Below are 56,537 nucleotides of genomic sequence, written 5' to 3'. Positions count from 1 at the left end.
CATCTGGTACGGGTGCAACACGTACGAGCGCATCTGGTTGCCCCACGAACTTCCGCCGTCACCCTTGAGCGCATCCATCTCGGCGCGTTCTTCTAAACGTTTGCGTTCCAACAACTTTGCCTGCAGAACGCGCATCGCCGAAACCTTGTTCTGCAACTGCGACTTTTCGTTCTGACAGGTCACGACGATACCGGTGGGAATGTGGGTCAATCGAACCGCCGAGTCGGTGGTGTTGACCGACTGACCACCTGGCCCACTGGAGCGGTAGACGTCGACGCGGAGGTCGCCTTCCGGGATTTCGATGTGGTCGGTGGTCTCGACCACCGGCAGCACCTCGACTTCGGCGAACGAGGTCTGGCGGCGACCCTGGTTGTCGAACGGACTGATCCGCACCAAGCGGTGGGTGCCCTGCTCGACGGACAGGTTGCCGTACGCATAGGGCGCGTGGACCGCGAACGTCGCGCTCTTGATGCCCGCCTCTTCGGCGTAGGACGTGTCGAAGACCTCAACGCCGTAGTCGTGCTTCTCCGCCCACCGGATGTACATCCGCATCAGCATCTCGGCCCAGTCGGCGGCGTCCACCCCGCCGGCGCCCGAACGGATGGTGACGACGGCCTCCCGCTCGTCGTACTCCCCCGACAGCAGCGTGCGAACTTCCATCTGTTCGATGTCGGCGTGCAGCTTGGACCGCTCGGCATCGGCTTCGGCGAGCGCATCCGCGGCGCCCGCCCCCTCCTCCTCGGAGGCCATCTCGTAGAGCACCGGTAGGTCGTCGATCCGGCCGCGCAACTCCTCGACGCGACGGAGTTCGGACTGGGTGTGCGACAGGTCGCTGGTCACCTTCTGAGCGCGCGTCTGGTCGTCCCACAGCTTGGGATCGGACGCCTCCTGCTCCAGATTGACGATCTTGGCCCGCAGCCCGTCGACATCGAGCACCCGCTCCACCGTCGTCAGCGTGGCGGAGAGTGCGGCGATATCAGCTTGAAGGTCGGGATCCACGGGAGTTCAGGGTACCGATCGCATGGCGGGACGCTTAGCGCGTTGGCCGCGGGATCCCAATCACGGGGGTTTAGCATCGGCGGAGTAACCCGCTCGGCGACGTCCGCGACAGCCCCTTGCGCGCCAGTCGGGCAGCACCAGTAGCCCTCGAAAGGCTTCTCATATGCGCCCATATCACGTGGCGATCGTCGGCTCCGGCCCCTCGGGGTACTTTGCCGCCGCCTCGCTGTTGAAGTTCGCCGACGCGACCGAGCATCACGACGTGCGCGTCGACATGCTGGAGATGCTGCCGACGCCGTGGGGTCTGGTGCGCTCGGGCGTCGCTCCCGATCATCCGAAGATCAAGACCATCAGCGCCCAGTTCGAGAAGACGGCGCTCGATCCACGTTTCCGCTTCTTCGGCAACATCAAGATCGGCGAGCACGTGGCGGCGGCCGAACTCGCCGAGCGCTACGACGCCGTGGTCTACGCGGTTGGGGCGCAGTCGGATCGACCGCTCGGAATCTCCGGCGAGGACCTGCCGGGGAGTATCGCCGCCGTCGACTTCGTGGGCTGGTACAACGCCCACCCCCATTTTGGGGAGATGACGCCCGATCTATCCACCGGTCGGGCCATCGTCGTGGGCAACGGCAACGTCGCGTTGGACGTGGCACGCATCCTGGTGAGCGACCCCGACGAGCTCGCGAAGTCCGACATCGCCGACCACGCACTGGAGTCGTTGCACGGACGCGGAGTCGAGGAGGTCGTTGTCATCGGCCGCCGCGGGCCCCTTCAGGCCACCTTCACCACGCTGGAGTTGCGCGAACTCGGTGATCTCGAGGCCATGGCCGACGTAGACGTGATCGTCGACCCGGCGGACTTCGAGTCAATCACCGACGAGGCCCTCGAGGCCGCGGGCAAGACCGTCAAGCAAAACGTGAAGGTGATGCGTGGCTATGCAGCTACTGCGCCGCAGGGAGCCAAGCGCCGCATCGTGTTTCGATTCCAGACCTCACCCATCGAACTCAAGGGCGACGAGCGCGTCGAGTCGATCGTGCTCGGTCACAACGAACTGGTCGACGAGGACGGACGACTGATCGCCAAGGACACCGGCGAGCGCGAAGAGCTGCCCGCACAACTGGTGGTGCGCGCGGTCGGCTACCGGGGCGTGCCAACACCCGGCCTGCCATTCGACGACCGGTCCGGCACCATCCCCCACACCGACGGCCGGATCGAGGGCAGCCCGAACGAGTACGTCGTCGGCTGGATCAAGCGCGGTCCGTCCGGCGTGATCGGTAGCAACAAGAAGGACTCGGCCGCGACGGTCGACACCCTGCTCACCGATCTCGAGGGGCGGACGTTGACCGAATTCGCCGACGATCATTCCGAGGCGCTCGTCGAGTGGCTGCTGTCGCGGCAGCCCAAGCTGGTGACCGACGACCACTGGAAGCTGATCGACGAACACGAGCGATCGTCGGGTGCGCCTCATGGCAGGCCGCGGGTGAAGCTGACGAGCGTGGCAGAACTACTCCGGATCGGCCACGGCTGAGCTGGTCAGCCGCGGGCCGGCGGCGTGACCTTGTCGGCCTCGATCGTGATGAGCACACGGGTCTCGTTCGGGTTGCCGCTGAAGTTCGGGTACGGGATCCCGAGGTACTTGTGCGAGATCTCGTCGATGCTCTGCCGCCCGCCTTCGGTGGTGGTGGCGACGACACGGCCGCGCACGGCGTAGTAGCGGAACACGTCGTCGGGGTCGACGACGTTCAGCGCGATGCGGGTATCGCGGGCGAGGTTCTTCGCCTTCTGCATGCCGTCGACGATGTTGAGTACGACGTGGTCACCGTCGGTGGTCACCCAGGTCTGGGTGAGTTGTGGCGAGCCGTCGGGCATCAGGGTGGCGACGAAGCACGGGCTTGGCTTACGAAGTAGGTCAAGCAATCCGTCGGGCAATGGCATCTGGACTCCTGTGAATAGATTCTCGACGTGGTCATACCCGCTTGCTAGTATCGAACGTATGTTCGAACTGGGCATGCTCGATCCGGATGCCGACGAGGCGGCGCTGATAGCGCGCATCGCGGAACTGGAACGGGCGAAGTCTGCCGCAGCCGCCGAACAAGCGAAAGCGACCGCGGCCTTCGACGCCTCCCGGCGGGCGCGCGAGGCGTATGCCGGGGTGCCTGCGGCAAAGCGGGGCAAGGGCTTGGCCAGTGAGATCGCGTTGGCGCGCCGCGACTCCCCCAACCAGGGCGGGCGGCACCTCGGGTTCGCCCGCGCGCTGGTTCACGAGATGCCTCACACCCTGGCCGCGTTGGAGGCCGGGGTGCTCTCGGAGTGGCGGGCCACGCTGATCGTGCGGGAGTCGGCATGCCTGAGCGTCGAGGATCGGCGGCGGTTGGATGCCGAACTGTGTGCCAACCAGAAGGCGTTGGAAGGGCGTGGCGACGCAAGGATCGCGGCGGGCGCCAAGGCCATCGCCTACCGACTCGATCCCCAGGCCGTAGTGGACCGTGCGGTGCGCGCGGAGGCCGAACGCACCGTGACCATCCGACCCGCGCCCGACACCATGTCGTACGTGACCGCGTTGCTGCCGATGCCCCAGGGCGTCTCGGTCTACGCCGCGCTCAAGCGTTCCGCCGACAGTTGCGGTGACGGACGTGGACGCGGTCAGGTCATGGCCGACACGTTGGTGGAGCGCGTCACCGGACGTCCGGCTGACTCACCAATGCCCATCGCGGTGAACCTGGTGATCTCCGATGAGAGCCTGCTGGCCGGCGACGCCACCCCGGCCAAGGTCTCCGGCTACGGGCCGTTGCCCGCGGCCATCGCGCGCCGGTTGGTGTCAGACGCAGTCACCGACGAGCGGTCGCGCGCCAGCTTGCGTCGGCTGTACTGCCATCCGGATTCAGGAGCACTGGTCGCCATGGAGTCTCGCGCCCGGCTGTTTCCCAAGGGCCTGGCGCACTACATCGCGCTGCGCGACGACACGTGCCGCACGCCGTACTGCGACGCGCCGATACGCCACACCGACCACGCCACCCCGGATGCCCGCGGCGGCAAGACCAACGTGGTGAACGGCCTCGGCACGTGCGAAGCGTGCAACTATGCCAAGGAAGCGCCCGGCTGGAAGGTCACCACCGCCAGCGACGAAGATGGTTGTCACACAGCCGAATACACCACACCGACCGGTGCACGCCATTGGTCGCAGGCACCGCCGCTGCTCCCTGGCATCCAGATCGTGCGGGCCAGTCTGCTCGAGGGTCGACTCCGCACCGAAATCGACAAGCTGTTCGCCGCCTAGTTGGTCGGCCCATACGACGGCGGCGGTTCTGGTGGTGCCGCAGGCGCGAAAGTCCAATTGTCGGGGTTCTTCTGCGAGTACACGACCGGTATCAACGCGCCCATCGAAGGCCAGCTGTTCACGTCGACGGCCAACCGTTGATAGACGTGATGCTCGTTGACGGTAGGTCCGGTGATGAGGCCGCTGATGGTGACGAACTGCTGGCCTTCGGCATCGGGTCGTGGACTGACACCGGTGACCAGCAACGTGCCGTGGGCCTGTTCGCCGGTGCGGGGTCTACGACGCATGAACCGCGGACCTAGGAGCAGTACTAGCGCCCCGACCAACAGCAACACCATCGCGATTTCCCACACCCGGCCATGGTAGGACTGCAGCCATGAGCTCAGTGGCAAATGACGTCAAGCTCGCCTTGCAGCTGGCCGACGAGGCCGATGCCTTGACGATGGAGCGGTTCGGCGCGTTGGACCTGCGAATCGAGACCAAGCCAGACCTGACACCGGTGACCGACGCCGACCGGGGCGCCGAGGAGGCGTTGCGCGCGACGCTTTCCGCGCAGCGGCCCGAGGACGCGCTTCTGGGTGAAGAGTTCGGCGGCACAGCGGTGTTCGCGGGTCGCCAATGGGTACTCGACCCGATCGACGGCACCAAGAACTTCGTTCGCGGCGTCCCGGTATGGGCGACGCTCATCTCGCTGCTCGTCGACGGAGTGCCCCAAGTCGGGGTGGTCAGTGCGCCCGCGTTAGGCAGACGGTGGTGGGCCGGAGCCGGGACTGGGGCCTTCACGTCGTTCGGAGGGAAGTCGCGGCGAATATCGGTGTCCGGTGTCGACGAGCTCGGCTCGGCGAGTCTGTCGTTCTCCGATCTGACGACGGGTTGGGACGACGGCCGCGCGAAGTTCCTCGACCTCAACGACGCCGTCTGGCGTGTGCGCGGCTACGGCGACTTCTGGTCCTACTGCCTGGTGGCCGAAGGCGCCGTCGACATCGCCGCCGAGCCCGAGGTGAAACTGTGGGACCTCGCTGCGCTGGACATCCTGGTGCGCGAAGCCGGAGGGCGCTTCACCAGCGTCGATGGCTCCCCTGGCCCGCACGGCGGCAGTGCGGTCGCCACCAACGGGCTGCTGCACGATCGTGTGCTGGCCCGGCTCTAACTGCGCAGACGTGGTGTGACCTTAGCAACACAATCCAGGTACCTTACTCCGGAGTAAGATACGGTCAGGTGCACTGCCCCAACGAAGCGAGGCTGCGAACATGACCAACACCCTGCCGTCGAAGAACGGCAACCTTCAGCGTCCACGGCGTTCCGGAAAAGAGAGCGCCGTCGGCCTTCAACGTCATAAGCGGACACCGACCGACGTCGGGATGGCGCTGATCACGCCCTTGCTCGGCCAGGAATTCCTCGACCGCTACGGCCTGCGCGATCCGCTCAACCGCGGCCTGCGCTACGGCGTCAAGACCGCGTTCTCCGCCGTCGGTGCGTCCACGCGTCAGTTCAAGCGCGTGCAGGCGCTCGGCAAGCCGGCGACCCGGTTGGAGAGCCATCGGCCCAAGGGCAGCGACTACTTCGACCTGACGCCCGACGACGATCAGAAGATGATCGTCGAGACGGTCAGTGAGTTCGCTGAAGAAATTCTGCGGCCCGCCGCCTACGACGCCGATGCCGCAGCGACCTACTCGCCCGACCTGATCGGCAAGGCCGCCGAGTTGGGCATCACCGCCATCAACGTCCCAGAGGACTTCGACGGCATCGCCGAGCACCGCAGCACCGTGACCAACGCACTCGTCGCCGAGACACTCGCCTACGGAGACATGGGGTTGGCGCTGCCGATCCTTGCGCCCGGTGGCGTGGCGTCCGCGCTCACCCACTGGGGAAGCGCTGGTCAGCAAGCCACCTACCTGTCCGCGTTCGCTGGCGAGCACGTCCCACAGGCCTGTGTCGCGATCGCCGAGCCGCACCCGCTGTTCGATCCAACCGCGCTGAAGACCACCGCCGTGCGCACTCCGGGCGGCTACCGCATCACCGGCGAGAAGTCGTTGGTGCCCGCGGCCGCCGACGCCGAGGTGTTCATCGTCGCCGCTCAACTCAACGGCAAGCCTGCGCTGTTCATCGTCGAATCGAATTCCGAGGGCTTGTCGGTCACCGCCGACCCCAGCATGGGCGTCCGGGCGTCCGCGCTGGGCCGCGTCGAGCTCGACAACGTCGCAGTGCCGCTGCACAACCGGCTCGGCGAGGACGAGGCCACCGACGCGGACTTTTCCGAGGCCATCGCCTTGGCGCGATTGGGTTGGGCCGCACTGGCCGTCGGCACGTCGCACGCGGTACTCGACTACGTCATCCCCTACGTCAAGGAGCGCGAGGCGTTCGGTGAACCGATCGCACGCAGGCAGTCCGTCGCATTCATGTGCGCCAACATCGCCACCGAGCTCGACGGGCTCCGGCTGGTGACATGGCGCGGCGCGGCACGCGCCGAACAGGGCCTGCCGTTCGCGCGAGAAGCCGCGCTGGCCAAGCGAATCGCCACCGACAAGGGCATGCAGATCGGCCTCGATGGCGTTCAGCTACTCGGCGGCCACGGCTTCACCAAGGAACACCCCGTCGAACGTTGGTACCGCGACCTTCGCGCACTCGGCGTCGCCGAGGGCGTCGTGGTCCTGTAGCCGGCACATCGACTAGGAACGGAAACTCTGACATGGCAATCAATCTCGAAATGCCCACGAAGCTGCAGGCCGTCATCGAGAAGGGGCATGCCGGCGCGGCCGAAATGCTCCGACCGATTTCGCGCAAGTACGACCTCGCCGAGCACGCCTACCCCGTCGAGCTCGACACGCTGGCCTCCCTGTTCGAGGGAATCTCGGAGGCCAAGACCATCTCCTTCGCGGGCGCCGACGCGTTCGGCGGCAGCGAGTCCGCCGGGGGTGGAGAATCCAAGAAGGCAAACGTCAACGGCGGCAACATGTCTGCGCTGTTGAATGCGCTCGAGGTGTCCTGGGGCGACGTCGCGCTGTTGCTGTCGGTGCCGTACCAGGGTCTTGGCAATGCCGCGATCTCGAGCGTGGCCACCGAGGACCAACTGGCGCGACTCGGCAAGGTGTGGGCCGCCATGGCCATCACCGAACCGAGCTTCGGTTCCGACTCCGCCGCCGTCTCGACCACCGCCAAGCTCGACGGTGACGAATGGATCATCAACGGCGAGAAGATCTTCGTCACCGCGGGTTCGCGCGCGACGCATATCGTGGTGTGGGCGACGCTGGACAAGTCTAAGGGCCGTGCGGCGATCAAGTCCTTCGTCGTGCCGCGCGAACATCCCGGCGTCACAGTCGAACGACTGGAGCACAAGCTCGGCATCAAGGCGTCCGACACCGCGGTGATCCGGTTCGACAACGCGCGCATTCCCAAGGACAACCTGCTGGGCAATCCGGATGTTCAGGTAGACAAGGGCTTTGCGGGCGTCATGGAGACGTTCGACAACACCCGGCCAATCGTCGCGGCCATGGCGGTGGGCGTCGCGCGCGCCGCGCTGGAGGAGCTGCGCACGATCCTCACCGACGCGGGCATCGAGATCGACTACGACAAGCCTGCTCATGCCCAGAGTGCGCCCGCAGCGGAATTCCTGCGCATGGAGGCGGACTGGGAGTCGGGCTACCTGCTGACGGTGCGTTCCGCGTGGCAGGCCGACAACAAGATTCCGAACTCCAAGGAAGCCTCGATGGGCAAGGCCAAGGCCGCCCGCGTCGCCAGCGACATCACGCTCAAGGCCGTCGAGTTGGCCGGAACGGCCGGCTACTCCGAGCAGACGCTGCTGGAGAAGTGGGCACGCGACAGCAAGATCCTCGACATCTTCGAGGGCACCCAGCAGATCCAGCAGCTGGTCATCGCACGCCGACTTCTTGGTTTGTCCTCAGCCGAGCTCAAGTAGCCGTCCAAGGAATGCCGACCCGCTAGCGTCGGCACCCATGGATACCTTTCAGGCACTGGTCGCGCGCCAGGACGGCGAACACATCTCGACGGCGGTTGAAACCCTCGAGGCCAAGGATCTGCCGCCCGGCGACGTGACCATCCGGGTCGAGTACTCCAGCGTCAACTACAAGGACGCGCTCGCCGTGACACCCAAAGGTGGCGTGGTGCGGGACTACCCGATCGTGCCGGGCATCGACCTGGCCGGAGAGGTGGTCGAATCACGCTCGCCCGACGTCGCGGTCGGCGACCGGGTGTTGGCCCACGGCTACGACATCGGCACCGGCAAGCACGGCGGCTACGCCGAGTACGCCCGCCTGCCCGTCGACCAGATCGTGCCGCTCGGCATGCTGGATGCCAGGGATGCCATGGCGATCGGGACGGCCGGATTCACCGCCGCAATGAGCGTGCAGGCGCTCTTCGACCGCGGTATCCGGGCCGATGACGGTCCCATCGTCGTCACCGGTGCCACCGGAGGTGTCGGTTCGGTCAGCATCGACCTGCTGGCCGCGGCCGGTTATCACGTGGTGGCCTCGACCGGTAAGCCGCAGGCGACCGCCGACTTGAAGGCGCTTGGCGCCGCGGAAGTCATCGGTCGGCTGCCCGAGGATCCCGATGCGAAGCCACGGCCGCTGGGCAAGACCCGCTGGGCCGGCGCGATCGACTGCGTCGGCGGCACCACGCTGGCCGACGTGCTCAGCACGCTGCAGTACGGCGGCGCCGTCGCCGCCAGCGGACTGACGGGCGGAGCGGCGTTACCGACCACCGTGATGCCGTTCATCCTGCGCGGGGTGGCGCTGCTGGGCATCGACTCGGTGCTATTGCCCATCGGGCTGCGTCGCGCGCTGTGGAAGCTGCTCGGCGATTCCCTTCGGCCGCAGCACCTTTCCGACGTGGCGCACGACGTCGACGTGAAGGACGTGGTGTCCGTCATCGACGAGGTTCGCGCGGGCCGTTACTCCGGTCGTGCGGTGGTGCGGGTCGCGGGCGGGTTCTGACCCGCCCGCTTCCCTTGGCGCTCAGAGCAGGTGGCTGATCAGGTCGGGCTTCATCTGCTGCAGCTGCGCGCCCCAGTACGGCCAGTCGTGGGTGCCGGTGTCCGGGAAGTTGAAGACGCCGTTCGTGCCGCCCGCCGCGATGTAGTTGTCCTGGAACGTGCGGTTGGTGCGCACGGTCAGGCCCTCGAGGAACTTGGCGGGAATGTTGTTGCCGCCCAGTTCGCTTGGGGTGCCGTTGCCGCAGTAGACCCAGATGCGGGTGCCGTTGGCGACGATCGTCGGGATCTGCACCATCGGATCGTTGTACTGCCACGCCGGATCGGTCTCGGCAGGACCCCACATGTCGTTCGCCTTGTATCCGCCTGCGTCACCCATGGACAGGTTGATCAAGCCGGGCCACTGACCCTCGGACGGGTTGAGGAAGCCCGACATCGAGCCCGCGTAAACGAACTGGCCGGGGTGGTGCGCCGATAGGACCAGCGCAGCGCCGCCCGCCATCGACAACCCGACTGCAGCGCTGCCGCCGGACTTGACCTCCTTGTTGGAAGCCAGATAGTTCGGCAGCTCGGAGGTCAGGAATGTCTCCCAGTTGTAGGTCAGGCAGCCGGCCTTGCCGCAAGCAGGCTTGTACCAGTTGGAGTAGAAGCTGGACTGCCCGCCGACCGGCATGACGATCGACAGACCCGAGTTGAGGTACCACTCGAAGGCCGGAGTGTTGATGTCCCAACCGTTGAAGTCGTCCTGGGCACGCAGGCCGTCGAGGAGGTAGACCGCAGGCGAGTTGGCGCCGCCGCTCTGGAACTGCACCTTGATCTCGCGCCCCATGGAAGCGGACGGCACCTGAAGGTACTCAACCGGCAGACCAGGACGGGAGAACGCGCTCGCGGTCGCGCTGCTGCCCAGCAGGCCGATTGCAGGCAGCAGGAGCACCGTCGCGGTCGCAATGAGCAGTCGGCGCGCCCAGCGCCCGAGAATTCCGTGAACCAACATCAATGAACCATCCAGTTCCTGTGACGGGTAACTCGTACACCCCTGCCGTCTGCATCGCCGTCGCAGCATCGGTCGTTACCGTGAACCGAGCTCAGCCGCGAATAGCAGACGTACCTGAGTATTTACTTGTAGACACGCAGTAAAACATGTGGCCAATGTCATGATCCACCCCCGCAACGGTAAGAATGCCGTTTGCTAGCCCATCGGCAAAGTGACGTCGCCGTCAGTCCGGCGCTGTTCACGGGCCGTAGGCTGCCGCTCATGGCGAGTTCTCGCGGCGCCGCCGGCAACAGGCTGGCGTTGGACGACTGGGTGCAGGCTGGGTACGCATTACTCGCCGAAGAAGGCATCAAAGCGCTCAAGATCGACCGGCTTTGTGATCGGCTCGGGGTCACCAAGGGCAGCTTCTACTGGCATTTCGACGGTATGCCCAGCTACCGTGCCGCGCTGGTCGGGTCGTGGGGTGAGCTGCGTGACGAGGATCGCCGAACCTTCGATGACATGGCCGCCCTACCGCCACGCGAACGGCTGTCGCAGATGATGTCGTCGCTGGTCAGCCCTCGGCACTGGACGCTCGAGCGGGCGATGCGGGAATGGGCGCGGTCCGATGAATCCGTTGCCGAGAGCGTGCGTGCCGCCGATCGTCGGCTACTCGGGGCAGTGCGAAAGGCCTTTGTCGACTTTGGCTTCGACGCCGAGGACGCCGACATGCGAGCCAATGCGACGTTCGCGGCGGGCATCGGCTTCCTCCATCTCTCGGGCCCGACGCCGGCGACCAGGGATGCCGCCAGGGGCGAACGATTCGTGGAGCTCATGCTCGCCCGCTAGTTTCCATACTTAAAGGTATGGTAGCGTCGCCGGGATGGAATCAAGCGACGGAATCACCGATGCATTCGTCGACCGGCTCGCCGAGCGCGCTCGCGACGCGGAGCACCTTCGGCGCCTGCCGGACGCCACGATCGCCGACCTCGAGGCCTCCGGCCTGACCCAACTCCTGGTGCCCAAACGCTTCGGTGGCCAGCAGGCCGACTTCCCCGCGATCCTCGATCCGGTCCGGCGGATGGCCCATGGCTGCACCTCCAGTGCCTGGACCATTGGCTTCTACACCTTGCACAACTGGATGTTGGCGCTGTTCGGCGAGCAGGCGCAGGAAGAAGCCTTCGCCACCCGTCCCTTCCTGGCGCCGGCCCCATTGGCGCCGACGGGCCGCGGCGCGCCAACCGACGGCGGGATCAGGCTGACGGGTAGGTGGTCGTGGGCCACCGGCGTCATGCACGGCAACTGGCTCATCGTCGGATGCTTGTGTGGCCCCGACGACGGGATCTATCCGGCGCTCGCCCTGCTGCCCGCATCCGACTTCACCATCTCCGACGTCTGGCAGACCGACGGCATGCGCGCCACCGGATCCAACGATGTAGTGGTCACCGATGCATTCGTGCCCGAACACCGGCTCGTCCACGTCGCCGACATCTACGGCGGAACCGCGCCAGGCGCCGAGCTGCACGATTCGGCGACGTACCGATGGCCGATGGTGCCTGCGTTGGCGCTGCTGGCCGCCATGCCCGCCTTCGGAAGCGCCGAGCGCGTGACGGAGCTATACGCCGAACGTCTGGCCAGCCGGGTGCTGGGCTATGAGGGCGTCGTGCAAAAGGACAAGCCCATCGCCCAGGCGCGGCTTGCCGACGCCCGCGTACGCCTGCGCGCATTACGCGGACTCCTGGCCGACACCGTCGACGAGCTCGAGACCATCGTCGCGACGGGCGATCCCGTGCCGCGTCCGGTGCGCGGCGAGGCCCGGTTGGCCGCCGCCCACATCGTGGCCGAGTCCCGTGCCGTGATCGGCTCGTTGCTCGAGGCGTCCGGTGCCAGCGTCCACTTCCTCGACAGCCCACTGCAGCGGTTCAAGCGCGACGTCGACGTGCTCTCCGGGCATGTCATCTTCGACCCCGACACCAGCCGCGAACTCGCGGGCGCACTGGCCCTCGGGTTGAAGATTCCACGGACGGCGATGGTATGACGCGCACCCTGTGGGTCGAGGCGAGCCCCAAGGGCGACGACGCGCTGTCGTCGCAGCTTGCACAGGCGTATCTCGACGAGGCCGGGCTAACGGACGTCGAGCGGTTCTCCGTGTGGGACGACGACGCACTCCGCGTCGGCCAGGACGTCGCCGTCGCCAAGTTCGCAAAGCTGTTCGGCGAGCGCATCACCGACGAGCAGAAACGGCTATGGAAGGACGTGCTTGCCGAGATCGAGCGGGTGCGCGGCTTCGACCGGCTGGTGGTGAGCTCGCCGATGTGGAACTGGAGCGTGCCGCACGCGCTGAAGGCGTGGATCGACGTCATCGTGCAGCCCGTCGCAAGCTTCACGCTCAACGACCGCGGCGAACACGTCGGCGCGCTTGGCGATGGAAAGCCCTTGCAACTCATCCTGACTCGCAGCAGTGCCTACGACGGACGCCATCCCGAACTCGTGGACTTCCAGCGGCCCTACCTCGAATACGTGTTCACGATGCTCGGCTACACCGTTTCCACGTTCGTCGTCGAGCCGACCACACGGTGGACGCCTGAAGAACGCGAGCAGATGCGTTCCGAAGCGATCGGGGCGGCGCGCGCCGCAGCGGTCCCCGGTGATGGTGTGGAATGAGCGGCATGCCCAACGCATCGGTGACCAATTTCTTCCAGAAGCGGGTGGCCAACCCGCTCATGCGACGGAACCCGTTCCAGACCCTGCTCGAGACCACCGGCCGCAAGTCCGGTGAACCCCGCCGCACCCCACTGGGCGGGCAACTCGTCGGCAATCAGTTCTGGTTCGTATCCGAATTCGGGGAAAAGTCACAGTATGTCCGCAACATCCAGGCAGACCCCCGCGTGCGGCTGCGACTACGTGGGACGTGGCGCAGCGGGACCGCCCATCTGCTCCCTGACGACGACCCACATGCGCGGCTTGCGACGCAGTCGCAGGTGAACGCCTTCGGTGTGCGGACGTTCGGAACCAACCTGCTGACCGTGCGCGTCGACCTCGATCAATAGCTCGCGGGCGGTGATCCGGCGAGCGTCGACGTAGGCTGCCGAGAATGGCGACCCGCCCACCAGGTAGCAGCCGATTGTCGGTCGACGACTGGCTCCAGGCTGGCTACTCAATCCTCGCCGAGGATGGGTTGCAGTCGCTCAAGATCGACCGGCTCAGCGAACGCCTCGGAGTCACGAAGGGCAGTTTCTACTGGCATTTCACCGATTTGGCGACGTACCGCGCAGCACTGATCGACTCATGGGGCGCGCAACGTGGTCCAGAGCACGATGTCTACACCCAGATTCGGGACCGCCCGCCGCATGAACGCTTGTCCATGTTGATGGCGTCGCTCGTCGATCCACGCCACTGGAAGTTGGAACGCGCGATGCGGGAATGGGCCCGGTCGGACAAGATCGTCGCCACGAGCGTCGACGCCTCCGATCGCCGGGTGATGCGCGCAGTGCGGCAGGCGTTCCTGGACCTCGGCTTCGAGCCCGAGGAGGCCGGGTTGCGGGCCGGCACTACCTTCGCGGCCGGTATCGGTTTCCTCACGCTGGCGGGCTCAAAACCCCAGCCGCTCAGCGCCGTTCAGCGTGAGCGCTTCTTGGACTTCATGCTCCGACCCTGAGGTGGCACAGCCCAAGCTACGAACCCGTCAACGACAGCGTGGCCGCGGCCACCAGCGCGGTGGTCATGATCGCCAACTCGATCACCGCGCGTCGCCGAGACGAGTTCGCGCTGATGGATTGGGCTCGCGCCGTGGGCACCCACGACGCCGCGAAGCTCAGCCGTTTCAACATCTCCATACCATACCGTGTGGTATGGAGATGTGTGTCACTTTTTCGGGGACCGGATCCGTTGTTGAGCAGGCGCCGAATGCTGACGACGACCGCCTTGGGCGCAGGCAGCCTGATGGCGACCGCCGCGTTCGGCCGGGTCGCGCGCGCAGACGAACCCCCGTACTGGCCGTCCACCGAGCACGACCAACCGTCACTTCCGGACTATTCGATCGTTGGATTCCAGTCCCCGAAGTTGGAGAAGTACGTCGACCAGCTTCCGATCCTTCCGCGGCGTCCACTGGGTGGCCAGCTCGTCGCCGCGGAAGGTGTTCATCAGTTCCATCGCGACATGTTGCCCGCGCCCAGTTGGGGTTTCGACGGCGTCAGCCACCTGGGCCCGGTCATCGAAGCGCACCGCGGCGAGGACACCGTGACGACATTCGTCAACGGACTCGGCTCGCACATCCTGTCCGAGTACATCGACCGCAGGGTGCACGGCGCCAGCAACGAGGACAAGCTTCACCCTCGGTTGGTCATCCACCTGCACGGCGCGCCCAATCGGCCCGTTGACGACGGCTACCCCACGTCGTGCATGCTTCCGGGGCAGAGCTACGACTACCGGTTCGCCAACGATCTCGAGGCGACAACGCTGTGGTACCACGATCATTCGATGGGGCTGACTCGACTCAACGTGTACGCCGGGCTCGCTGCCCCGTAACTGGGTGCGCGACGAATTCGACACCGGAAGGGACGACAACCCACTGGGGTTGCCCGCCGGTGATCACGAGATTCCCCTGGTGATCTCGGACAAAGTGTTCTACCGCAACGGCGGTATGCGCTACAACAGCGTTCGCACACCGATTTTCGAGCACCTGTGGGGCGGCGGCCTCGCTGGCGACGTCATCGTGGTCAATGGCAAGGCCTGGCCGAACCTGATGGTGGACCGGGGCGTGTACCGCTTCCGCATCGTGCAGGCATCGCAGCTCAACGACTACCGGATCAGCTTCTCGAACGGCATGCCGTTCTGGGTGATCGGCAGCGATGGCGGACTGCTCGACGAACCCGCTCTCGTCGGAGCTCTCGACATGGCCGCGGGTGAGCGCTACGACATCCTGGTCGACTTCTCCGGGTTCCAACCGGGCGACGCCGTCGAGCTGATCAACCTGATGCAAATCTCACTGTTCGGGCAGATGCCGGGCGGCGCGGCGGTCCGAGAAGTCATGCAGTTCGAGGCAACTGAGCGCGTCGGCAAGTTCACCACGGTCCCACGAACGCTCCGAGGTACGGCCAGCAAGCCGGCGGCGCTGCCTCCGCTGGCGCTGCCACCCGCGGAGGTCGTCGATCACACCCTCAACAGCAGCTTGTACACCAAGGGCCTGCTCATGTCGTGGATCATCATGAACCTCGACAACCTCACGTTCGACAGTCCCGACGTCGACATGGCACCGCAGGGCATCGTGCAGCAGTGGAACCTCATCAACGCCGATGCCACGCTCCAGGTCCATGCGATCCACGTCCACTTGATTCAGTTCCGGGTGATCGGTCGGCAGAACTACGACCATCCGCGCTTCGCCTTGGAACAGGGCATGCACATCCGCGTCGGCGAGCGATGGGCGCCGTCGGCAGAGAACTACGTGACAGGACCGCTCGAGCCACCGGCACCGTACGAGACCGGCTGGAAGGACACCGTCCGCTGTCCACGTGGACAGCTCACCCGCATCCTTGTGCGCTTCCCCACCGCAGCCGAACTTGGCTTCGACCCAGACGAGCCGTTCGTCGGCCCGGATGGCTCGAATCTTCAGGGCTACGTGTGGCACTGCCACATGCTCGATCACGAAGACCACGAGATGATGCGCAGGCTTCGCGTCGTCGATCGGAACTCGCCCGAGCCAGCCGTCCCCGAAAGCATGCCCATGCCGGGCGATCACTCTGGACATTCGGGGCATGAGCACTGAATCATTCGCGGCATTCCACGACGCCATTGACACCCATCCAAACTAAAACTAATGTCACATTTAGTTTCAGGCATCCAAGGGAGTTCACCATGGAATCGTTCATCCACCTGCGTAAAGGCAAGACCCCGAGACGGTTACACGCCGACCTCGACGGACTCAAGGACGACGAGCTTGGACGCGGCGGATTCACCGGCCGCACCGCCAACATCTACCGCCGCAACGACCCCACCGCGTATCGGTCGGTGGGCCCGCTGCGGCCCATCGACGTGTTGTCCAGTGAGCTCAAGCCCAGCGACGCCACCGACGCCAACGGCGGCCCCCTGCTGATGTTCTCCAACGCCGACTGCCAGGTGCTGCTCTCCCGGCGCACCGAGCCCATGCCGTACTTCGTGCGCTATGTCGACGGCGATCTGCTGACGTTCGTGCACAAGGGCGCCGGACTTCTGGAGACCGAGTTCGGCCCGCTGCGCTACCGCGAGGGCGACTGGGTGTACATCCCGAAGGCGTGCACGTTCCGTCAGGTGCCCGATCCCCGGGGGCAGGAGCGCAGCGACTCGGGGGAAGCGCCAGAGGAGTCGACCTGGTTGATGATCCAGGCCACCGACGAGTTCCGGGTGCCTCCGCCAGGTTCGCTTGGCAGGCACTTCCCGTTCGACCCGTCGCAGGCCATCATTCCGGAGCCGCAACCCATCGACGACGATGGGCGTGACGAGTACGAGGTGCGGCTGATCCACGAGGGTGGCCCGACAACGCTTTACTACCAACACCATCCGCTGGACGTCGAGGGCTGGCGCGGGGACAACTTTCCATTCACGTTCAACATCTCCGACTACAACGTCATCACCTCAGACAGCGTGCACCTGCCGCCGACGGTGCATCTGTTCATGCAGGCCACCGGCGTTTACATCATGAACTTCCTGCCCAAGCCCGCCGAAGGTGTCGCGGGCACCGAACGCACCCCGTGGTATCACCGCAACGTCGACTACGACGAGATCGCGTTCTTCCATTCCGGTTCGCTGTACGGCATCCCGATGCCACCCGGGCTGGTTTCCCATGCACCGCAAGGGGTTCACCACGGTGCACCGGAGAAAGCGCGGGAACGGGCCCGCCGCAAGTTCGACGACTACAACCGGGTGGACTGGTCCGTGATCGCCATCGACACCAGGCGCCGCCTGATTCCGTCCGACGAAGTTCTCGCCAACGATCTGGGGCAACACTGATGACGACCACTGAGGCACCGGTGAAGTTCGACTACGAGCGCATCCCGTATCTCGTTGCCTACCAGAACACTTCGGGGGTTCGCGACGTCTACGGCGGCGTCGCTGAACTCGTCGTGCTGGAGAGCTATCTGCTTAAGCCGAAGGACAAGCCCAGCGACACCGTGCTGGTGTTCATGCATCCCATCGGCGGCGGGGCCTACCTGCCGATGATCAACGGCCTTGCCCGCGCCGGTCACCACGTCATCTATTGCAACAGCCGCTTCCGGGGCACCGACTCCGCACTACTCATGGAGAAGGTCGTCGAAGACCTCGGCGAGTGCATCAAGGATGCCAAGAACCGACTGGGGTACTCGAAGGTGGTGCTGGCCGGTTGGAGCGGCGGCGGCTCGCTGTCGGTGTTCTATCAGCAGCAGGCCCAACACCCGACCGTCACCGCAAGCCCGTCCGGCGACGGCCCCGATCTCACCAAGCTTGGACTGATCCCCGCCGACGCGATCATGCTGCTGGCCGCTCACATCAGCCGTCACGGCACCATGACCGAGTGGATGGATGCCTCCATCCTCGACGAGTCCGACCCGAGCACACGCGATCCGGAACTCGATCTCTACGACCCGAACAACCCGAACCAGCCGCCGTATACGCAGGAGTTCCTCGACCGTTACCACGCGGCGCAGATCGCACGGAACCGGCGAATCACGGCCTGGGTCAAGGAAAAGCTCGCCGAACTGAAGGCCGCAGGAAGGCCCGATGACGAGTTCGCCTTCGTCGTCCACGGCACCATGGCCGACCCGCGTTGGCTCGACCCCACCGTCGATCCGAACGATCGCGCGGCCGGCACGTGTTACCTGGGTGATCCTCAGGTGGTGAACAATTCACCGGTCGGACTCGCCCGGTTCTGCACGCTGCGCAGCTGGCTGTCGCAGTGGAGCTACGACGACGCCAACGGCGACGCCGTCAAGGCAGGCCCCGACATCGCCGTACCCGCACTGGTGATCGGAAACCTCGCCGACGACGCGTGCACGCCGAGCCACACCCGCAGGCTGTTCGAGGCTATCGGGCACCCCGACAAGGAACTGCACGAAATCGCAGGCGCCAACCACTATTACGCGGGTCCGGACCAGCGCGGCACGCTGCGCGAGGCAGTGGGCGTCGTCACGGATTGGCTGCACCGACACGGACTGTCGCTCTGATGGTCACCGGCCCACTGGACGGCATCCGCGTCATCGAGGTCGGCACGTTGATCTCGGGACCGTTCGCGGGCCGGCTGCTCGGTGACATGGGCGCCGAGGTCATCAAGATTGAGCCGCCAGGTGCACCCGATCCGTTGCGCACCTGGGGGCAGGCCGAGTTCGAAGGGCATCACTTCTTCTGGACCGTGCACGCTCGCAATAAGAAGGCCGCCACCCTGAACCTGCGAGAGGCCAAGGGCCGCGAACTGTTTCTCGAACTGGTCGAGCGCTCCGACATCATCGTCGAGAACTTCCGGCCGGGCACGCTGGAGAAGTGGAACCTCGGTTACGACGCACTGCGCGAACGCAATCGGGGAATAATTCTGGTGCGCGTCTCCGGCTATGGGCAGACCGGGCCGGAAGCGCACAAGGCCGGATACGCCTCGGTGGCCGAGGCCGCCAGCGGGCTGCGGCACATGAACGGCTTTCCCGGCGGGCCTCCCCCGCGGCTCGCCCTGTCGCTCGGCGACAGCCTGGCCGGAATGTTCGCCGTGCAGGGCGCGCTCGCGGCGCTGTACCGGCGCACCGTCACCGGTGACGGTCAGGTCGTCGACGCCGCACTGACCGAAGCGTGTTTGGCGGTGCAGGAGTCCACCATTCCCGACTACGACGTCGGCGGGGTTGTCCGCGGACCGTCGGGCACCCGGCTGGAGGGCATCGCGCCGTCCAACATCTACCCCACCGCCGACGGTAGCTGGGTCGTCATCGCCGCCAATCAGGACACCGTATTCCGTCGTTTGTGCGCCGCAATGGGGCAGCCTGAACTCGCGACCGACGACCGGTTCGTCAATCACGTTGCGCGCGGCCGCAATCAGGACGAAATCGACAAGATCATCGCCGCGTGGGCAGCTGAGCGACAACCCGCCGACATCATCGCGACCCTCGGTGAAGCCGGCGTCATCAGTGGGCCCATCAATACCGTCGCCGAAGTCGTCGAAGACCCGCAGCTGCGCGCCCGTGGAATGCTGGCCGACCACTACGACGAACGCATCGGGCGCAACGTGCTTGGCCCCGGCGTGGTGCCGGTCCTATCGGAGACTCCGGGCACCATTCGCAACGCCGGTTCGTCAGCGCCGGGCCAGCACAACGACGAAATCTATGGGGAATTGCTGGGCCGCTCCGAGACCGAACTCGATGCGCTGCGGGCGGAAGGGGTGCTGTGAGCGCACCTGCACTGCCGAAGCACGTCAACATCCGCGAGGTCTGCCTACGCGACGGCCTCCAGATCGAGACTCCAATCCCGTTGTCCGCCAAGCTGGAACTGCTGGAGGCCGTCGTCGCCACCGGCGTTCGCGAAATCGAGGCGACGGCGTTCGTATCGCCGTCGAAGGTGCCCGCGTTGGCCGACGCCGCCGCGCTCGCCGCCGAGCTACCGCGCTTCCGGCAATCGCATGGCGTCGAGTTCTCTGCGCTAGTGGCCGGGCCGGGCGGGGCGGGCCGCGCGGTGGCCGCTGGTATGGGCTCGATCGAGTACGTCGTGTCGGCAGCCGACGGCCACAGCCAGGCGAACGTCGGGCGGTCCACAGCCGAGTCCACCGACCTCATCGCCGACATCACCCGCATCGCCCACGAGCACGACGCGACAATTGAAGTGATCATCGCGACGGCGTGGGACTGTCCGTTCGACGGGCCCACCGACCCACAGCGGGTCGTCGACATCGCTGTTGCGGCATACGAACTCGGCGCCGACCGTATCGCCATCGCCGACACCATCGGCACGACAACCCCGCGGCGCGTCACCGACCTCGTCAACCGTGTGCGGCCCCGAATCGGCGACCTGCCGCTCGGTGCGCACTTCCACAACACCCGCGGGACCGGCCTCGCGAGCGCCTACGCCGCCGTCAGCGCGGGCATCACCCGGTTGGACTCCTCCGTCGGCGGACTCGGTGGCTGCCCGTTCGCGCCGGGCGCCAGCGGCAACATCGCCACCGAGGACCTGGTGTACATGCTGCGCGACAGCGACATCGGCGTCGACGTCGATCTGCAGACCGCGATCCGCGCGGCAAGCGTCGCTCAGGCTGTCGTCGGTCACGAACTGCCCAGCGCACTGCTGCGCGCAGGCGATCGGATCCTGGGCTGACGATGCAGAAGGATCCGCTCACCGCCAAGGGCCGCCAGACCCGTGAAGCGATCGAACTCGCGGCGCGGAAGCTCTTCGCCGAAAGCGGCTTTCACGGCACGACGCTGGCCGACATCACATCCGCGGCAGGCAAGTCGCCTGCGGCGTTCTACCGCTACTACGACGACAAGGAAGACCTACTGGCGCGTTTGGCGGAGTCGTTCCTTCACGACGTCGTGATGCCCTCGGGGTTGTCAGTGCACCTACCGGAGTCACCCCAGGACGACAAGTTCTTCTCCGCGGTGGTGACCGGGTACTGGAACATGTTCAAACAGAACATCGGCATCATGATCGCGGTGGGTCAACTCGCAGATGCCAGACCGCGGTTTGCCGACCTGCAGAACGAGTTTCGGCGGTTCGGTATCGACATCGTCGCCGCGTCCGTGCGCCGCGCCCAGGAGCAGGGATACGGCGGCGAATTGGATCCCGACCATACGGGCGCGGCAATCGCGCTGCTGTTCGAGAATTTCACCGCCGTGTACCTTCGGCCTACCGGACTTGGGCTGAAGATCAGCGATACCGACGCCATCGCCACCCTTTCGACGATTTGGAAAAAGACCCTCTACGGCGCTTAGGAGAAATCACTGTGGATTTCGCTCTGCCAGCACATCTTCCGGGCCTACTGGCCGAAATGGACGCCTTCATCGACGCGGAGATCAAGCCGCTGGAGGCCGAGCACATGCAGTACTTCGACAAGCGGCGCGAATACGCCCGCACCGACTGGGAGCACGACGGCATCCCACAGCGGGCGTGGGAAGACCTGCTCGACGAGATGCGGCGCCGCGCTGATGCCGCAGGCTGGCTGCGCTACGGCCTACCGGCGCGATTCGGCGGCCGCGACGGCACCAACCTCGACATGGCCGTCATCCGGGAACACCTGGCGCACAAGGGTCTCGGACTGCACAACGACCTGCAGGACGAGTCGTCCATCGTCGGCAATTTTCCTCAGGTCATCATGATGGACCGGTTTGGCACGGACGCCCAGAAGAAGGAGTGGGCCGAAGCGCTGCTGACCGGTGAGCGCTCGATGGCGTTCGGACTGTCCGAACCCGGTCATGGTTCGGATGCGACGTGGCTGGAGACCACTGCCGTCGCCGACGGGGACGGCTGGGTGATCAACGGGACGAAGCGGTGGAACACCGGCGTGCACCGCGCCACTCACGATCTGGTCTTCGCCCGCACGTCCGGCGAAGCAGGGCAGGCGCGCGGCATCACGGCGTTCCTGGTGCCCTGTGATTCGCCAGGTTTCACGGTGCCCTTCTACTGGTGGACGTTCAACATGCCCACCGACCACGGCGAGGTCGAACTGAAGGATGTCCGGGTGCCGGCCGATGCAGTGCTCGGCGAGGTGGATCACGGACTGGAGGTGGGCCAGACCTTCTTGCACGAGAACAGGATTCGACAAGCCGCCAGCAGCCTTGGCGCCGCGCAGTACTGCATCGACAGGGCCGCGGAGTATGCCTCGGAGCGAGTGGTGTTCGGCAAGCCGCTTTCGGTGAACCAGGCCGTGCAGTGGCCGCTCGTCGAACTGCAGACCGAGGCACAGATGGTCAGGCTGCTGGTCTACTTCGCCGCATGGCACTTGGACCGCAATCACCACATGGAGGTCAGCGACAAGGTGTCGATGGCGAACTATCGCGCCAACCGACTGGTCTGCGAAGCCGCCGACCGGGCCATGCAGGTGCACGGCGGGCTCGGCTACAGCCGCCACGAACAATTCGAACACATCTACCGGCACCACCGCCGCTACCGGATCACGGAGGGTGCCGAGGAGATTCAGATCCGGCGGGTGGCGCAAAGGATGTTCAAGTTCGGCTCGCGCAAGTGAGCGCAGACGTCCAACCCGATGTGCTCGCGGGCCTGGTCGGCGCCACCCGGGTCGAGCACCTGCGCGTGCTCACCGGCGGCGCAAGCCGTGCCACCTGGGCATTCGAGGCAGACGGCCGACCATTGATCCTGCGCATCGGGCCGCCCGACGAAATCCACGCCGGCATGGAGCTCGAAGCGGCCGCCCTGACCCGCGCCGCGGCGACAGGTGCCCCGGTGCCGCACGTCCTGGTCGCCGACGATTCGGTTGAGGCGCTGGGCAACCCGTATCTGGTGTGCGACTTCATCGGTGGCGAGACGATCGTGCGCAGGATCCAGCGGGCGCTCGACGACGCGTCCCGCAAGAGTCTGGTCACCCAGTGCGCGGACGCGCTTGCCGCGATCCACCGGGCCGACCCGACGGACATCGGCCTGAAGTCGTCGGATCCGCTCGAGGACTGGCACGCTCAGCTCGACGAGATGGGTGACACCACCGCAACGTTCGAGTGGGCCTTCCGGTGGTTGGCCCGGAATCGGCCGGCACAGTCGCCGAACGTGTTGGTGCACGGCGACTTCCGGATGGGCAACCTCATCATCGACACCGACGCACGGCCGGCCCGGCTGGCGGCGGTGCTGGACTGGGAGCTCACCCACACCGGCGAGGTGTACGAGGATCTGGCGTGGTTCTGCATCAGGGCATGGCGATTCGGGGCGCCGCGAGCGATGGGCGCGGGTGGGCTGGGCAGCATAGAGGAACTGCTCTGCGCCTACGAACGGGCCGCCGACACCGAGCTAGACCGCGCAGCCATGCACTGGTGGCTGGTGTTGTCGACGCTGCGCTGGGGCGTCATCTGCCGCTATCAGGCTGAGCGTCATCTGTCCGGCCAGACCCGGTCCGTCGAACTCGCCGCGATCGGACGCAGGGTCTGCGAGACCGAGTTCGACCTGCTCACACTGCTGGGGGAGGCATCATGACTCAACTGCACGGTAGGCCGACCGCGGCCGAGTTGGTGGTCGCCGTCGCCGAGTTCCTCGAGACCGACGTACGCGACGGCACCAGCGGTTCGGTCAACTTCCACGCCCGCGTCGCGGCCAACGTGTTGCGCACCGTCGAACGCGAACTGCTAGCCGACACCGCGGCGCCCGACCTGCTCGGGTTCGCCGACGAGGCAGCGTTGTCGGCGGCCATCAGACGCGGTGACTTCGACGAGCGCGGTGCCGAGGTCGCGTCAGCGCTGCGCGGGCTGGTGCTGCAGCGGTTGGCCGTCTCGCATCCAGGCTATGAGCTTGAGTAGTCGGTCAACTGCGCAATCTGCGCACCCGCGCCAGCCAGGCGGGTTCGTCGAGCGTCGTGCCAACCGACTCCCCCAAAGCCGCGCTGTGCATTTCACCGACGGTCCCGCGGTACGTAGTGGTGTCGAGGGCCTCGAGCTCCCACCCGGACGTAAATGCCTCGCGGACCTGCGCCTCGCTGACCATGGGACCGAAGCCGCGACCCGCGTCGGAGAGCGCGAGCACATGCAGCACCCCGCCGGGCCGGATGGACCGATGCAGGCTGGCGACGTAACGCGCCCGGTCGGCGTCGTCGCCAAAGATGTGGAACAGCGCGCTGTCGATGACGGTGTCATAGCCCGGCTCCGACTCCAGCTTCATCGCGTCGGCGACCTCGAAGCGCGCGTCGATTCCCTTCGTCGCGGCATTGGCGCGGGCCTGGTCGATCGCGTTCGGCGCGAAGTCGATGCCAAGCACGTCGTAGTCGAGCGCGGTCAGCAGGATGGTGTGCTCGCCAAGGCCGCAGCCTGCGTCCAGCACCCGGCCGCCGATCATCCCGGTCTGCTCGAGTGCGACGATCGCCGGCTGTGGTTCGCCGATCACCCACGGAGGAGCGCCGGCTTGGTAGGAGTCGTTGAAGACGTCCTTCGCTGGTGTGGTCATGAAGGCCAGTGTTCTACCTGAACCAAAGTTGAGGTCAACCCAGAGGAGCAGAATCATGAACGTGGACATGAGCCGGGACGTGGCGGACCGACTGTTCGCTGCCATCGAACGCGGCGATTACGCGGCCGTCGAAGGCATGTGGGCCGACGACGTCTTGGTCTGGCACTCAGGAGACCCGATGGACAACCAACGCGGCCGGGCCCTCAAGGTGATCCGGTGGTTCATGGACATCACCACCGCTCGGAGCTACGAGATACTCGACCGTCAGTTCTTCGACGGCGGGTTCGTGCAGCAGCACCTCCTTCGGGCGCAGCGCTCCGACGAGGTTTCGATCGAAATGCGGGTATGCATCGTGATCAAGCTGGATGCAGGTGGATTGATCACCCGCATCGACGAGTACTTCGACCCATCCGACATGAAGCCGTTGCTCTAGGAGGCAAAGATGGCAGACGTTTCAGACTTGCTCGCAGGACCATCGTCGACGTGGGCGCTTGACGCCGCCCGCACCACGGTTGGGTTCCACAGCCCTTCCTTCTGGGGACTGCTCAAGGTGAAGGGCACGTTCACCAAGGTCGAAGGCACCGGCCAGGCGACGGCACCCGACTTCGTCGGCGGCCACGTGAGGATCGACGCGACGTCAGTCAGCACCGGCATCGGCAAACGCGACGCCCACCTCAGGTCGGCCGACTTCTTCGACGTCGAGAAGTATCCGACAATCGGCCTGACCCTGGACAAAGCCGTCGTCACCGGACCGAGCACCCTGGAACTCAACACGACCATCATGATCAGGGGCATCGAGCAGCGCCTCGATCTACCTGCGACGGTGACGGTGTTGGACGGCGGTGCGGTGCGGATCGTGACCAAGGCGGAGCTCAACCGCCAGGAGTTCGGTGTCGACGGCAACCTGGCGGGCATGATGGGCGACATCGCGACCGTCGAAGCGACCGCGGTGTTCGTCAAGCAGTCGTAGCATCGCCGTTGTGCCCGACTCGCCCTTGAAGATCCTGGTCTACAGCGACAACGCGCGCACCAGGGAGAAGGTGCGATCGGCGCTGGGAAAGCGCGTCCACCCCGACCTGCCCGAGCTCAGTTACCTCGACGTGGCAACCGCCCCGGTGGTCATCGCGACCCTCGACGAGGGCGGATTCGACCTGGCGATCCTGGACGGCGAGGCCACGCCGACGGGCGGCCTCGGGCTGGCGAAGCAGCTCAAGGACGAAGTCGCGACATGCCCGCCGATTCTGGTGCTTACGGGGCGCCCGGACGACGCCTGGTTGGCGTCGTGGTCGCGCGCGGAGGCGGCCGTGCCGCATCCCATCGACCCCATTCGACTCGGTGAGGCCGTCGCGCAGTTGCTGCGCGCAACAGTGCAGTAATCAGCACGAAATACTCTGGGGCCGTTCACCCTTCGCGATTTCCGCGTACGAGCACACTGACGCCCAGATTCCAAGCTTGATCCTATCCAAAATGGCCAAGCGAACGGTTAACAAGGCTAAGCTGTGTTGTAGCTCACATCGACAGCCCAACGAGGGAGCGACACAGCGGTATGAACGTTTACATACCCATCCTGGTGATAGGTGCCATCGCCGCCGCCTTCGCGGTCGGTTCGGTCGGCATCATCGTTTTCATTGGCCCGCGGCGCTACAACCGAGCAAAACTCGAGGCGTACGAGTGCGGTATCGAGCCCATGGCGCCCGGCTCGCCAGGACACGAATCCACCGGCCAGCGCTTCCCGGTGAAGTACTACCTGACCGCGATGTTGTTCATCGTCTTCGACATCGAGATCGTGTTCCTCTATCCGTGGGCAGTGTCATTCGACTCGCTCGGGCTGTTCGCCGTGGTCGAGATGCTGCTCTTCATGCTGACGGTGTTCGTCGCGTACGCCTACGTGTGGCGGCGCGGCGGACTGAACTGGGACTGACCGATGGGACTCGAAGAACAACTGCCCGGCGGGATCCTGTTGTCCACCCTCGAGAAGGTGGCCGGCTACGTGCGCAAGGGCTCGTTGTGGCCCGCGACGTTCGGCCTGGCTTGCTGCGCCATCGAGATGATGTCAACGGCCGCGCCACGTTTCGATATCGCGCGGTTCGGCATGGAACGGTTCTCCGCGACCCCGCGCCAAGCTGACTTGATGATCGTGGCAGGCCGGGTGAGCCAGAAGATGGCGCCGGTGCTGCGGCAGGTCTACGACCAGATGGCCGAGCCCAAATGGGTGCTCGCGATGGGGGTCTGCGCCTCCTCGGGCGGGATGTTCAACAACTACGCCATCGTGCAGGGCGTCGACCACGTAGTGCCCGTGGACATCTACCTACCGGGCTGCCCGCCACGTCCCGAGATGCTGCTGAACGCAATTCTGATGCTGCACGCCAAGATTCAGGACATGCCGCTCGGCGTCAACCGCGCTGATGCCATCGCCGCGGCCGAACAAGCCGCGCTGGCGTCACCGACGACCCTGGAACTCAAGGGGCTGCTGCGGCCATGACTGAGCACAACGGCAACGGGAATGGGAACGGCAACGGCGACCGCGAGGTCATCTGCACTCGGCGAGGCATGTTCGGCGTCAGGGGCAGTGGCGACACCTCGGGCTACGGCAGGCTGGTACGCGAGGTCGTGCTGCCAGACAGTTCGCCGCGGCCGTACGGCTTGTACTTCGACGACGTCGTCGACGCACTGATCGGAGCCCTTGGCGAGCAGGCATTTACCGACGCGGTAGAACGGGTGGTGGTCTTTCGCGACGAGCTCACGCTGGAAGTGCGCCGTGAACACCTCGTCGCAGTCATGCAGCACCTACGCGACGACCCGGCGCTGAGCTTCGAACTCTGCCTTGGCGTCTCGGGCGTGCACTACCCCAGCGACACCGGACGCGAACTGCACGCGGTGTACCCGTTGATGTCCATTACTCACAACCGCCGAATTCGCGTCGAAGTCACGGCGCCGGATGCGGATTCACATGTGCCGTCATTGTTCTCGGTGTATCCGACCACCGACTGGCACGAACGCGAGACGTACGACTTCTTCGGCATCATCTTCGACGGCCACCCCTCGTTGACCCGAATCGAAATGCCCGACGACTGGGTCGGACACCCGCAGCGCAAGGACTATCCGTTGGGCGGCATACCCGTGACCTACCACGGTGCCGAGATACCGCCGCCCGACGAGCGGAGGTCGTACAACTGATGACCAAGCCAAGCAACCCGCCCGAAACTGTGGTCACGGTGGGCGGGGAAGACTGGGAAGAAGTGGTCAAGGCCGCCCAGGACAGCGCGGTCGCAGGCGAGCGCATCGTCGTGAACATGGGCCCCCAGCATCCGTCCACGCACGGCGTGCTGCGCCTGATCCTCGAGATCGAGGGCGAGACCATCACCGAGATCCGCTGCGGAATCGGCTACCTGCACACCGGAATCGAGAAGAACCTCGAGTACCGCAACTGGACGCAGGGCGTCACGTTCGTCACCCGCATGGACTACCTGGCTCCGTTCTTCAACGAGACGGCCTATTGCCTCGGGGTCGAGAAACTTCTCGGTGTCACCGACGACATCCCCGAGCGGGCCAGCGTCATCCGGGTCATGCTGATGGAGCTCAACCGGATTTCCAGCCACCTGGTCGCATTAGCCACGGGCGGAATGGAACTGGGCGCCATGTCGGCCATGTTCTTCGGCTTCATGGGACGCGAACAAGTGCTGTCGGTCTTCGAGACCATCACGGGCCTGCGCATGAACCACGCCTACATCAGACCGGGCGGGCTGGCCGCCGACCTGCCGGACGAGGCGATACCGCAGCTCGAGGAATTGCTTCGCACCATGCCCGCCAAGCTCGACGATCTGGAGAAGCTGCTCAAGGAGAGCTACATCTGGAAGGCCCGCACCGTTGGGGTCGGCTACCTGGACCTGACCGGCTGCATGGCGCTCGGCATCACCGGCCCCATCCTGCGTTCCACCGGGCTCCCCCATGACCTGCGGAAGGCGCAGCCCTACTGCGGATACGAGAACTACGATTTCGACGTCATCACCGATCCGGCATGTGATTCCTACGGCCGCTATCTGATTCGGGTCGGCGAGATGAAGGAGTCGCTCAAGATCATCGAGCAGTGTCTGGCGCGGCTCAAGCCAGGGCCGGTGATGATCACCGACAAGAAGCTGGCCTGGCCGGCTGATCTGAAGCTGGGCCCCGACGGGTTGGGCAACTCCCCCGAGCACATCGCGAAGATCATGGGCGGGTCCATGGAGGCCCTGATCCACCACTTCAAGCTGGTGACCGAGGGCATTCGCGTCCCTGCCGGTCAGGTGTACGTCGCGGTCGAATCACCGCGCGGCGAGCTCGGGGTGCACATGGTCAGCGACGGCGGCACGCGTCCGTACCGCGTGCACTACCGCGACCCGTCGTTCACCAACCTGCAAGCCGTGGCGGCGATGTGCGAGGGCGGCATGGTGGCCGACGCGATCTCCGCGGTGGCGTCGATTGACCCCGTGATGGGAGGCGTTGATAGGTGACTGTCGTAGAGCTGCGGCTTGGGCCGCGACCCGACGAGCCCGGACCTCCGATCACGAATGGGCCGCAGTCGTATTCGGCTGAGGTGACGGCCCGGTTGGCCGAGGATGCGGTGCTAGTGATTGCCCGCTATCCCGAGGCACGGTCGGCGTTGCTCCCGCTGTTGCACCTAGTACAGGCGGAGGACGGCTATCTCACGCCTGCCGGAATCGCCTTCTGTGCAACACAACTGAAGCTGAGCCCGGCCGAGGTCACCGCGGTTGCCACGTTCTACTCGATGTACCGCCGCACCCCGACCGGCGAATACCTGGTGGGCGTGTGCACCAACACACTGTGCGCGGTGATGGGCGGAGACGCCATTCTCGAGGTACTCGAGGACCACCTCGGAGTTCACGCCGGCGAGACCACCGCCGACAGCAAGGTCACCCTCGATCACATCGAGTGCAACGCCGCCTGTGATTACGCCCCGGTGGTGATGGTGAACTGGGAATTCTTCGACAATCAAACTCCTTCGTCGGCAAGGGATCTCGTCGACGAACTCCGTGCGGGCGCGGCGGTGACGCCGACGCGCGGCGCTCCACTGTGCACGTTTCGCCAAACCGCGCGCATTCTCGCGGGCTTCCCAGACGAGCGGCCTGGCGCGAACGACGGAACACCAGGTGCGGCCACCCTGGCCGGTCTTCGCATTGCGCACCAGCGGGACATGGCCGCACCCAAGCCCGGCGAAGCCCGCGGCACGGCGAGCGGACCCGATGACGAGCGCCTCGCCAAGGAGTCGGAGCGTGACCAACCCGCACCGGCGCCATCGGCCGACGTTCCTTCCAAGAACGGCGAGGCCAAGTGACGCTCACCCCCGTACTCAGTGCCTACTGGGACGACCCACAATCGTGGACGTTGGACACCTATCTGCGCCATGACGGCTACCAAGCGCTCACCAAGGCGCTGGCGATGAGCCCCGACGACGTCATCGCGCTGGTCAAGGATTCCGGCCTACGCGGGCGCGGCGGTGCGGGCTTCCCCACCGGACAGAAGTGGTCGTTCATCCCGCAGGGCGACGACGGGGCAGGCGCCAAGCCGCATTACCTGGTCATCAACGCCGACGAATCGGAACCCGGTACGTGCAAGGACATTCCGCTGATGATGGCGACGCCGCACGTGCTCGTCGAGGGTGCGATCATCGCCGCCTATGCGATACGGGCCCGGCACGCCTTCATCTACGTGCGCGGAGAGGTGGTGCCCGTGCTGCGCAGGTTGCAGGCCGCGGTGGCCGAGGCGTACGAAGCCGGGTACCTCGGCACCGACGTGCAAGGTTCGGGTTTCGACGTCGACCTGGTGGTGCACGCGGGCGCGGGTGCCTACATCTGCGGTGAGGAGACCGCGTTGCTGGACTCGCTCGAAGGCCGGCGCGGCCAACCCCGGTTGCGCCCGCCGTTCCCCGCCGTGGCCGGCCTGTACGCCTGCCCGACGGTGGTCAACAACGTCGAGTCCATCGCCAGCGTGCCCGCGGTCCTGCGCGGTGGCGTGGACTGGTTCAAGTCGATGGGGTCGGACAAGTCGCCGGGTTTCACGCTCTATTCGCTGTCCGGCCACGTCACAACGCCCGGTCAGTACGAGGCCCCGCTAGGTATCACGTTGCGCGAACTGCTTGACGTCGCTGGCGGTGTGCGGGCCGGGCACGAGCTCAAGTTCTGGACACCAGGCGGATCGTCCACGCCACTGCTGACCGCCGAACACCTCGACATCCCTTTGGATTACGAGCACATGGCCCAGGCCGGCTCGATGCTCGGCACCAAGGCCCTGCAGATATTCGACGAGACGACCTGCGTGGTGCGGGCCGTTCGGCGCTGGACGCAGTTCTACGCCCACGAGTCCTGTGGAAAGTGCACCCCGTGCCGCGAAGGCACCTACTGGCTGGCCCAGATCTACGAACGTCTCGAGACCGGTCACGCCGACGAGGCGGACGTCGAAAAGCTGCTCGACATCTCCGATGCGATCTTCGGCAAGTCGTTCTGCGCGCTCGGCGACGGCGCCGCAAGCCCGGTCATCTCGTCGATCAAGTACTTCCGCGACGAGTACCTGGCACACCTCGACGGTGATGGGTGCCCGTTCGATCCGCACGCCTCGATGTTGGCCGCGCCGGAAGGAGTCGGGGTGTGACCACTGCCGAGAACAAGGCTGCTACCGACGTCGAGCTGGTGACACTCACCATCGACGACCACCAGATAAGTGTGCCCAAGGGCACCTTGGTGATTCGCGCGGCCGAGCTCATGGGCGTCCAGATCCCCCGGTTCTGCGACCACCCATTGCTCGAGCCGGTCGGGGCCTGCCGTCAATGCCTGGTCGAGGTCGAGGGCCAACGCAAGCCGATGGCCTCCTGCACCATCACCGTCACCCCCGACATGGTGGTACGCACGCAGCTGACGTCGGAGGCCGCCGACAAGGCCCAGCACGGTGTGATGGAACTGCTGCTCATCAACCATCCGCTGGATTGCCCGGTGTGCGACAAGGGCGGCGAGTGCCCACTTCAGAACCAGGCCATGTCGAACGGACAGGCCGACACCCGCTTCACCGACGTCAAGCGCACCTTCCCCAAGCCGATCAACCTGTCCTCACAAGTGTTGCTCGACCGGGAACGTTGCGTGCTGTGCGCACGGTGCACGCGGTTCTCCAACCAGATCGCCGGCGATCCGTTCATCGAATTGCTCGAACGCGGTGCGCTGCAACAGGTCGGCATCGCCACGGATGAACCCTTCGACTCCTACTTCTCCGGCAACACCGTCCAGATCTGCCCGGTCGGAGCACTGACTGGGACGGCCTACCGGTTCCGAGCCAGACCATTCGACCTGGTGTCCTCGCCAAGCGTGTGCGAGCACTGCGCGTCGGGTTGCGCGCAGCGCACCGACCACAGACGCGGAAAGGTGTTGCGCCGCCTGGCCGGTGACGACCCCGAGGTCAACGAGGAGTGGAACTGCGACAAGGGCCGCTGGGCATTCACGTACCCGACGCAGGGTGACCGAATCGCCACCCCGCTGATTCGCGACCCCGACGGCACGCAGCGTCCCGCCTCCTGGTCGGAGGCCGTTGCCGCGGCGGTCCGCGGCCTGACTGCCGCCGGCTCGAACACAGGTGTCCTCGTTGGAGGCCGCGCCACCCTCGAGGATGCGTACGCCTACGCGAAATTCGCCCGGATCGTGCTGGGCACCAACGACATCGACTTCCGCAGCCGACCTCACTCCGTTGAAGAGGCGGCCTTTCTCGCCAACGCCGTCGCGGGTCGCCAGTTCGCCGTCACGTACGCAGACCTCGAAACGGCACCCGCCGTGCTGCTCGCCGGTTTCGAACCCGAAGAGGAGTCGCCGATCGTCTTCCTGCGCTTGCGCAAGGCCTTCCGCAAGCACGGCCTCGAGGTGACGTCGGTAGCCCCATTCGCCACGCGCGGCCTTGAAAAGATGGGCGGTCGGCTCATCGCCACCGCGCCAGGAGGTGAAGCCGAGGCCCTCGATGGGCTGCACGGTGAACTCCCCGCGGGAACGGTGATCCTGGTCGGAGAACGGCTCGCGACCTCACCCGGCGCCTATTCCGCGGCGATACGCCTTGCCGAGGCGACGGGCGCCAAGCTGGGTTGGGTTCCGCGCCGCGCAGGTGACCGCGGGGCGCTGGAAGCCGGTGCGGCGCCGAACCTTCTGCCCGGTGGCCGTCCGCTCGCCGATCCCTCCGCCCGCCGGGAGGTCGCGGTGGGCTGGCACGTCGACGACCTGCCAGAGGGGCCAGGGCGGGATACCTCGGGCATCCTCGCCGCGGCCGCGGACGGAACCCTGCAGGCGCTGCTCGTCGGCGGCGTAGAAGTGGACGATCTTCCGGACCCCAGGCGCGCACTGGCAGCCGTCGAGGCTGCGCCCTTCGTCGTGAGCCTGGAGTTGCGCCACAGCGACATCACCGAGCGTGCCGACGTCGTCTTCCCCGTCGCTCCCGTCACGGAGAAGGCGGGCACGTTCGTCAACTGGGAAGGCCGCCAACGTCCTTTCGAGCCCGCGTTGCCTCCGAACGCCACCGCGGACGTCCGCGTGCTCGCCGCGCTGGCCGACGAGGTCGGAGTCGATCTCGCCCTACCCGACGCCGCTGCGGTGCGGGCCGAACTCGCCAAGCTCGGCAGCTGGCAGGGCGCCCCGGCCGCCGCACCCGACGTCGCCCCGGTCCGTCCTGCCCAGCCGTCGTCAGGGCAGGCGGTGCTCGCCGGCTGGCGCATGCTGCTGGACGCAGGCCGGCTGCAGGACGGCGAGCCTCATCTCGCGGGGACCGCACGTCCGGCGGTCGTCCGACTGTCGGAAGCCACCGCGAACGAAATCAGCGCGGCGGAAGGCGAATTCGTCACCGTCAGCACCCCCGGCGGCGCGATCTCGCTGCCACTTGAAATCACCGGCATGCCCGACCGTGTGGTGTGGTTGCCGCTGAACTCCCCCGGCTCGGCCGTCGCCGCGACGCTCGGCGCATCGGTCGGCGAGTTGGTTGCCATCTCTGGTGAGGGGGGTGAACTCGCGTGACGTATCCCGACCTGAATTCCTTCGGCCACGACCCGTGGTGGTTGGTACTTGCCAAGGCGCTCTTCATCTTCGTGTTCCTGTTGCTGACGGTGTTGGTCGCGATCCTGCTCGAACGCAAGGTGCTCGGCTGGATGCAGAGGCGCCCCGGCCCCAACCGAGTCGGGCCATGGGGGCTGCTACAGAGCCTTGCCGACGGCGTCAAGCTCGCGCTCAAGGAAGGCCTCATCCCCGCGGGCGTCGACAAGCCGATCTTCCTTCTAGCACCGGTCATCTCTGTGGTCCCCGCGATCATGGCCTTCGCCGTCGTCCCGATGGGCGGCATGGTCAGCGTGTTCGGCCACCACACCCCGCTACAGCTGACCGATCTGCCCGTCGCCGTGCTCTACGTGCTCGCCGTGACATCGATCGGGGTGTACGGAATCGTCTTGGGAGGCTGGGCGTCTGGCTCCACCTACCCGCTTCTCGGCGGCCTTCGGTCCAGCGCACAGGTGATTTCCTACGAGATCGCCATGGCGTTGTGCTTCGCTGCGGTGTTCCTTTACGCAGGCACGATGTCAACGTCGGAGATCATCGCCAAGCAGCAACACCTCTGGTACGTCTTCCTGCTGCTGCCGTCGTTCCTGATCTACGTGACGTCGATGGTCGGCGAAACCAACAGGGCACCATTCGATCTCCCCGAAGCCGAGGGCGAACTGGTCGGCGGTTTCCATACCGAGTACTCGTCGCTGGGCTTCGCGATCTTCATGCTCGCCGAATACGTGAACATGACCACGGTGTCGGCCCTGGCCACCACGCTGTTCCTCGGCGGCTGGCAGGCGCCGTGGCCGTTGACCTTGTGGGACGGTGCGAATAGCGGGTGGTGGCCGCTGCTGTGGTTCGTCGCCAAGGTGTGGGCGTTCCTCTTCTTGTTCATGTGGCTGCGCGCCACCCTGCCCCGCATGCGCTATGACCAGTTCATGGGGCTGGGCTGGAAGGTGCTCATCCCAATCTCGCTGGCCTGGATCATGACCGTGGCAGTCGTTCGGACGTTGCGCACCCAGGGCTACGACGGTTGGGCGGCGTTCATGGTCATCGCGAGCGCGGTCGTCGGCGTGGCACTGGTGATCTTGCTGTGGCGGACAATGCGGCGCAGACAAATTCGAGCCGACGCCGTCCCTGCCGACACGGGCGCATTCCCGATTCCGCGCATACCTACGAAGGAGGCCGCAGATGCCTAACTTCATCGACTCCATTGCCGGTTTCGGCGTCACGTTCAAGGCAATGTTCAAGAAGCGGGTCACGGAGGAGTATCCGGAGAAACCCGGAGCGACCGCCAAGCGCTACCACGGCAGGCACCAGCTCAACCGATACGACGACGGGCTGGAGAAGTGCATCGGGTGCGAACTATGCGCCTGGGCATGCCCGGCCGACGCGATCTTCGTGGAGGGCGCCGACAACACCGAGGCCGCACGCTTCTCGCCCGGGGAGCGCTACGGCCAGGTGTACCAGATCAACTACCTACGCTGCATAGGCTGCGGGCTATGCATCGAGGCCTGCCCGACCCGGGCCTTGACGATGACCAATGAGTACGAAATGGCCGACGACAACCGCTCGGACCTGATTTACGGCAAGGACAAACTGCTCGCGCCCTTACTCGCCGACATGGTGGCTCCCCCGCACGCAATGGCCCCCGGCAGCACCGACGAGGACTACTACCGCGGCAACATCACCGCGCACGGGCTCGGCATGCCGAAGGTTCCGGCCAAGTGAGCGCGGAGGGTGTGCTGTTCTGGGTACTCGGCACGTTGGCGATCGTGTCCGCCATCGGGGTGGTGGCCGCGCCGAAGGCCGTCTACTCGGCGATGTTCCTGGCCAGCACGATGATCATCCTGGCGGTGCTGTACATCGCGCAGGACGCGCTGTTCCTCGGCGTCGTCCAGGTCGTCGTCTACACCGGCGCCGTGATGATGCTCTTCCTCTTCGTGCTGATGCTGATCGGTGTGGACTCGGCAGACTCCCTGGTGGAAACGATTCGCGGACAACGCATCGCGGCGATCATCGCGGGGCTCGGGTTCGGCATTCTGTTGATCGCAGGCATCGGCAACGCCTCGGTCACCGGCTTCACGGGTTTGGCGCAAGCCAACAGCGGGGGCAACGTCCAAGGCCTGGCCGCGCTCATCTTCACCCGTTATCTGTGGGCCTTCGAACTGACCAGTGCGCTGTTGATCACCGCGACATTGGGCGCGATGGTGCTGGCTCACCGCGAGCGGTTCGATCGCCGAAAGTCTCAGCGCGAAATGGCGATCGAACGCTTCGCGCCCGGCGGCCATCCGACTCCGAGGCCGAATCCCGGGGTCTACGCCAGATACAACGCCGTCGACGTGCCTGCCAGGCTGCCCGACGGCTCTGACGCCGATAGCTCGGTCAGCAGCGTGCTGCCGCGCCGCAAGTCGCCCGAGGTCGTGGCAGCGAGCAAGAACGGGAGCACCAATTGAATCCCGCCAACTACCTCTACCTGTCGGCGTTGCTCTTCACGATCGGCGCGGCAGGAGTGCTGTTGCGCCGCAACGCGATCGTCATGTTCATGTGCGTCGAGCTGATGCTCAACGCCTGCAACCTGGCCTTCGTGACGTTCTCACGGATGCACGGTCATCTCGACGGTCAGGTCGTCGCGTTCTTCACGATGGTGGTGGCCGCCTGCGAGGTGGTGGTCGGGCTGGCGATCATCATGACCATCTTCCGTACCCGGCGGTCGGCCTCGGTCGACGCGGCGAACCTGTTGAAGCACTAGGCCATGACGCTTCCCATCTGGCTGTTGATCGCGCTCCCACTGGCCGGGGCGGTGGTGCTGCTACTGGGTGGCCGAGCCACCAATGCGTGGGGCCATCTGCTGGGTTGTGCCACCGTGTTGGCGTCCTTCGCCGTAGGTCTGGTGCTCTTCGTTGGGCTGCTGGGCCGCGGCGCCGAGGACCGTGCACTGCACGAGCACCTCTTCTCCTGGGTTCCGGCGGCGCAGCTGCAGGTCGACTTCGGACTCCAACTCGACCAGTTGTCAGTGTGTTTCGTGCTGTTGATCACCGGTGTCGGCGCGCTCATTCACATCTACTCGGTCGGCTACATGGCCGACGACCCCGAGCGGCGACGTTTCTTTGCCTACCTGAACCTGTTCGTCGCGGCCATGCTGCTGTTGGTGCTCGCGGACAACTACCTCGGGTTGGCCATGGGCTGGGAAGGCGTCGGGCTGGCGTCCTACCTGCTCATCGGCTTCTGGTCGTACAAACCGTCGGCCGCCACTGCGGCCAAGAAGGCGTTCGTCGTCAACCGCGTCGGCGACATCGGGCTGGCGCTGGCCCTGATGGTGATGTTCGCCAACGTCGGAACCATCTCCTACGAAGGCGTTTTCGGCGCCGCCTCCCAGATGTCACATGGCACCTTGACGGCCCTCGGGCTGCTGCTCCTGTTGGCCGCGTGCGGCAAGTCCGCCCAGGTGCCGCTGCAGTCGTGGCTCGGCGACGCGATGGAGGGCCCCACCCCGGTCTCGGCGCTCATCCATGCCGCCACCATGGTGACCGCGGGCGTCTATCTGATCGTACGTTCGGGGCCCATCTACGACCTCGCCCCCGAGGCCCGCACCGGCGTCGTCATCGTCGGGGCCGTCACGTTGCTATTCGGCGCGATCATCGGCTGCGCCAAGGACGACATCAAGAAGGCGCTGGCCGCATCCACCATGAGCCAGATCGGCTATATGGTGCTCGCCGCAGGGCTCGGCCCCGCGGGTTATGCCATCGCGATCATGCACCTGCTCACCCACGGCTTCTTCAAGGCCGGGCTGTTCCTGGGCGCGGGTTCGGTGATGCACGGCATGGACGACGAAACGGACATGCGTCGGTACGGCGGCCTACGAACCTACATGCCAATCACCTTCGCCACCTTCGGGCTTGGCTACCTCGCGATCATCGGGGTGCCACCGCTGTCCGGCTTCTTCTCAAAGGATCCGATCATCGAGACCGCTTTCGGCGCAGGCGGTGTCAAGGGGCTGCTGCTCGGCGGCGCGGCCCTGCTGGGCGCGGGCATCACCGCGTTCTACATGACGCGCGTGATGCTGATGACGTTCTTCGGCGAGAAGCGTTGGAAGCCGGACAGCCATCCCCATGAGTCGCCGGGCAGCATGACGTGGCCCATGATCGTGCTCGCCGTCGGCTCCGTCGGGGCCGGCGGACTGTTCGCCATCGGCGGCACCCTGGAACACTGGCTCGAGCCCGTCGTCGGCAGCGCCCACGAGGCCGAGCACACCTTGCCGGCCTGGGCGATGACAGCCATCACACTGGTTGTCATCGCGGTCGGAATCGGAATCGCCTACCGGATGTACGCGACGCGGCCCATTCCCGAGACTGCGCCCGAGAAGGTTTCGGCGCTGACCGTGGCGGCCCGAAACGACCTCTACGGCGATGCGTTCAACGAGGACGTGTTCATGCGACCGGGTCAGCTGATGACCGCCGGGCTCGTCGAGATCGATGACGAGGCAGTCGACGGCGTTTCGCGGGGGCTTGGATTCCTGGTCGGCGGTACGTCAAAGCGGTTGGGGCTGATCGAGACCGGGTTCGTCCGGTCCTACGCCCTTTCGATGCTCGGCGGCGCGGCATTGGTACTTGCTGCAATTCTGGCGGTGAGGGTCTGGTGAACGGCATTCCGTGGCTGACTGTCCTATGGGCCGTGCCGATGTTCGGAGCGGCCCTGGTGATCCTGCTGCCTTCGGCGGCCCGAAACGTCGCCAAGTACCTCGCGTTGGCACTCTCGTTGGCGGTGCTGGCCATCGTCGTGATCCTGGCCGTCGAGTTCGACCCCGCGGGCTCGCAGTATCAGTTCGTCGAAGACCACCAATGGATCCCGTCGTTCGGTACCGGCTACATCCTGGGCCTGGACGGCATCGCGCTCGCGCTCGTCGTGCTGACGGCAGTACTCGTGCCGCTGCTAATCGTCGCCGGCTGGAACGACGGCGGTGAGCAGGGCCGGTCCACGCACACGTATCTGGCGCTGACGCTCGCGGTCGAAGGCATGGTACTGATCTCGCTGGTGTCGCTGGACATCTTGCTCTTCTACGTGTTCTTCGAAGCGATGCTGATCCCGCTGTACTTCCTCATCGGCGGGTTCGGCGGCGCAGGTCGTTCGAAGGCAGCCGTGAAGTTCTTGCTGTACAACCTCTTCGGCGGGCTGATCATGCTGGCCGCCGTCATCGGGCTGTACGTGGCGACCGCAAGTAGCGACGCGTTCAGCGCTGGGACGTTCGACTTCCGGGCCATCGTCGCCGCGGTCGCCAACGGTGGACTCGGGGTCAACCCCGCGGTGCTCAACGCGCTATTCCTCGGATTCATGTTCGCCTTCGCCGTCAAGGCCCCGCTGTGGCCGTTCCACCGCTGGCTGCCCGACGCCGCCGTCGAGGCGACACCCGCGACGGCCGTCTTGATGATGGCCGTCGTGGACAAGGTCGGCACCTTCGGAATGCTGCGCTACTGTCTGCAGCTGTTCCCCGACGCCGCCAAGACCTTTCAGCCGTTGATCATCACACTGGCGGTCATCGGAATCATCTACGGCGCGGTCGTCGCCATCGGCCAGACCGACGTCATGCGGCTCATCTCGTACACCTCGATCTCCCACTTCGGGTTCATCATCCTTGGCATTTTCGTGATGACAAGCCAAGGCCAATCGGGGTCGACGCTCTACATGGTCAATCACGGTATATCGACGGCAGCACTGTTCCTGGTGGCCGGATTCCTGGTGTCGCGCAGGGGAAGCCGTGCCATCGCTGACTTCGGCGGGGTTCAGAAGGTCGCGCCCATCCTCGCGGGCACGTTCCTGGTCTCCGGCCTGGCCACGCTGTCGCTTCCCGGGCTCGCCCCATTCATCAGCGAATTCCTGGTGCTCATCGGCACATTCACGCGATACCCCGCATTCGCGGTCTTCGCGGCGTCGGCCTTGGTGCTATCGGCGATCTACATCCTGTGGGCCTACCAACGGATGATGACCGGCCCGCTGAAGGACGGTAACGAGCGGCTGCGTGATCTGGTGCCGCGCGAACTCGTCGTGGTGGCGCCATTGATCGCCATCCTGATCGTGCTAGGGGTGTATCCGAAGCCCGCGCTTGACGTCATCAACCCGGCCGTCGGGCACACGCTGACCACCATCGGGCAGCAGGACCCTGCGCCCCGGGTTGCGGAAGGAGCGGGCAAGTGAACCACCTCGTTCCTCCGTCGGTCGAATACGGTCTGGTGTCGCCGATGCTGATCATCTTCGGCGTCGCGGTGCTCGGAGTGCTCGCTGAGGCGTTCCTGCCGCGCAGCGCGCGCTATCCGACGCAGTTGGTGCTTGCGATCGGTGGCCAACTCGCGGCGCTCGGGGCCGTCATCACCGAGGCCGTGGAGCTCGGCTCGACACGAGGTCAATTCGCGGTCGTCGGCGCCATCGCAATCGACAAACCGGCCCTGTTCATCCAGGGCACACTGCTGCTCGTCGGACTGCTCAGCACGCTGTTGATCGCCGAACGCCGCGTCCCAGCCGGGCCTGACGAAAGTGCAGGCGGGCTGGACTCGTTCACCCCGCAGGCGTGGGCGGTACCGGGAAGCCTCGCGGAGAAGTTGGCCACCAAGGCCGGGGTGGCGCAGACCGAGGTCTTCCCGCTCACGATGTTCGCGCTCGGCGGCATGTTGCTGTTCCCCGCCGCCAACGACCTGCTGACGATGTTCATTGCGCTCGAGGTCTTTTCACTTCCGCTGTACCTGATGTGCGGGCTGGCCCGCCACCGTCGCCTGCTCTCCCAAGAGGCGGCACTGAAGTACTTTCTGCTCGGCGCGTTCTCGTCGGCGTTCTTCCTCTACGGCATTGCGTTGCTCTACGGCTACTCGGGCGGGTTCAGCCTGAACAGCATCCGCGATCAAGTGGCCACCGGTTCGGGCGACACGACGATGGCGGTCGTAGGGGTGGGCCTCGTCTCGGTCGGGATGTTGTTCAAAGTCGGTGCGGTGCCGTTCCATTCGTGGATTCCGGACGTGTACCAGGGTGCCCCGACCCCCATCACCGCCTTCATGGCGTCGGCCACGAAGATCGCCGCGTTCGGCGCGATGCTGCGGATCTTCTACGTCGGACTGCCTGGATTGGCTACCGACTGGCGGCCACTCATGTGGGCGATCGCGATCCTCACCATGGTGGTGGGCACGGTGACGGCCGTGTCACAGTCCGACGTCAAGCGGATGCTGGCCTACTCGTCGGTCTCCCATGTGGGTTTCATCCTCACCGGCGTCATCGCCTTGAACGAGAGCGGGCTGTCTGCGACGTTGTTCTATTTGTTCGCATACGGTTTCAGCACGGTGGGGGCATTCGCCGTCGTCAGCGTGGTCCGCAACGCGGACGGTGACGAAGAGACCGACATGAGCAAGTGGGCGGGCCTGGGCCGCCAGCATCCGCTGGTGGGGGTGGTGTTTTCGCTGTTCCTGCTTGCGTTCGCGGGAATTCCGTTGACCAGTGGATTCGTCAGCAAGTTCGCGGTGTTCAAGGCGGCCGCCGAGGGCGGGGCGGCACCCTTGGTCATCGTCGGCGTGATCGCCAGCGCCGTCGCGGCGTACTTCTACGTGCGGGTGATCGTGTTGATGTTCTTCACCGATGCTCCCGAGGACGCGCCGACCGTCATCGTGCCCACCGCGCTGAGCACGGCGACCATCACCTTGACCGCGGCAATCACGCTCCTGCTCGGCGCCCTGCCCCAGCCATTGCTGGACCTGGCGAACCACGCCAATCAGTTCCTGCGCTAGCGTGCGGACATGACTGACGAAGCGCTGGTACTGGAAGTAGACAGCGGGCCTGTCCGGGTGCTGACGCTCAACCGGCCACAGGCGCGAAACGCGTTGAACCGTGGGTTGATCAGGGCGCTGTACGCGGCGCTCAAGGCCGCCGACGCCGACGAGTCCGTGCGCGCGGTCGTCATCACCGGCGCCGATCCCGCGTTCTGTGCGGGCGTCGACTTGAAGGAGGCGGCCCGCGACGGGCTCAAATACTTCGACGAATTCAAGACGCACAGTTGCATCGCCGCGGTGGCCGACATGCACACGCCGATCATCGGGGCCATCAACGGCGCCACGTTCACGGGCGGCCTGGAACTCGCGCTGGGATGCGACTTCCTGATCGCCTCCGAGCGCGCCGTCTTCGCTGATACCCACGCGCGCGTCGGCATCCTGCCGGGGGGTGGCATGACGGCTCACCTCCCGCAGGTGGTCGGCGGCGCGATGGCCCGCCGGCTGTCGATGACCGGCGAGGTGGTCGACGCCGCCCGCGCGGAACACATCGGCTTGGTCACCGAGGTCGTCGCCCACGACCGCGTCGTCGCGCGCGCCGTCCAACTGGCCGCGCAGATCGCCGAGGTGCCGGGCCCGACGATGTTGGGGCTCAAGGAGATCTACGTGCGTGGCGCGTCGGCCGTGGTCGACCCCGCGCTGGCGGCCGAGGACGACATCGCTGGCTCCCAGGTGCACGACCTCGCCGGACTCGGTCAACGCTTCGGTGAGGTGTCCGAGCGCAACAAGTCCCAACTCGGCCGTTGACGCGCGTCACGCCACCACGCCGTGGACGACGATGACGGTGGTTTGATCCACCCAGCGTTCGTCCAACTGCTCGCCGGGCGCAAGCAGCATCGACAGGAGCGTGGCGCCGCCGATCACCTCGATGAGCCGTTCCGGATCGACATCGGGGTGAACCTCGCCGCGGGCGACAGCGTGGACGAGCCGCTCCCGCACGACGTCGAACACTCCGATGAACCGGCCCATCACGCGGGCGTTCAGGTCGGGGTCTGCGGCCATGTCGGCGATCAGACCCGGTAGCGCCGCACGCACCAGCGGGCTGGTGAAGACGTCGCGCGCCGCCGCGATCATGGCCCGGACATCACCTGCGATGTCGCCCTCCGGTGTGGTCAACGCCGTCGGCGCCGCGGGGAAGGCCGCTTCGTGGACGAGATCGGCCTTGCTGGACCAACGGCGGTACAGCGCCGTCTTCGTGGTGCCCGCCCGCTCGGCGACCGCCGCCATCGTGAGGCTGGAATACCCGATTTCGACAAGCAGTTCCGCCGTTGCCTCCAATATGGCAGCGTCGATGCGCGGGTCACGCGGGCGCCCGGCGCTCGGGCCCTTGTCAAGGGCACGCGGGTCTGCTTTCATAACGCTACGCACAGTATCGTAATTATTCGGAAAGGTGAATCTGTGGCTACCGAACCGGCCGTCGAAGACGTCGACCACATGCAGCGCTCGAGCCGGGACGTCGCCACGTTGCCCGGAGTCATGTCGCGGTGGCTGTCCACCGTGATGCCCGGCGGAACCGCTCCCGACGTGACCGTGGAGAGCGGCATCGACTCGAACGGAATGTCATCGGAGACCATCGTGCTGACCGGCCGTTGGACCGAAGCCGGCCAACCCGTGGATCAGAAGTGGGTGGCTCGGGTCGCGCCATCTGACGCGGACGTGCCGGTGTTCCCGACCTACCGGCTGGATCACCAGTTCGATGTCATCAGGATGGTCGGGGAACTGACCGACGTGCCCGTCCCGCGCGTGCGGTGGATCGATGACACGGGCTCGGTACTCGGCACACCGTTCTTCCTCATGGATCACGTCGACGGCATCGTTCCGCCGGACGTCATGCCGTACACGTTCGGGGGCAACTGGTTCGCCGACGCGCCCGCCGAACGGCAACGTGCGCTCCAGGACTCGACGGTCGAGGTGTTGGCGAAACTGCACTCGATACCGGACGCGGACAACACGTTTGGCTTCCTGTCCGAGATCGACCCACCGGGAGCCAACCCGCTGCGACGACACTTCGGCTGGTTGAAGGACTGGTATGCCTTCGCCGTGCCCGACATCGGTTCGTCCGCGCTCGTCGAGCGCGCCCTGGCCTGGCTCGAGGACAACTTCCCCGACGACGTCGCGGCCTCCGAACCCGTACTGGCGTGGGGCGACGCGCGCATCGGCAACGTGCTCTACGAGGACTTCCGCCCGGTGGCCGTACTCGACTGGGAAATGGCCACGGTCGGACCGCGGGAACTCGACGTCTCGTGGATCATCTTCGCGCACATGGTGTTCCAGGAGCTCGCGGGCCTGGCCGGACTACCCGGGCTGCCTGACGTACTGCGCGAGGAAGACGTGCGAGCCAGCTACGAACAGCTGACCGGCGTGACGCTCGGCAGCCTGGACTGGTTCTACGTCTACTCCGGGGTGATCTGGTGCTGTGTGTTCATGCGGACCAGCGCGAGGCGGGTGCGCTTCGGCGAGATCGAGCAACCCGATGACGTCGAATCGCTGTTCTATCACGCATCGTTATTGAAACGGCTTATTGGAGAGGACAACTGATGCTCGGCCCCATGGATGAATTTCCCGTCCACCAGATTCCCCAACCCATCGCATGGCCGGGGTCGTCCGATCGCAACTTTTATGACCGGTCGTACTTCAACGCCCACGACCGCACCGGCGACATCTTTCTGATCAGCGGCATCGGCTATTACCCCAACCTGGGGGTCAAGGACGCGTTCGTACTTGTGCGGCGCGGCAACGAGCAGACCGCGGTGCACCTGTCGGACGCCGTCGACCAGGATCGACTCAACCAGAACGTGCTGAACTACCGGGTCGAGGTCACCGACCCACTGCACTCGCTGCGCATCGTGATGGACGAGACCGAGGGCATGGCGGTCGATCTCACCTGGAACGGACTGTTCGACGTCGTCCAGGAGCAACGGCACATTCTGCGCGCGGGTACCCGGGTGACGCTCGACGCGCAACGGTTTGCGCAACTCGGTTCGTGGAGCGGGCACATCGCCATCGATGGCAAGGAGATCGCCGTGGACCCGGCGGTGTGGATCGGGTCCCGGGACCGGTCGTGGGGCATCCGGCCCATCGGCGAAGCCGAACCCGCTGGGCGGCCTGCGGATCCGCCGTTCGAGGGCATGTGGTGGCTGTACGTGCCGATGGCGTTCGACGACTTCTCGATCGTGCTCATCATCCAGGAGGACCCCAGCGGCTTCCGTTCACTCAACGACTGCACCCGGATCTGGAAGGACGGCAGGGTCGAGCAACTGGGCTGGCCGCGCGTCAAGATCCACTACACCTCGGGTACCCGCATCCCCACCGGAGCCACCATCGAGGCCACCGCACAGGACGGCAGTCCGCTGCGCTTTGACGTGGAATCCAAACTGCCGGTGCCGATTCACGTCGGCGGCGGCTACGGCGGCGACTCGGACTGGATCCACGGCATGTGGAAGGGCGACAAGTTCACCGAACGCCTGACCTACGACATGACCGACCCGGCGATCATCGGGCGGGCCGGCTTCGGCGTCATCGACCACGTCGGGCGCGCCTCATGTACAGAAGGCAACAAGCCTTCCGTTGAGGGCTGGGGCCTGTTCGAGCACGGCGCGCTGGGCCGCCACGATCCGTCCGGATTCGCCGACTGGTTGACCGTCGCCGACTAGTGTCCGCTAGGCGCTCTGGGGCTGCTTGGCCGCTACCCGGCCGAAGACCATCGACTCCTCGATGCGATCGAAGCGGTGGTCGATGGAGTCCAACAGATAGTTGTGCCTGACCATCCAGGGCCTGCGGACACCGGACTTCGGTAGCGCATGCGGCGCGCGCTGCACGTAGCCGGCCTGCAGGTCGAACGTCGGCTTCTCCTTCATCGGCGTCTCGCCGAGGTGGGGATATGCGTGGGTGTAGCCGTGAGTCCCCATGTAGTCCAACAACTTCGCCACGGCGCGCGCCGTCATGTCGGCGCGCAGCGTCCATGAGGCGTTCGTGTAACCGATGCACCACGCCATGTTCGGCACGTCCTCGAGCAGGTACTCCTTGTAGACGAATCGATCGGTGGGCTTGAGCTCCTCACCGTCCAGGTTGAGTTCGATGCCACCCAGCGCCTGCAGTTGCAGGCCGGTCGCGGTCACGATGACGTCAGCATCGATGCGCGCTCCCGACTTGAGCACGATCCCGGTCGCGTCCACGTGATCGACGTGGTCGGTCACCACCTCGACGCGGCCTTGTTTGATTTCGTCGTAGAAGTCACCCCCGACGATTACGCACAGCCGTTGGTCCCACGGGTTGTAGCGGGGCTTGAAATGAGTGTCGATGTCGTAGTCGGCGGGGAGATGCTTGCGCGCCGTCGCCCTTGCCAACTTCTTGAAGGTCTTCGGCGCCTTGCGGGCGAACCAGTAGCTGCCAATGGTCACGATCTTGAAGTAGAAGCGCGCCAGTGCGTGAGAGACGTTTCGCGGCAATGTCTTGCGAATGAACTCGATCAGCGGGTTGATCCGCTCGATGGACATAAGGTACGTCGGTGAGCGCTGCAGCATGGTCACGTGCGATGCCTTCTTGGTCAGCGACGGGATCATGCTGATCGCCGTTGCTCCACTGCCGATGACGACGAGCCGCTTGCCGCTGTAGTCGAACGACTCCGGCCAGTACTGCGGGTGGATGACCGTGCCCGCGAAATTCTCGAGGCCGGGAAACTCTGGCGTGTACGGCGAGTCGTAGTTGTAGTAGCCGGTCCCGAAGAACAGGAAGCGCCCGCGGTAGGTCTGCTCGACGCCGTCGCGCGTGGTGTGCACGGTCCAGGTATCGGTCGTCGAGTCCCAGTCTGCGGACTTCACATGGGTGTTGAACCGGATGTGGCGATCGATCCCATTCTTGCGCGCCGTCTCCGTCAGGTACGCCCGGATATCGGCGCCCTCTGCGAGATTCTCCGGCCGCGTCCACGGCTCGTACGAGTAACTCAGGGTGAATATGTCACTGTCGGATCGGATGCCCGGGTAGCGGAACAGGTCCCAGGTACCGCCGATGCGCTCGCGACGCTCCAGGATCGTGTACGTCAGCTGCGGGTTCTGCTCCTGGATGCGGTAGGCCGCCCCGATCCCCGAAATACCCGCCCCGATGATCAGCACATCGGAGTATTCGGGAGTACTGGCACCCATGGAGAACCTCCTTTGGTCCTGCTGCGTACCACCACCCTAGGCGGTCAGGTATGCAACGCGTCAACGATCTGCGCGAGTGAATCCACCGCGATGGGTCCGGGCTGGTAGACGCACACTTCGTCGGCGACTCCTGCGACGCGATCCCTGATGTGCGCGGCCACTTCGGCGGGCGTGCCGCAGGCGGCGATGGTGTGCAGCACGTCGTCTTCGATCAGCGCACCCATCTCCTGCCAACGGCCCTGCTTGGACAGCGCGTTGAGCTCGGGCTGCAGGTCACCCCAGCCGTGCGCCTCGAGGACGGGCCGGTAGGCCGGCGTCGAGCCGTAGAACGCCAGCAGCATTCGGGTCGCCGTGTGGTCTTCCCCGACCGACACGATGATCTCCGGAACGATCGCGAGCGTGCCGGGGTCGCGGCCGGCCGCCGCCAGCCCCTCGCCGACGGCCTTCATCGTCACGTCGTGGAGGAAGCGCTTCGTTCCGAACGGCATGACCAGCAGTCCGTCGGCGACCTCGGCAGTGGCCTTGGTGAGCCGCGGTCCGAGCGCACCGACGTAGATCGGCGGCGGCCCGTACGGGTTGTCACGCGGGGTGAAGTTGGGCGTCATCAGGGTGTGGCGGTAGAACTCACCACGAAAGTCCAGCCGCTCGCCCGTCGTCCAGGCGTCGAAGATCGCACGCAGCGCGCCGATGAGCTCGACCATCCGGGCCACGGGCTTGTCGAAGTCGGAGCCGAAGCGCTTCTCGATCTGCGTCCGGATCTGCGTGCCCAATCCAAGAGTGAAACGGCCTCCAGTGAGGATCTGATGATCGATCGCCTGGTGTGCCAGGTGAATCGGATTGCGCGGGAACGCGATCGCGACGTTGGTCATGAGGTCGAGCCCCCCGACCGTCGATGCCAGCGTCAGCGGGGCGAAGACGTCGTGCGGACCTTCGAAGGTGAACACTCCGCTGGCGCCGGCATCACGCAACGCCCGCGCCCGATCGATCGCATCCGTTGGGCCGAACAACGCCGTCATCACCTTCACGACATGAGAGCCTAGTCGGGTGACCATGCCAGCCAGCTGCGACGTCGTCGTCGTGGGTGCGGGGTTCGCTGGGTTGACCACAGCACGGGAACTGGTCAAACACGGACACGACGTGGTCGTGCTCGAGGGCCGGGACCGGGTCGGCGGGCGTTCGTACACCACGACAATCGCGGGCGTTCCCGTCGACCTCGGCGGAACGTTCGTCGGGCCGACCCAGGTCGAAGTGCTCAAACTGGCCGCGGAACTCGGCTGTGAGACCGTGCCCACCTACATCCAGGGCAAGAACTTGATTCGGTGGCGCGGCCGGGTGCGGTCCTATCGCAGCACCATCCCGAAGCTCTCGATCCTTGAGTTGCTTGACGTTTCGCGCATCCAGTGGCGCTTCGAGCGGCTCAGCAAGCAGATCCCGCTCGCCGAACCGTGGGCTCCGTCCGTCGCGCGCAAGCTCGACGCCCAGACCTTGGACGGGTGGTTGCGCTCGGTACATGCCGGTGCCAGCACCCGGGACCTCATGGCGATCATGGCGCGGGTGACGTGGGGTTGCGAGCCCGACGAGGTGTCCATGCTGCATGCGGTGCGCTACGTGAAGGCCGCGGGCGGCATCGGACCGATGCTCGACGTCGAAGGTGGTGCCCAACAGGACCGCTTCCCCGCAGGCACCCAGCAGATTGCGCTCCTGATGGCCGACGCCCTTGGCGATCGGGTGAGGCTGTCGGCGCCCGTGCGACGCATCGAAGTCGGCGACGATGCGACGGTCGTCCACACCGACGCAGGCGCGACGCGCTGCCGCGCCGTCGTCGTGGCGATCCCGCCGCAGCACCGGTCGGCCGTCACGTTCGAACCAGTGCTACCCGAGCAGTTCGCCGAACTGTCCAAGCATTGGCCGCAGGGCAATTTGAGCAAGGCGTACGCCGCCTACGACACCCCGTTCTGGCGGGCCGACGGCTGTTCCGGCGAGGCGCTTTCCGACGACGGCCCCGTGTTCATCACGTTCGACGTCAGCCCCAGCAACAGCGGTCCCGGCATCCTGTTGGGCTTCACCGATGCGCGCACGTTCGACCCGCTGTCGGCCGACAAGCGGCGGGACGTGGCTCTTGACTGCTTCGCCGCGCTCTTCGGCGACGCCGCCCGCAATCCCATCGACTATGTCGACCATCGCTGGGGCGCAGAAGAATTCGCGCCGGGCGGCCCGACTGCGGCTGTGCCACCGGGTTCCTGGACACGCTATGGACGTTGGCTGCGGGCGCCCGTCAACGGGATCTTCTGGGCTGGCACGGAAACGGCCGACGAGTGGACGGGGTTCCTCGACGGCGCCGTCCGTTCGGGACAGCGGGCCGCTGCCGAGGTCGCGGACTTCCTCACCACTACGAGCTGAGCCGAGCGTCGGCCACGGACTCGACGAGGCTTCGCAGGTGGCCGTTGACCTCGTCCGGGCGTTCCAGGTTGGAACAATGCCCACCAGACAACTCGACGAACGACACCAGATTCGGTGCGTCCGCGGCGATTCGGCGAGAGGCGACGATCGGGAGGAGTCGGTCCTTGCTGCTCCCGATCACCAATGTCGGCACGGTGAGGTTGTTCAATCCGATGTGCTTGGAGCCCATCGCGTCGACCAGCACCCTGGCCCAGCCGCCGCGACCTGCCGGCGGTGTCTTTGCGAAGAGCTCGAACACGAAGTCGGCGATCGCGGGGTCGGCGTCCCGACCGACTGCCAACGCAGCCACGAACCGCCTGCTCTGCTGTATCGAGCCGGGAACCAGGGGCGCGGCACCAAACCGCTTGAGCAGCAACCCCGCTGCGCGCACCCGACTGGCCGCGAGCGGATGCGGAACCGGCAGGAACTGCACATGCCGGAGCAGGTCGCCGGACGTCGTGTTGATCAGGGCGACGGCGTCGGCACACTGCCGCACCCGGCCCGGGTACCGCTGCGCCCACGACTCGATGGCAATGCCGCCCATCGAATGACCCGCAATGACCGCCCGCTCCCCCGGTTTCAGCGTCGCGGCGAGCACCGCGTCGAGGTCTGCGGCCAGGAAGTCTAACCCGTAGCCGCGACGTTTCGGCACGTCGCTGCGACCGTGACCGCGGTGGTCGTACGCGATCACCTTGTAGTCGCCTGCCAGGTCGTTGATCTGGTTGGCCCACACCCGGATCGCGCAGGTGATGCCGTGAGCAAGCACGATCGGATATCCGTCGTCGGGACCGAACACCTCGGTGTGGATGCGTACCCCGTCGGCTGAGCGGACGTTCACCGTGCGGCCCGTCGGCATCGCGTCGACCGGCGGGTACGGCCGCAGTCGAAGACTCATGGTTGCTCCGATCCGCCGCGGCGACTTTGCTGCGGCCCGAGCATCTTAACCAAAGCTGCAGTCGATACCTGTCAGGCGCTCACGTCAGCGGGGCATTACGACCACAGGTTTGACCACGGTGCCTGCCTTCGCGGCTGTCCACGCGACATCGAAGTCATCGAGGGCGAACCGGGTCACCAACTTGTCCAGCGGTAGGGCGCCGCATCGCCAGAACTCGGCGAGCCGGGGAATGAAGGCGTGCGGCGCACTGTCCCCCTCGACCACGCCGCGCACCCGGAGCCCCTTGCCCATGATCAGTCCGACCGGGAGTTCGGCACTCGGCGCACCGAGGCCGACGAGCGCCAACATGCCGCAGGCGCGCAACGCCACTAGTGCGGAGGCGATCACGTCGGGACGCGCCGTGGTGTCGATCGCCGCGGTCGGGCCCCCACCCGTCAACTTCGCCAATGCCGCTGCGACGACCCCGTCCGCCGGGTCGGCGGTCGCGGTAGCGCCCAACTCCATTGCTAGCGCACGTCTTTCGGGTATCGGATCGACGGCGACAATGGAGGCACAACCCGCAATCGTGGCGCCCATCACCGCCGACAACCCAACCGCCCCGGTGCCGAACACGACGAGTGCGTCCTCGGGCCCAAGCGCCAGCGCGTTCAGCACCGTGCCCACACCGGTTTGCACACTGCAGCCGAGCGGCGCCGCCAGTGACATGTCCATGGGGTGCTCCAGCACCACGGTGTTCGCCGGCCGCGCCAGCGCATGCGTCGCGAAGCTGGACTGGCCGAAGAAACCGCCCCTGACCGGGGTGCCGTCGAGCCGTAGCGCACTGGTCTCGTCCGCTCGGTCACCACGCATGTTGCGGTCGGTCGACGTGGCGCAGTACGCAGGTCTGCCCGCGGCGCAGTTCGCGCAGCGACCACAGCTGGCGAAGGTGAGCACCACCTGCTGACCCTCCCGCGCGACCGCCGCGGGCCCGGCGGCAAGCACCGTGCCCGCGCCTTCGTGGCCGAACACCATGGGCAGTCTTCTTGCTGGCCAGCGGGCGGCCAGGCTGACGTCGGTATGGCAGATTCCCACGGCTTCGACGCGGACCAGCACCTCGTCCTCGACGGGCGGACGAATCTGGACGTCGGTCAGCTGCGGGTCAGCACCCTCGTCGAGCAGGACCGCGGCACTAGCGTCGATCACCAGGGGATGTTAAATGGTTCGGATGCGCGCCATACACATCGCCCGGCTGGATGGACCGCACGCCGCGGAGCTCGTCGACGTCGATGAACCCTCCTGGCCGGACGGTGTCGTGATCGACGTGCACGCCGCGGGCGTTGCATTCCCCGACGCCCTGCAGACCCGCGGGCTGTATCAGCACAAGCCCGAACTGCCGTACATACCCGGCGCCGAAGTGGCAGGCGTGGTGCGCAGCGCGCCTGCCGACGCACACGTGAGTGCAGGCGACCGCGTGGCGGCACTGACGCTGCTATCCGGAGCGATGGCCGAAGTCGTTGCGCTACCGGCAGATCGAGTGTTCAAGCTGCCCGACTCGGTGTCGTTCGAGGCAGGCGCGGGCCTGTTGTTCAACGACCTCACCATGCACTGCGCCTTGCGTACCCGCGGGCGCCTGGCATCCGGCGAGACGGTGCTTGTGCATGGCGCCGCGGGCGGAATCGGCACGTCCACACTGCGATTGGCGCCTGCCTTCGGGGCGGGGCGCGTCATCGCGGTGGTGAGCTCCGAGGCGAAGGCCGACATCGCGCGCGCCGCGGGCGCCTCCGACGTCGTGCTGGCCGACGGGTTCAAGGACGCGGTCAAGGAGCTGACGGACGGCCGTGGCGTCGACATCGTCGTCGACCCCGTCGGCGGTGACCGCTTCACCGACTCACTGCGCTCGCTTGCCCCCGGCGGGCGGCTGCTCGTGGTCGGCTTCACCGGCGGGGACATTCCCACGGTCAAGGTGAATCGATTGCTGCTCAACAACGTTGACGCCGTCGGCGTCGGATGGGGCGCGTGGGCGGCTACTCACCCGGGCTACCTATCGGAGCAGTGGGCCGAACTCGAGCCCCTGCTGGCCTCCGGCACCGTCTCCGCGCCCGAGCCCGTCGTCTACCCACTCGAGCGCGCGGGCGATGCCATCGCCTCGCTCGAAGAGCGCACCGCCGCGGGCAAGGTCGTCATCAAAGTGCGCTGAGTCGCATACGTGACGGGCAGCGATACAGAGAGTTTTCAGCCAGTTCCCAGCCATGGCAGTCGTGGCCGGTGCAGCCGAAACCGCGTGGCACGCATACGGTCCGACCGATCGACCCGGAATCGGGGATGGCCCGGGATGAGCGGTCAGACGAACGCCAGCCCAACCGGAGTTGAACAGTTGGATACATTCGCTGGGATTCTTTCGGTCGTGGCTGATCATCCCCGTAGACACGTTTTTCGCAGGTAGAGATTCGGCTACGCCGCGGTTACTGTCTGCCTGTCAAAACCGCTGTCTTTCCTCGAAATCCGGGAGTCGTCGTGAAGGTTCGTCAGTCCGCGTCGTTAGTGGCCGGTGTCTGCACGCTGTGCGTTGCGGCGTCGGGAACGGTTACTCCCTTGCCGACGGCCTCGGCTGCCGCGCCAGCGGAGGCCAAGGCGCCCGTCGTTTCACGGCCCTACCTACTGGACGCGGCCATCTCCCCGATCGACCAGCTCGCGAGCTTTCCCTACCAGAGCCTGATCCTCGTGCTGAAGGCCGCCGCAGGCGTGGCCGGGGGCGCAGACGGACTGGGCAACCTCGGACCCCAGAGCCTGCAAGGCCTGCCCGCGATCGTCTACCAAGCCGTCACTCAGCCGACGGCGACCAGCAACCTCGAAACCTTGCCCGCGGCGTTCCAGACCGCGATCAACACCGAGGTGACCGCGCTGCAGAACCTCACCACGCTCCCCGCGCGGATCGCAGCCCTACTGCCTGCCCTGACGGCGCTCAGTGTGGCCCAGAACGTCTTGGTGGCGAATACGGCCGCCCCCACCGTTGGGACCGCAGCGGCCGTCACCCCGGCCGCCGCCGCCATCAGCCCGATCGACCAGCTCGCGAGCTTCCCCTACCAAGCCGGAATCTTGATCCTGAAGGCCGTCGCGGGCGTGGCCGGCGGCGCAGACGGACTGGGCAACCTCGGACCCCAGAGCCTGCAAGGCCTGCCCGCGATCATCTACCAGGCCGTCACTCAGCCCACGGCGACCAGCAACCTCGAAACCCTTGGGGCAGCGTTCCAAACTGCGATCGGCATTGAAGGCACCGCGCTGCAGAACCTCACCACGCTCCCCGCGCGAATCGCAGCCCTACTGCCTGCCGTGTCAACACTCAATGTGGCGCAGAACGCGACGCCCGAGCTCCGTACCGCAGCGGCCGTCACCCCGGCCGCCGCCGCGATCAGCCCGATCGACCAGCTCGCGAGCTTCCCCTACCAAGCCGGGATCTTGGTGCTGAAGGCCGCCGCGGGCGTGGCCGGCGGCGCAGACGGACTGGGCAACCTCGGACCCCAAAGCCTGCAAGGTCTGCCCGCCATCGTCTACCAAGCCATCACCCAACCCACCACGACCAGCAACCTCGAAACCTTGCCAGCGGCGTTCCAGACCGCGATCGGCACCGAAGAGACCGCGCTGCAGAACCTCACCACGCTCCCGGCGCGAATTGCAGCCCTGCTGCCCAGCGCGACGACACTCAACGCGGCCGCGAACAACGTGAACGCGAAGAGCACGCTCGTCTCCGACGTCAAGACCGAGGACGCCGTAACACCGTCCACCACAAAGCCTTCCCTGACCTCGGGCTCGCTTGGCCTCGATCTGACACCCCCCGTCAAGAAGGCCCCGCGCGCACTCACCGCACCCCTGCGGGTCAGCAACCTGCTGGATCCGGTCACCGTCAAGGATGACACCAAGGGCGCTGGCAAGGATGCCACCCCGGACGTGGACAAGAGTTCGACAACCCCGGCGACCACGCACACGAAGAAGACCAACGACAACCCCGTGTCGAATGCCATCAAGTCGATCACCAAGGCCGCAAAGGATTCGGGCTACACCGGCAAGCATCGCGCCGACGCCAAGTCCGATGGCGCCAAGGACGGCGGTTCCAAGGACGGCGGCGGCAAGAAGTAGCAGCCGCGCCTGACAGACGGCACCATCGAAAACGCCAGAGGACTTGCGCCTCTGGCGTTTTCGTGTCAACGCGAGGAAGTATCAGGGCCGAACCGAAACTGCCCAGCGCGCTTTGCAATACGACACGGCACCCGCGGGCAGCGTGGCGGCCCAAGGCGTTTGTGACCCGGTAGCCGGGTCAGCACCCCATCAGAAGACGCGTACCCAGTCGACGAGCATGTCGGCCGGGTAGTTGCCCCCCTTCGGATCGCCACCGCCGGACCCCGAGACCGCGAGATTCAGCACCGGAAACACCCGGTAGTCGGGCAGGTTGAACGGCCAGCCGTCAAGGGAATCCGATGGCACCTGAAAGTAGGGCTGCATTCCGTCGACGTAGTCCATCCAGAAGGACATGCCTTGTTCATTCCAGGTCACGCGCCAGGTGTGCCAGGCGCTGTCGACTGGCCACGGCTGCGTCGCGAACGAGGTGCCGTCTTCCCGCGCGTGCACCGTGGTACCCGACGGCCAGTCCTGGTTGCCGTACCACTCGACCAGGTCGACTTCGCCGCCAACCTCTGGATGGTCGTTGGATAGCCACCAGGCCGGCCAGCAACCGTTGGTGAGGCAGTCGAACTTGATGCGGGCTTCCCAGGTGGTGTTGATCCCACCCCAAAAGGTGCCCTTCAGCTTGCCGCTGACGTACTTGCCGTCCGCGCTTCGCGTCGCGCGGATGACGAGGTTGGACTTGCCATCGAGGAACACGTGCTGGCGATCATTGCGGTACTGCCCCATGTTCTCCGGCCGGTCCCAGAACACCGGGTTCCTGATCGTCTCGCGCTCCGTTGCGATCATCCACTTACCGGCATCAGGAGCCGAGCCCGCGGGGCCATCGAACTCGTCGTGGAAGAGATACGTCGACGTTTGGGCGGTGGGCGGCGCAGCGGGCGGCGACGCGGGCAGCGCCCTGGCCTCCGGAAGTGGGAGCGCGGCGGCCATCGCACCGATCCCGGTCATCATCATCAAGTTGCGGCGGTTCAATTCGGGCACAGGCAAGACCATAAGGTAACGACGCCGAACTCGGGCGTCATGGCTCCCCGCTAAGTGCCGACGGTGTGTCGAGGCCCCGTTTGATCTCGAGCCTGCGGAGTTTGCCAGATGACGTCCTCGGTAACGTGCCGGGTTTTACGAAGCGCACGTCAGAGGGCACGATGCCGCATTCGGATGCGACCCGCGCAATGAGCTGACCGCGCGCAGCGGCTTCGTCGGGTCCGCGAAATTCCGCGACGACGACCACGCCGGGACGAATGGAGCGTTCCCCAACGCCCACGGCTGCGACGGCTCCCTCCCGGACACCTGGCACTTGCGCGGCCACCTGTTCGACTTCTGCGGGGAACACGTTCCGCCCGGCCACGGTGATGAGCTCCTTGACCCGGCCGCAGACCACCAGGCCACCGTCGACGAAGTAGCCGAGATCGCCAGTGGCGAACCACTCGTCGGCAGCCAGCGCCACGTCACCGAGATATCCCGACATCATCGACGACCCACGGATCGCGATCTCGCCGACCGCGCGTCCAGCTCGGTCGGCGGCGGAGCCTCGCGGCTCGATGCGGACGTCCATACCTGGAATCGCGTGGCCGAGGACCGCGTGCCGCTGCGATGACGTCCCCGCCTCCGTCGTCGTGGTCGACTCGTCGATCAACAGTCCCCGCCCCGGCTCGGGAACCGTGACGGCACAGGTGCATTCAGCCAAACCGTAGGACGGGGCAAGCGCGCCTGCGGAAAAGCCGAAGCGGGCCAGCTCCGAGGCGAACCTGGCCGTCAGTTCACAGTCAACGGGTTCCCCGCCGTTGAGGGCGAAGCGCACGCTTGCGAGGTCGACGTCGGTGACCCGGCGCGAGTACTTTCCGATCAATCCGTAAGCCATGTTGGGCGCCGCGGTGATGGTGGCCCGACTTTCGGTGAGCCAGTTCAGCCATCGAAACGGCGACGCCTGAAATGCCGTGGTCGGCGCTTGCCACACCTCGTTGCCGTTCAGCGCCCCCGACAGCAGGAAGCTCAGCCCCATGTCGTGGTAGAGCGGCAGCCACGAACAGCCGACGTCTGACCCCGTGACGCCGATGCGGGCGTTGAGCGCGTTCAGGTTGGAAAGCACGGCATCAGGCGAAAGCTGCACCGTCCGTGGGGTTCCCGTCGACCCGGCGGTGCCTTGAAGCAAAGCAACCGACGCGTCGATCGCCGGGGGTACGAAGGTCGTGGAACGGTGAAGGCGCGCAACGGAATTGAGTTCGTTGACTACGGGCGGCGGCCCCGCCGCCGACAACCGCTGGAGGTGTACGCCGGCGCTGAGCACGCGGCCGACGCCCATGCCGGCGAACCGGGCCAACGTGGCCTGTGCCCACCGATCCGCATCCGCGCCCCGCACGGGGCCGGGAAGTATCGACACTGCGGCGCCGGCCAGAAACGCGCCGACGACGGCCGCGATCAGTTCTACGGTGGGCTCCCCCGACAAGCCGAGGGCGGAGACGTCCTCGTTCAACAGCCAGTCAGCGACGTTCTGTGATCGCGCGAGGACCTCCGGCCATGGATGGCGCATCCACGTTCCATCGACGAGCACGACGAGGTCGTTGTCGCTGGCACCCAGGCGCTGGGCGAACTCCGATGCCAACGAGTCCTCCGACGACCGCGTCGCGCGTCGATCCGCATCGGGCACCATGCTGGCAAACTACACGGGAAACTGACGCCGCTGTCAGCTAGGTGTGGCTGCCGTAACGGAACGGGATTCGACTACGAATCAGTGCGATCGGGCTCAGGTCGTCGCACGGACGGCTTCAGGAAGGCGACGGCAGCGATC

General features: G+C 66.0%; 58 protein-coding genes (2 of these 58 only partly in view). 44 read left to right on the top strand and 14 right to left on the bottom strand.

Features of this window, described 5'->3' with window-relative positions; translation table 11 throughout:
• Nucleotides 1-999, bottom strand: the 5' portion of a protein-coding gene (gene prfB / locus SLQ30_RS22400; RefSeq protein WP_319448584.1) for a peptide chain release factor 2. The gene continues 117 nt to the left of window position 1, outside the view; only the first 999 of its 1,116 coding nucleotides appear in the window; the start codon lies at nt 997-999; its stop codon lies off the left edge, out of view.
• Nucleotides 1,000-1,162: 163 nt separating this feature from the next.
• Between prfB and SLQ30_RS22395 the strand changes: the two genes are divergently transcribed.
• The gene (locus SLQ30_RS22395; protein WP_319448585.1) at nt 1,163-2,527 is read left to right on the top strand and encodes an FAD-dependent oxidoreductase; all 1,365 of its coding nucleotides are present in this window, start codon (nt 1,163-1,165) and stop codon (nt 2,525-2,527) included.
• Between the two features lie 5 nt (nt 2,528-2,532).
• Here the strand turns inward: SLQ30_RS22395 and SLQ30_RS22390 are convergent, their stop codons facing one another.
• Entirely contained in the window at nt 2,533-2,934 is a 402-nt protein-coding gene (locus SLQ30_RS22390) for a PPOX class F420-dependent oxidoreductase (RefSeq protein WP_319448586.1), read from the bottom strand.
• Between the two features lie 58 nt (nt 2,935-2,992).
• Between SLQ30_RS22390 and SLQ30_RS22385 the strand changes: the two genes are divergently transcribed.
• Nucleotides 2,993-4,276 carry an HNH endonuclease gene (locus SLQ30_RS22385; protein WP_319448587.1) on the top strand — a complete coding sequence of 428 codons (1,284 nt, stop codon included), beginning with the start codon at nt 2,993-2,995 and terminating at the stop codon, nt 4,274-4,276.
• Here SLQ30_RS22385 and SLQ30_RS22380 read toward each other — a convergent pair.
• Nucleotides 4,273-4,629 (bottom strand): hypothetical protein, encoded by a 357-nt coding sequence (locus tag SLQ30_RS22380; RefSeq protein ID WP_319448588.1) that lies wholly within the window; start codon nt 4,627-4,629, stop codon nt 4,273-4,275. The genes SLQ30_RS22385 and SLQ30_RS22380 overlap by 4 nt on opposite strands.
• A 23-nt stretch (nt 4,630-4,652) precedes the next feature.
• Between SLQ30_RS22380 and hisN the strand changes: the two genes are divergently transcribed.
• The 4 genes from hisN (at nt 4,653) to SLQ30_RS22360 (ending at nt 9,228) form a co-directional block, all read left to right on the top strand.
• Nucleotides 4,653-5,426, top strand: coding sequence for a histidinol-phosphatase (gene hisN / locus SLQ30_RS22375; protein WP_319448589.1), 774 nt, complete (start codon nt 4,653-4,655; stop codon nt 5,424-5,426).
• Between the two features lie 100 nt (nt 5,427-5,526).
• On the top strand, nt 5,527-6,933 hold the full coding sequence (locus tag SLQ30_RS22370; protein ID WP_319448590.1) for an acyl-CoA dehydrogenase family protein: 1,407 nt from the start codon (nt 5,527-5,529) through the stop codon (nt 6,931-6,933).
• 32 nt (nt 6,934-6,965) lie between these two features.
• Nucleotides 6,966-8,192 (top strand): acyl-CoA dehydrogenase family protein, encoded by a 1,227-nt coding sequence (locus tag SLQ30_RS22365; protein WP_319448591.1) that lies wholly within the window; start codon nt 6,966-6,968, stop codon nt 8,190-8,192.
• A 37-nt stretch (nt 8,193-8,229) separates the two neighbouring features.
• Nucleotides 8,230-9,228 (top strand): acryloyl-CoA reductase, encoded by a 999-nt coding sequence (locus tag SLQ30_RS22360; RefSeq protein ID WP_319448592.1) that lies wholly within the window; start codon nt 8,230-8,232, stop codon nt 9,226-9,228.
• A gap of 21 nt (nt 9,229-9,249) precedes the next feature.
• Here SLQ30_RS22360 and SLQ30_RS22355 read toward each other — a convergent pair whose 3' ends face one another.
• A complete protein-coding gene (locus tag SLQ30_RS22355; protein WP_319448593.1) occupies nt 9,250-10,218 on the bottom strand; it encodes an alpha/beta hydrolase family protein in 969 nt (322 codons plus the stop codon).
• Nucleotides 10,219-10,479: 261 nt separating this feature from the next.
• Between SLQ30_RS22355 and SLQ30_RS22350 the strand changes: the two genes are divergently transcribed.
• The 5 genes from SLQ30_RS22350 to SLQ30_RS22330 are packed head-to-tail and all read left to right on the top strand — an operon-like array spanning nt 10,480 to nt 13,855.
• Nucleotides 10,480-11,046, top strand: coding sequence for a TetR/AcrR family transcriptional regulator (locus tag SLQ30_RS22350; protein WP_319448594.1), 567 nt, complete (start codon nt 10,480-10,482; stop codon nt 11,044-11,046).
• A 34-nt stretch (nt 11,047-11,080) separates the two neighbouring features.
• Nucleotides 11,081-12,235 (top strand): acyl-CoA dehydrogenase family protein, encoded by a 1,155-nt coding sequence (locus SLQ30_RS22345; RefSeq protein WP_319448595.1) that lies wholly within the window; start codon nt 11,081-11,083, stop codon nt 12,233-12,235.
• Complete coding sequence (locus SLQ30_RS22340; protein ID WP_319448596.1) at nt 12,232-12,861, top strand: NAD(P)H-dependent oxidoreductase; 630 nt, start codon at nt 12,232-12,234, stop codon at nt 12,859-12,861. The genes SLQ30_RS22345 and SLQ30_RS22340 overlap by 4 nt, the downstream gene beginning before the upstream one ends.
• The gene (locus SLQ30_RS22335) at nt 12,858-13,247 is read left to right on the top strand and encodes a nitroreductase/quinone reductase family protein (RefSeq protein WP_319448597.1); all 390 of its coding nucleotides are present in this window, start codon (nt 12,858-12,860) and stop codon (nt 13,245-13,247) included. The genes SLQ30_RS22340 and SLQ30_RS22335 overlap by 4 nt, the downstream gene beginning before the upstream one ends.
• A gap of 44 nt (nt 13,248-13,291) precedes the next feature.
• A complete protein-coding gene (locus SLQ30_RS22330) occupies nt 13,292-13,855 on the top strand; it encodes a TetR/AcrR family transcriptional regulator (protein ID WP_319448598.1) in 564 nt (187 codons plus the stop codon).
• 16 nt (nt 13,856-13,871) lie between these two features.
• Here SLQ30_RS22330 and SLQ30_RS22325 read toward each other — a convergent pair whose 3' ends face one another.
• Complete coding sequence (locus SLQ30_RS22325; protein ID WP_319448599.1) at nt 13,872-14,027, bottom strand: hypothetical protein; 156 nt, start codon at nt 14,025-14,027, stop codon at nt 13,872-13,874.
• Nucleotides 14,028-14,103: 76 nt separating this feature from the next.
• Here SLQ30_RS22325 and SLQ30_RS22320 point away from each other — a divergent pair, with 76 nt between their 5' ends.
• The 10 genes from SLQ30_RS22320 (at nt 14,104) to SLQ30_RS22275 (ending at nt 23,630) form a co-directional block, all read left to right on the top strand.
• Nucleotides 14,104-14,724, top strand: a complete 621-nt coding sequence (locus tag SLQ30_RS22320) for a multicopper oxidase domain-containing protein (protein WP_319448600.1) — start codon at nt 14,104-14,106, stop codon at nt 14,722-14,724.
• A gap of 4 nt (nt 14,725-14,728) precedes the next feature.
• The gene (locus SLQ30_RS22315; RefSeq protein ID WP_319448601.1) at nt 14,729-15,961 is read left to right on the top strand and encodes a multicopper oxidase family protein; all 1,233 of its coding nucleotides are present in this window, start codon (nt 14,729-14,731) and stop codon (nt 15,959-15,961) included.
• 89 nt (nt 15,962-16,050) lie between these two features.
• The gene (locus tag SLQ30_RS22310) at nt 16,051-17,181 is read left to right on the top strand and encodes a homogentisate 1,2-dioxygenase (RefSeq protein WP_319448602.1); all 1,131 of its coding nucleotides are present in this window, start codon (nt 16,051-16,053) and stop codon (nt 17,179-17,181) included.
• Nucleotides 17,181-18,371 carry an alpha/beta hydrolase family protein gene (locus SLQ30_RS22305; RefSeq protein ID WP_319448603.1) on the top strand — a complete coding sequence of 397 codons (1,191 nt, stop codon included), beginning with the start codon at nt 17,181-17,183 and terminating at the stop codon, nt 18,369-18,371. Before SLQ30_RS22310 ends, SLQ30_RS22305 begins: the two co-directional genes overlap by 1 nt.
• Nucleotides 18,371-19,573, top strand: coding sequence for a CoA transferase (locus tag SLQ30_RS22300; protein ID WP_319448604.1), 1,203 nt, complete (start codon nt 18,371-18,373; stop codon nt 19,571-19,573). The genes SLQ30_RS22305 and SLQ30_RS22300 overlap by 1 nt, the downstream gene beginning before the upstream one ends.
• Nucleotides 19,570-20,490 carry a hydroxymethylglutaryl-CoA lyase gene (locus SLQ30_RS22295; protein ID WP_319448605.1) on the top strand — a complete coding sequence of 307 codons (921 nt, stop codon included), beginning with the start codon at nt 19,570-19,572 and terminating at the stop codon, nt 20,488-20,490. Before SLQ30_RS22300 ends, SLQ30_RS22295 begins: the two co-directional genes overlap by 4 nt.
• A 2-nt stretch (nt 20,491-20,492) precedes the next feature.
• The gene (locus SLQ30_RS22290; protein WP_319448606.1) at nt 20,493-21,104 is read left to right on the top strand and encodes a TetR/AcrR family transcriptional regulator; all 612 of its coding nucleotides are present in this window, start codon (nt 20,493-20,495) and stop codon (nt 21,102-21,104) included.
• An 11-nt stretch (nt 21,105-21,115) separates the two neighbouring features.
• Nucleotides 21,116-22,357, top strand: a complete 1,242-nt coding sequence (locus SLQ30_RS22285; RefSeq protein ID WP_319448607.1) for an acyl-CoA dehydrogenase family protein — start codon at nt 21,116-21,118, stop codon at nt 22,355-22,357.
• On the top strand, nt 22,354-23,310 hold the full coding sequence (locus SLQ30_RS22280) for a phosphotransferase family protein (protein ID WP_319448608.1): 957 nt from the start codon (nt 22,354-22,356) through the stop codon (nt 23,308-23,310). Before SLQ30_RS22285 ends, SLQ30_RS22280 begins: the two co-directional genes overlap by 4 nt.
• On the top strand, nt 23,307-23,630 hold the full coding sequence (locus SLQ30_RS22275) for a DUF6285 domain-containing protein (RefSeq protein WP_319448609.1): 324 nt from the start codon (nt 23,307-23,309) through the stop codon (nt 23,628-23,630). Before SLQ30_RS22280 ends, SLQ30_RS22275 begins: the two co-directional genes overlap by 4 nt.
• Before the next feature lie 4 nt (nt 23,631-23,634).
• Here the strand turns inward: SLQ30_RS22275 and SLQ30_RS22270 are convergent, their stop codons facing one another.
• Complete coding sequence (locus SLQ30_RS22270; protein WP_319448610.1) at nt 23,635-24,270, bottom strand: class I SAM-dependent methyltransferase; 636 nt, start codon at nt 24,268-24,270, stop codon at nt 23,635-23,637.
• Between the two features lie 55 nt (nt 24,271-24,325).
• Between SLQ30_RS22270 and SLQ30_RS22265 the strand changes: the two genes are divergently transcribed.
• From SLQ30_RS22265 to SLQ30_RS22180, 18 genes are all read left to right on the top strand, one after another.
• Complete coding sequence (locus SLQ30_RS22265; protein ID WP_319448611.1) at nt 24,326-24,703, top strand: nuclear transport factor 2 family protein; 378 nt, start codon at nt 24,326-24,328, stop codon at nt 24,701-24,703.
• Between the two features lie 9 nt (nt 24,704-24,712).
• Complete coding sequence (locus tag SLQ30_RS22260) at nt 24,713-25,240, top strand: YceI family protein (protein ID WP_319448612.1); 528 nt, start codon at nt 24,713-24,715, stop codon at nt 25,238-25,240.
• Nucleotides 25,241-25,250: 10 nt separating this feature from the next.
• Nucleotides 25,251-25,646, top strand: coding sequence for a hypothetical protein (locus SLQ30_RS22255; RefSeq protein ID WP_319448613.1), 396 nt, complete (start codon nt 25,251-25,253; stop codon nt 25,644-25,646).
• 170 nt (nt 25,647-25,816) lie between these two features.
• The gene (locus SLQ30_RS22250; protein WP_319448614.1) at nt 25,817-26,191 is read left to right on the top strand and encodes an NADH-quinone oxidoreductase subunit A; all 375 of its coding nucleotides are present in this window, start codon (nt 25,817-25,819) and stop codon (nt 26,189-26,191) included.
• A gap of 3 nt (nt 26,192-26,194) precedes the next feature.
• On the top strand, nt 26,195-26,752 hold the full coding sequence (locus SLQ30_RS22245; protein WP_319448615.1) for an NADH-quinone oxidoreductase subunit B family protein: 558 nt from the start codon (nt 26,195-26,197) through the stop codon (nt 26,750-26,752).
• Complete coding sequence (locus tag SLQ30_RS22240; RefSeq protein WP_319448616.1) at nt 26,749-27,447, top strand: NADH-quinone oxidoreductase subunit C; 699 nt, start codon at nt 26,749-26,751, stop codon at nt 27,445-27,447. Before SLQ30_RS22245 ends, SLQ30_RS22240 begins: the two co-directional genes overlap by 4 nt.
• Nucleotides 27,447-28,760: an NADH dehydrogenase (quinone) subunit D gene (gene nuoD, locus SLQ30_RS22235; protein ID WP_319448617.1), complete on the top strand. Its 1,314-nt coding sequence runs from the start codon at nt 27,447-27,449 to the stop codon at nt 28,758-28,760. Before SLQ30_RS22240 ends, nuoD begins: the two co-directional genes overlap by 1 nt.
• Entirely contained in the window at nt 28,757-29,602 is an 846-nt protein-coding gene (gene nuoE / locus SLQ30_RS22230) for an NADH-quinone oxidoreductase subunit NuoE (protein WP_319448618.1), read from the top strand. Before nuoD ends, nuoE begins: the two co-directional genes overlap by 4 nt.
• Nucleotides 29,599-30,915 carry an NADH-quinone oxidoreductase subunit NuoF gene (gene nuoF, locus SLQ30_RS22225; protein WP_413468127.1) on the top strand — a complete coding sequence of 439 codons (1,317 nt, stop codon included), beginning with the start codon at nt 29,599-29,601 and terminating at the stop codon, nt 30,913-30,915. The genes nuoE and nuoF overlap by 4 nt, the downstream gene beginning before the upstream one ends.
• Nucleotides 30,912-33,299: an NADH-quinone oxidoreductase subunit G gene (locus SLQ30_RS22220; protein WP_319448619.1), complete on the top strand. Its 2,388-nt coding sequence runs from the start codon at nt 30,912-30,914 to the stop codon at nt 33,297-33,299. The genes nuoF and SLQ30_RS22220 overlap by 4 nt, the downstream gene beginning before the upstream one ends.
• Nucleotides 33,296-34,516, top strand: a complete 1,221-nt coding sequence (gene nuoH / locus SLQ30_RS22215; protein WP_319448620.1) for an NADH-quinone oxidoreductase subunit NuoH — start codon at nt 33,296-33,298, stop codon at nt 34,514-34,516. The genes SLQ30_RS22220 and nuoH overlap by 4 nt, the downstream gene beginning before the upstream one ends.
• Entirely contained in the window at nt 34,509-35,048 is a 540-nt protein-coding gene (gene nuoI, locus SLQ30_RS22210) for an NADH-quinone oxidoreductase subunit NuoI (RefSeq protein WP_319448621.1), read from the top strand. The genes nuoH and nuoI overlap by 8 nt, the downstream gene beginning before the upstream one ends.
• Nucleotides 35,045-35,773, top strand: coding sequence for an NADH-quinone oxidoreductase subunit J (locus SLQ30_RS22205; protein WP_319448622.1), 729 nt, complete (start codon nt 35,045-35,047; stop codon nt 35,771-35,773). The genes nuoI and SLQ30_RS22205 overlap by 4 nt, the downstream gene beginning before the upstream one ends.
• Complete coding sequence (gene nuoK / locus SLQ30_RS22200; protein ID WP_319448623.1) at nt 35,770-36,069, top strand: NADH-quinone oxidoreductase subunit NuoK; 300 nt, start codon at nt 35,770-35,772, stop codon at nt 36,067-36,069. Before SLQ30_RS22205 ends, nuoK begins: the two co-directional genes overlap by 4 nt.
• 3 nt (nt 36,070-36,072) lie before the next feature.
• Nucleotides 36,073-37,959: an NADH-quinone oxidoreductase subunit L gene (gene nuoL, locus SLQ30_RS22195; protein ID WP_319448624.1), complete on the top strand. Its 1,887-nt coding sequence runs from the start codon at nt 36,073-36,075 to the stop codon at nt 37,957-37,959.
• A complete protein-coding gene (locus tag SLQ30_RS22190) occupies nt 37,956-39,509 on the top strand; it encodes an NADH-quinone oxidoreductase subunit M (protein ID WP_319448625.1) in 1,554 nt (517 codons plus the stop codon). Before nuoL ends, SLQ30_RS22190 begins: the two co-directional genes overlap by 4 nt.
• Nucleotides 39,510-39,553: 44 nt before the next feature.
• A complete protein-coding gene (gene nuoN / locus SLQ30_RS22185; RefSeq protein ID WP_319448786.1) occupies nt 39,554-41,080 on the top strand; it encodes an NADH-quinone oxidoreductase subunit NuoN in 1,527 nt (508 codons plus the stop codon).
• A 9-nt stretch (nt 41,081-41,089) separates the two neighbouring features.
• On the top strand, nt 41,090-41,866 hold the full coding sequence (locus tag SLQ30_RS22180; RefSeq protein ID WP_319448626.1) for an enoyl-CoA hydratase: 777 nt from the start codon (nt 41,090-41,092) through the stop codon (nt 41,864-41,866).
• Nucleotides 41,867-41,872: 6 nt separating this feature from the next.
• Here SLQ30_RS22180 and SLQ30_RS22175 read toward each other — a convergent pair whose 3' ends face one another.
• Entirely contained in the window at nt 41,873-42,475 is a 603-nt protein-coding gene (locus tag SLQ30_RS22175; protein ID WP_319448627.1) for a TetR/AcrR family transcriptional regulator, read from the bottom strand.
• Between the two features lie 42 nt (nt 42,476-42,517).
• Between SLQ30_RS22175 and SLQ30_RS22170 the strand changes: the two genes are divergently transcribed.
• Together SLQ30_RS22170 and SLQ30_RS22165 are read left to right on the top strand one after the other, a co-directional pair.
• Complete coding sequence (locus SLQ30_RS22170) at nt 42,518-43,657, top strand: phosphotransferase family protein (protein ID WP_319448628.1); 1,140 nt, start codon at nt 42,518-42,520, stop codon at nt 43,655-43,657.
• Nucleotides 43,657-44,772, top strand: a complete 1,116-nt coding sequence (locus SLQ30_RS22165; RefSeq protein ID WP_319448629.1) for a hypothetical protein — start codon at nt 43,657-43,659, stop codon at nt 44,770-44,772. Before SLQ30_RS22170 ends, SLQ30_RS22165 begins: the two co-directional genes overlap by 1 nt.
• A 6-nt stretch (nt 44,773-44,778) precedes the next feature.
• Here the strand turns inward: SLQ30_RS22165 and SLQ30_RS22160 are convergent, their stop codons facing one another.
• Both SLQ30_RS22160 and SLQ30_RS22155 read right to left on the bottom strand, forming a co-directional pair.
• Entirely contained in the window at nt 44,779-46,260 is a 1,482-nt protein-coding gene (locus SLQ30_RS22160) for an NAD(P)/FAD-dependent oxidoreductase (RefSeq protein WP_319448630.1), read from the bottom strand.
• Nucleotides 46,261-46,304: 44 nt separating this feature from the next.
• Nucleotides 46,305-47,276, bottom strand: a complete 972-nt coding sequence (locus SLQ30_RS22155; RefSeq protein ID WP_319448787.1) for a TIGR03617 family F420-dependent LLM class oxidoreductase — start codon at nt 47,274-47,276, stop codon at nt 46,305-46,307.
• 34 nt (nt 47,277-47,310) lie between these two features.
• Here SLQ30_RS22155 and SLQ30_RS22150 point away from each other — a divergent pair, with 34 nt between their 5' ends.
• Nucleotides 47,311-48,660: a flavin monoamine oxidase family protein gene (locus SLQ30_RS22150; RefSeq protein ID WP_413468131.1), complete on the top strand. Its 1,350-nt coding sequence runs from the start codon at nt 47,311-47,313 to the stop codon at nt 48,658-48,660.
• On the opposite strand, the gene SLQ30_RS22145 is transcribed toward SLQ30_RS22150, so the two are convergent.
• Nucleotides 48,650-49,594, bottom strand: a complete 945-nt coding sequence (locus SLQ30_RS22145; protein WP_319448632.1) for an alpha/beta hydrolase — start codon at nt 49,592-49,594, stop codon at nt 48,650-48,652. The two genes, SLQ30_RS22150 and SLQ30_RS22145, sit on opposite strands and share 11 nt — an antisense overlap.
• Nucleotides 49,595-49,678: 84 nt before the next feature.
• Nucleotides 49,679-50,776 carry an NAD(P)-dependent alcohol dehydrogenase gene (locus SLQ30_RS22140; RefSeq protein WP_319448633.1) on the bottom strand — a complete coding sequence of 366 codons (1,098 nt, stop codon included), beginning with the start codon at nt 50,774-50,776 and terminating at the stop codon, nt 49,679-49,681.
• A 22-nt stretch (nt 50,777-50,798) separates the two neighbouring features.
• Between SLQ30_RS22140 and SLQ30_RS22135 the strand changes: the two genes are divergently transcribed.
• Together SLQ30_RS22135 and SLQ30_RS22130 are read left to right on the top strand one after the other, a co-directional pair.
• Entirely contained in the window at nt 50,799-51,770 is a 972-nt protein-coding gene (locus tag SLQ30_RS22135; protein WP_319448634.1) for an NADPH:quinone oxidoreductase family protein, read from the top strand.
• Nucleotides 51,771-52,087: 317 nt separating this feature from the next.
• On the top strand, nt 52,088-53,707 hold the full coding sequence (locus SLQ30_RS22130) for a hypothetical protein (RefSeq protein WP_319448635.1): 1,620 nt from the start codon (nt 52,088-52,090) through the stop codon (nt 53,705-53,707).
• Between the two features lie 189 nt (nt 53,708-53,896).
• Here SLQ30_RS22130 and SLQ30_RS22125 read toward each other — a convergent pair whose 3' ends face one another.
• The 3 genes from SLQ30_RS22125 to SLQ30_RS22115 all read right to left on the bottom strand — a co-directional run.
• Nucleotides 53,897-54,745: a glycoside hydrolase family 16 protein gene (locus tag SLQ30_RS22125; RefSeq protein WP_319448636.1), complete on the bottom strand. Its 849-nt coding sequence runs from the start codon at nt 54,743-54,745 to the stop codon at nt 53,897-53,899.
• Between the two features lie 25 nt (nt 54,746-54,770).
• Nucleotides 54,771-56,399 carry a long-chain-fatty acid--ACP ligase MbtM gene (gene mbtM, locus SLQ30_RS22120; protein WP_319448637.1) on the bottom strand — a complete coding sequence of 543 codons (1,629 nt, stop codon included), beginning with the start codon at nt 56,397-56,399 and terminating at the stop codon, nt 54,771-54,773.
• A gap of 71 nt (nt 56,400-56,470) precedes the next feature.
• Nucleotides 56,471-56,537, bottom strand: the 3' portion of a protein-coding gene (locus SLQ30_RS22115) for a hypothetical protein (protein ID WP_319448638.1). Its footprint extends 209 nt past the window's final position; only the last 67 of its 276 coding nucleotides appear in the window; its start codon lies off the right edge, out of view; it ends in the stop codon at nt 56,471-56,473.

The sequence above is a fragment of the Mycobacterium sp. RTGN4 genome (assembly GCF_033804635.1).
In the GTDB taxonomy this organism is placed as follows: domain Bacteria; phylum Actinomycetota; class Actinomycetes; order Mycobacteriales; family Mycobacteriaceae; genus Mycobacterium.
The sequence above is the reverse complement of the archived record's forward strand: the minus strand, read 5'-3'. Positions and strand labels throughout refer to the sequence as shown.

Coding starts and splice junctions, on each gene's coding strand:
- SLQ30_RS22395 (WP_319448585.1), top strand. CDS start 1,163: ATGCGCCCATATCACGTGGCGATCGTCGGCTCCGGCCCCTCGGGGTAC.
- SLQ30_RS22390 (WP_319448586.1), bottom strand. CDS start 2,934: ATGCCATTGCCCGACGGATTGCTTGACCTACTTCGTAAGCCAAGCCCG.
- SLQ30_RS22385 (WP_319448587.1), top strand. CDS start 2,993: ATGTTCGAACTGGGCATGCTCGATCCGGATGCCGACGAGGCGGCGCTG.
- hisN (WP_319448589.1), top strand. CDS start 4,653: ATGAGCTCAGTGGCAAATGACGTCAAGCTCGCCTTGCAGCTGGCCGAC.
- SLQ30_RS22370 (WP_319448590.1), top strand. CDS start 5,527: ATGACCAACACCCTGCCGTCGAAGAACGGCAACCTTCAGCGTCCACGG.
- SLQ30_RS22365 (WP_319448591.1), top strand. CDS start 6,966: ATGGCAATCAATCTCGAAATGCCCACGAAGCTGCAGGCCGTCATCGAG.
- SLQ30_RS22360 (WP_319448592.1), top strand. CDS start 8,230: ATGGATACCTTTCAGGCACTGGTCGCGCGCCAGGACGGCGAACACATC.
- SLQ30_RS22355 (WP_319448593.1), bottom strand. CDS start 10,218: ATGTTGGTTCACGGAATTCTCGGGCGCTGGGCGCGCCGACTGCTCATT.
- SLQ30_RS22350 (WP_319448594.1), top strand. CDS start 10,480: ATGGCGAGTTCTCGCGGCGCCGCCGGCAACAGGCTGGCGTTGGACGAC.
- SLQ30_RS22345 (WP_319448595.1), top strand. CDS start 11,081: ATGGAATCAAGCGACGGAATCACCGATGCATTCGTCGACCGGCTCGCC.
- SLQ30_RS22340 (WP_319448596.1), top strand. CDS start 12,232: ATGACGCGCACCCTGTGGGTCGAGGCGAGCCCCAAGGGCGACGACGCG.
- SLQ30_RS22335 (WP_319448597.1), top strand. CDS start 12,858: ATGAGCGGCATGCCCAACGCATCGGTGACCAATTTCTTCCAGAAGCGG.
- SLQ30_RS22330 (WP_319448598.1), top strand. CDS start 13,292: ATGGCGACCCGCCCACCAGGTAGCAGCCGATTGTCGGTCGACGACTGG.
- SLQ30_RS22325 (WP_319448599.1), bottom strand. CDS start 14,027: ATGTTGAAACGGCTGAGCTTCGCGGCGTCGTGGGTGCCCACGGCGCGA.
- SLQ30_RS22320 (WP_319448600.1), top strand. CDS start 14,104: ATGCTGACGACGACCGCCTTGGGCGCAGGCAGCCTGATGGCGACCGCC.
- SLQ30_RS22310 (WP_319448602.1), top strand. CDS start 16,051: ATGGAATCGTTCATCCACCTGCGTAAAGGCAAGACCCCGAGACGGTTA.
- SLQ30_RS22305 (WP_319448603.1), top strand. CDS start 17,181: ATGACGACCACTGAGGCACCGGTGAAGTTCGACTACGAGCGCATCCCG.
- SLQ30_RS22300 (WP_319448604.1), top strand. CDS start 18,371: ATGGTCACCGGCCCACTGGACGGCATCCGCGTCATCGAGGTCGGCACG.
- SLQ30_RS22290 (WP_319448606.1), top strand. CDS start 20,493: ATGCAGAAGGATCCGCTCACCGCCAAGGGCCGCCAGACCCGTGAAGCG.
- SLQ30_RS22275 (WP_319448609.1), top strand. CDS start 23,307: ATGACTCAACTGCACGGTAGGCCGACCGCGGCCGAGTTGGTGGTCGCC.
- SLQ30_RS22270 (WP_319448610.1), bottom strand. CDS start 24,270: ATGACCACACCAGCGAAGGACGTCTTCAACGACTCCTACCAAGCCGGC.
- SLQ30_RS22265 (WP_319448611.1), top strand. CDS start 24,326: ATGAACGTGGACATGAGCCGGGACGTGGCGGACCGACTGTTCGCTGCC.
- SLQ30_RS22260 (WP_319448612.1), top strand. CDS start 24,713: ATGGCAGACGTTTCAGACTTGCTCGCAGGACCATCGTCGACGTGGGCG.
- SLQ30_RS22250 (WP_319448614.1), top strand. CDS start 25,817: ATGAACGTTTACATACCCATCCTGGTGATAGGTGCCATCGCCGCCGCC.
- SLQ30_RS22245 (WP_319448615.1), top strand. CDS start 26,195: ATGGGACTCGAAGAACAACTGCCCGGCGGGATCCTGTTGTCCACCCTC.
- SLQ30_RS22240 (WP_319448616.1), top strand. CDS start 26,749: ATGACTGAGCACAACGGCAACGGGAATGGGAACGGCAACGGCGACCGC.
- nuoD (WP_319448617.1), top strand. CDS start 27,447: ATGACCAAGCCAAGCAACCCGCCCGAAACTGTGGTCACGGTGGGCGGG.
- nuoI (WP_319448621.1), top strand. CDS start 34,509: ATGCCTAACTTCATCGACTCCATTGCCGGTTTCGGCGTCACGTTCAAG.
- nuoL (WP_319448624.1), top strand. CDS start 36,073: ATGACGCTTCCCATCTGGCTGTTGATCGCGCTCCCACTGGCCGGGGCG.
- nuoN (WP_319448786.1), top strand. CDS start 39,554: ATGCTGATCATCTTCGGCGTCGCGGTGCTCGGAGTGCTCGCTGAGGCG.
- SLQ30_RS22180 (WP_319448626.1), top strand. CDS start 41,090: ATGACTGACGAAGCGCTGGTACTGGAAGTAGACAGCGGGCCTGTCCGG.
- SLQ30_RS22175 (WP_319448627.1), bottom strand. CDS start 42,475: ATGAAAGCAGACCCGCGTGCCCTTGACAAGGGCCCGAGCGCCGGGCGC.
- SLQ30_RS22165 (WP_319448629.1), top strand. CDS start 43,657: ATGCTCGGCCCCATGGATGAATTTCCCGTCCACCAGATTCCCCAACCC.
- SLQ30_RS22160 (WP_319448630.1), bottom strand. CDS start 46,260: ATGGGTGCCAGTACTCCCGAATACTCCGATGTGCTGATCATCGGGGCG.
- SLQ30_RS22155 (WP_319448787.1), bottom strand. CDS start 47,276: ATGACGGCGTTGTTCGGCCCAACGGATGCGATCGATCGGGCGCGGGCG.
- SLQ30_RS22150 (WP_413468131.1), top strand. CDS start 47,311: ATGCCAGCCAGCTGCGACGTCGTCGTCGTGGGTGCGGGGTTCGCTGGG.
- SLQ30_RS22145 (WP_319448632.1), bottom strand. CDS start 49,594: ATGAGTCTTCGACTGCGGCCGTACCCGCCGGTCGACGCGATGCCGACG.
- SLQ30_RS22135 (WP_319448634.1), top strand. CDS start 50,799: ATGCGCGCCATACACATCGCCCGGCTGGATGGACCGCACGCCGCGGAG.
- SLQ30_RS22125 (WP_319448636.1), bottom strand. CDS start 54,745: ATGGTCTTGCCTGTGCCCGAATTGAACCGCCGCAACTTGATGATGATG.
- mbtM (WP_319448637.1), bottom strand. CDS start 56,399: ATGGTGCCCGATGCGGATCGACGCGCGACGCGGTCGTCGGAGGACTCG.